The sequence below is a fragment of the Frankia nepalensis genome (genome assembly GCF_016786325.1).
In the GTDB taxonomy this organism is placed as follows: Bacteria; Actinomycetota; Actinomycetes; order Frankiales; family Frankiaceae; genus Pseudofrankia; species Pseudofrankia nepalensis.
On record NZ_JADWYU010000203.1, the window covers coordinates 1 to 57,671 of the forward strand.

A 57,671-nucleotide genomic window follows, 5' to 3' on the forward strand; every position below is an offset into this window, starting at 1 on the left:
ACCCCCTCGCCCCCCCCCCCCCCCCCCCCCCCCCCCCCCGCCGGGGCAGAAACGGCGATCATGTCCGACGTCGACAGAGGGCCGGCCTTGGCGGGGCCGGCACTGGCCGCCCTACCGACCGGGCAGCCACGACGGGCCGCTGACCTCGTCCCATCCGGTCGGGTCGGCGAGGACGGCGGCGACCGCGTCGCCGCGGGGCAGGTTCGCCGCCGACCAGCCGTCGGCGGTGACCGTGATCACGCGGTCGCCGGCGGTCAGCCGGCGGAAGGTTCCGGTCACGACGGGCAGGATGTGCCGGTCGAGGTTCTCGAGCTCGTCGTCGGAGCCGGTGTCGCAGGCGTCGCAGCCACAGTCGGGGACCAGCGCCAGGCAGCTGGCCGGGTCCCCGACGCCCAGGGTGATCCCGGCGTCCGGCACGTCGCCGAGGCGGCTACGGGCGACGACGAGGGGGAGTGCTCCGGCCGCGTGGGGCACGGCGCGGTCGGTCCTGGTGATGCGCGTTCCGGGCACGCGCTCCCAGCGCGCGTCCGCGTTCCGCTCCACCCGCGCGAGTCCGGCGTCGGCGAGGGCCGCGAACCACGCCTCGATCCGGGCGCCGAGAATCCGATATCTGCCCGGGTTGGTGAGCCGCGAATACTCCTCGTCGACCGGGGACCGGTCGGGATGCGGATCCGGCCACGGCGACAGTCCCCGCGACGTCTGGGCGAAGCGGGCGTCCACGGCCGCGAGCAGCGCGTCCTCGGTGAGCACGCGGCCATGATGACGGCCTTCGGGGCCGGCGGCCACGCGTTTTTGTGGCCCTGGGCGGCTCGACCGGAAGGGCGGATGACCGCGGCCGACTGTTCGGACCGGCGCGGCGTGTGGGGGCGCGGCTCGCTGTTTGCCTGGCGTCTGGCCGGCGGTTGGTCGTATGAAGAGGAACAGGGCATCGTGGCCTTGGTGGGCGGTAGCCGCCTCGATCCACGGGTCCAGACAGTGATGTGCCTGTACGGCGGGACCGGCGCCGATCTCGGTGTCGTCGCCCGCGTCGGTAATACCTGGCGGTCCAGGCGTACCGAGGGTTGATCGTGTACCCGGGGGAGTGGCTGGGCGGCCTGGGCGACCTGATGGCGGTGAGCTGACATGACGGCGCGGCCCGAACCCGACCACTTAGCGACGGCCTCGGCCCCGGCTGGCCAGCCACTGGCCGGCCTGCGCGTGGCCGAGTGGTCCCGTTCCATCGCCGGCGGCTACGCCGGCCGGATGCTGCGTGACGCCGGCGCCCACGTCACCCGGGTCGGTGCCCCGGGAGTCTCGCTGCCGAGGCCCGCGCTGGCCGCCTATCTGCATTCCGGCAAGGACGAGCGGCCCGGCACCCTGGCCGAGGTCGCCGCGCTCGCCGCCGACGTCGTCATTCTCGAGCTTCCGGACGCCCCCGACGACGAGTTCCTCGCCGGTTTCGGTGACGCGGCCGTCGTCGTGATCACTCCCTGGGGGCTGCGCGGGCCGTGGGCCGGCGCCGGCCGGCCGTGGAGCGAGCTGACCATCCAGGCCGAGTCCGGCTCGTTGTCGATGCGCGGGCTGCCGGACCGGCCGCCGCTCATGACCGGCAGTTCCGAGGGCCTGTGGATCACCGGCGCGATGGCCGCGGCGGCCGCCGTCGCGGCCGTCCAGGGCGGCCGGGCGCACCGGCTGGTCGACGCCCCGGTGCTGGAGGTCACGGCGTACGCCACCAACCTGTTCCAGGACATCGGCGCCTCCCTCGCGGGTGCCTCGCCGGCGACGCCGCCCGCCCGCCACCGGCTGAACCCGTCGGTGGAACCGGCCGCCGACGGCTGGGTCGGCTTCAACCTGGCCTCCGCCCAGAACCACGAGGACTTCCTCGTCCTGATCGAGCGCCCCGACTGGCTCGCCGACCCCCAGATGACGTCACACGCCGGCCGCTACCAGCGGTACGACGAGTTCACCGCCGCGGTGCGGTCCTGGACCCGGCGGCACACCGTCGCGGAGATCGTCGAGCAGGCCGCCGCCTTCCGGATCCCGTGCGCGCCCGTGCACAACGGCCGCACGATCCTGGCCGACCCGCATCTCGTCGACCGCGGCTTCTACCAGCCGAACGCGCTGGATCCGGGCCTGCTCGAACCGGCGCCCCCGTTCCTGTTCGACGGCGTGCGGCCGCGGCGCGGCCAGGAGCCACCCCCCACCGGCGCCGCGGCCACCAGCGCCGCCGCGGCGGCCGACGGCCCGGACGACGCGCTCCCGTTCGCCGGCCTGCGCGTCCTCGATCTCGGTACCTGGTGGGTCGGGGGATACGTCGGCACCGCGCTGGGCGCGCTCGGCGCGGACGTGCTCAAGGTGGAGAGCACCCGGCGCGTCGACGGCGCCCGGCTGGCGGGCCTCGTCCCGGCGACCCAGGACCACTGGTGGGAGTGCGGCGTCTTCTACCTGGGCGGGAACAGCGACAAGCGCGGCATCACCGTGGACTTCTCCGTGGCCGCCGGCCGGGATCTGCTGGCGCGGCTGATCGCCGACGCCGACGTGCTGATCGAGAACTACTCGCCGCGGGTGCTGGAGTCGGTCGGGCTCGACTGGGACGCCGTCCATGCGATCAACCCGCGGCTGGTGATGCTCCGGATGCCCGCGTTCGGGCTGACGGGGCCGCGCCGGTCGATGGTCGGCTACGCGCAGACCGTCGAGCAGTTCTCCGGCCTGTGCTGGCGAACCGGCTACCCGGACGCCGACCCGCACAACCCCAGCGGCCCCGCCGACCCGATGGCCGCCGCGAACTCCTTGTTCGCGCTCGCCTCGGCGCTGCTGGCGGCCCGCCGGACGGGCGCGGGGACGCTGGTCGAGTCGCCGCTGGCGGAGGCCGCGCTGGTGATGGCCAGCGAGCAGGTCCTCGCCTGGACCGCCGACGGCGTCCTGCTGGAGCGGCTCGGCAACCGGGACGCGGTCGCCGCCCCGCAGGGTGTGTTCCCGACGGCCGAGCCCGACCGCTGGGTCGCTCTCACCGTCGCCGACGACGGGCAGTGGCGAGCGCTCGCCGCGCTGAGTGGCCTCGAGGGCTGGGCCGACGACCCCGGGCTCGCCACCGCCGACGGCCGGCGCGCGCGGGCCGACGAGCTCGAGGCACGGCTCGCCGCGTGGACCGCCGGCCAGGAACGCGGGGCGCTCGTCGACCGGCTGCTCGCGGCGGGCATCCCGGCGGGCGAGGTCCGCGACGGCCGGTTCGTCCACGACCACCCCCATCTGGCGGCGCGCGGCTCCTACCAGCCGTTCGAGCTGCCGTGGGCGGGGACCGTCCCGCTGCCGCGGCTGCCGGTCCGCGCCGCCTCGGGCGGCTGGGCGCACCGGCGCCGCCCGCCGACGCTCGGCGAGCACAACGCCGAGGTGCTCGGCGGCGAGCTGGGACTCGACGAGGCGCTGCTGGCCGAGCTCGCGGCGGGCGGCGTCCTCGGAACCGTCCCGCGCGGCGTCACGTAGCTCGGGGCGGGGCCGCCAGCCGGCGTGACCGCGACCGGGCAACCAACGAAGCGGACCACCGCGGTGGGAACCGCGCCGGGGGCGGGTTACCATCGGGTCATGGCAGGCGCCCCCTTGCTGCTGCACAGTGACCGCGTCACGGACCTCGGTCGACTGGCCAGCGGCGCCTGTCCCCGGTAGCCCAGGTCCCCGGTAGGCGGCTTCCGCGTCGCCCGCCGGCCGGCTTCCGGTAGCCCGCCCCCTCGGTCTGTCTCGCCGACCGGCACGTCCTTCGCCGCCTTTCGACCGGCGGCGGGCACCCCACCGACCGGATCCACGTCCGGGGACATCCGCGTGCCTGGCTGACCGCTCCCATTTCTCAACTTTCTAGGTCGGAAAGAAGAGATATTGGTCGCCGGCCGCGACGCCGACCGTCGTCCCGCGCCTCCCCGCCTGGCAGCTCCCGGTCCCTCCGCTCCCGCGGAGCGGCCCCGGGGCGCCACCCTCACCGCGCGCCGCGCGCTGAACCGCTGGAGCCTGACGTGCCTCTTGTCCATCCCGCGCTGATGGGTCTGCCCCCCTCCTACGCCGCCGCCCTGGGCCCGGCCGGCGCGCGGCCGGCGACGCGTCACCCCGGCGCCGCCGCCTCACCGCGACCGGGGCTCGCCGACCTGCTCACCGGGACGCTCGCGGCCGAGGTGCTGCGCGACGACGGCGCGCCGCTGGATCTGGTGACCCTGGCCGAACTGGCCGGGCGGCTCGCGGCCGCGGACGGGCTGTGGCGGCCCGTCGTGCGCCACGACCCGGACCGGCGCTGGTACACCCGGCTGCTGCTGACCGGGGTCGTCGAGGTCTGGCTGATCGGCTGGGCGCCTGGCCAGCACACCGAGGTGCACGACCACGGCGGGGCGCTGGGCGCGCTCGCGGTCGCGGACGGGGAGGTCGAGGAGGACGTCCACACGGCGCGCGCGGGATCCTGGGAACAGCGCTGGACCCGCCGCCACAGCCGGGGCGAGGTCATCCGGTTCGCCGCCGACCACGTGCACCGGGTCGTCAACCGCGCGCAGGGCCCGGCCACCACCATCCATGCCTACTCGCCTCCGGAGCTCCCGTTGCGTTACGCCTCCTCGGACACCACCCGTGCCGGCCGGCTCTCGACTCCCATCGCCCCCACTGCCGTCACGGCCACATCCGTCTCTCTCGCCCCCGCCCCGGTGACCGGCGGCTGGGCCGCGCCCGCCGACGGCCGGCCCGCCATGACGACGGCCGCCGACCGATGAGCGGCCACGCCGGGGGCGCCGCCACTGTCACAGGGGGTAGCCGGATCGACGCGATGCTTGCCAGGGCCCGCGCCCGGCTGCGCCGGATCGACCCCGCCCAGGCCGCGGCCGAGAGCACGAGCGGGGCGCTCCTGATCGACATCCGCCCGGCGGCGCAGCGCGCCGACGAGGGCGAGATCCCGGGTGCCCTCGTCATCGAGCGCAACGTGCTCGAGTGGCGGCTCGACCCGACCAGCGACGCCCGGCTCCCCGTCGCCACCGGCGACGACCTGCGCGTGATCGTCTTCTGCTCCGAGGGGTACACCTCGAGCCTGGCCGCTGCCGCTCTACAGGAGTTGGGGCTGCGGTACGCCACCGACGTCGTCGGCGGCTACCAGGCCTGGCGGGCGGCCGGCCTGCCCACCACGCCTGGATCCCCGGCGCCCGCGGGCTGACCAGGGGCGCCGGCGGTTGGCGCCCGCTTCCCGATCCGGCGGCCGGCGCCCGACGGACGTGGCGACGCGCGAGGCGCCGCCAGGGGGAGGCCCGTTGGCTCGCCGTGAGGCTGACGCGCGCCGGTTACGAGGCGAGGGCGGGCATGACCTTGTCGGCGACCGTCCGCAGGTATGGCCAGGCGATCTCGGGGGGAAGCCCGCCGACGAGGGGCTGCAGCCCGAGGATCTGTCCGGCGCGGGCCCGCTCGATGGCCTGGTCGACGGTCAGGATGATGTGGTTGCGGTTCTCGGCGCGCAGCTCGTCGACCGTCGTGGCGAACGACAGGCTGGCGGTGGTCCCGTCGTTCTCGTTCCACGCCGCGTAGCTGACGGCGTCGTGCAGGAGGTAGGAGCCGAGCTCGTCCCACGCGCGGTCGAGGTCGTCGGCGACGAACACGGTCGTGGGCGAGTCGGGCGACGGCAGGTAGCACATGCCCGGCTCATGACCGGCGTCGCGCGAGGCCTGCTCGTAGGCCTCCTTGAGGCCGTCGGCGGCGCCCTGGGCCAGGAATCCAAGGCCGTGGCGGCCGGCGCGCCGGGCCGCGGCGATGCTGCCTCCGCCCCACGCGATCATCGGGCCGCCTGGGGTCAGCGGCTTCGGGGTGACCTGGATGCGGCGGCCCTCGTACTCGAACGGCTCGCCGGTCTTGGCCCGCAGCAGCAGGCCGAGCTTCTCCTCGGCGATCTTCCCGCGGCGGCGGAAGTCGACGCCGTACATCTCGTACTCGGCGGGCCGGTAGCCGACGGCGGTCACGTAGGAGACCCGGCCGTTGCTGATGATGTCGAGGACGGCCATCTCCTCGGCCAGCCGGATCGGGTCGTACAGCGGCAGCACCACCGCCGCCACCATGATGGCGACCTTGTTCGTCCGGGCGGCCAGCGCTGAGGAGAACAGCAGCGGGGAGGGGAGATAGCCGTCGTCGGACATGTGGTGCTCGCACACCGTCGTCGCCAGGCAGCCCCGGGCCTCCGCCCACGCGGCCATCTCCAGCGCGGCCGCGTACAGCTCGGTCGCCGGCGCTCCCGTGGACGGTGCCCGCATGTCGAAACGTAACGTGAACACAGGTTTCTCCTCGCGTCGCGGTGGCTGGCCGGCCGGTCCCGGACGGAGGCGCCCGGGGCGTCGCCGGTCTCAGGGACCGGCTCGCGCGATGACCATGGTCGTCCGCCCTGTCTGGCCACCCATGTTCGCACCTTCCGGTCCGCCGACGCCGGGTCCGCCGGTGGATCCGCGGGGGAGCGGGAGCCGGCCATGGCATGGGGCGGGTGCCCCGCGCCGGTGAGGCGGGGCGCCCGGCCGGGGCGTCCTCTCCCGCCCCGCCGGGGCGTCCTCTCCCGCCAGTGGTGGGGCCGCTCGGCCGGCCGCGCGGCATGCCCGTAGGGTCGTGGCGGTGACGGGCACGAACCGGGACGGACGGTAGGAAAGCATGCGCGTGCTGGTGGCGACACTTCCCGAGCTGAGCCACGCCCTGCCGACGGTGCCGCTGTGCTGGGCGCTGCGGGCCGCCGGCGCCGACGTGCTGGTGGCGAGCGGTGGCGACGTCGTGAAGATCACCGGAGCCGGCCTGCCGATGGTGGACCTCCTGCCCGGCCGCGGCATCGCCGGCTTCCTCAACGCCTTCGACCTGGCCGCCCTCGCCGGCCCGGGCGGCGGACAGGCCGCGAGCCCCGCCGCGCCGGCGGGCGAGGCGGCGCCGACGGCGGTGCCCGACGTGTCGGAGCAACTGGCCGACGCCCCCGAGTACGCCGGGTTCCTCCCGCACGTGAGCCAGATGCTGCCCGAGGACGACATCACCGCCCTCTTCGCGATGATGCACCGCTTCGTCGACCTCGCGGAGCAGTGGCGCCCTGACGTGATCGTCTACGGGCCGATGACGGTCGGCGCGCTGGCCGCCGCGGCGAAGCTGGGCGTGCCCGCCATCGAGCACGGCTTCGGATTCCTGCGCACCGACGGCATCGACGAGCTGCTGCGCGTCCTCGGCGGCGAGGTGTTCGACCGGCACGGGGTCGACCTGCCGGCCCGCAGGTACGCGATCGACGTCGCGCCGCCGAGCATGCTCGCCGAGGCGCCGCGCGGCTGGTCGATGCGCTACATCCCGTACAACGGCGGCGCCGTGGTGCCCGACTGGCTGCGCGAGCCGCCGGCCCGCCCCCGGGTGGCGGTGACGCTCGGCAACCTGGTTCCCCAGCTGGCGGGCGGCGGGCACGGCGTGGTCGGCCGGATCGTCGAGCAGGCCGCCACCGTCGACGCGGAGTTCGTGCTGGCGCTCGGCAACGCGGACCCGAGCGCGCTCGGAGCGCTCCCGGCCAACGTCCGGACCATCGGCTACACGCCGCTGACCCAGCTGCTGCCGACCTGCGCGGCGGTCGTCCACCACGGCGGCGCCGGTACCTCGATGGGCGCGCTCGACGCCGGCATCCCGCAGCTGGTCATCCCGCACCTGTTCGACCACCAGCACACCGCCGAGGTGGTGGTGAAGCGCGGCGCGGGCCTCGCGCTGGACCTGGTCGCCGACGCGGACCTGCCGACCGGCGTCCTCGAGGCGCTGGTGGGCGACGAGCACCTGCGCGCCTGCGCCCGCGAGGTCCAGGCCGAGATGCGGGCTATGCCGACTCCCACCGATCTCGCGGCCCAGGTCCTCGACCTGGCGAGCGCCTGACGGGCGGGGCCGGCCGCGCGACAACGCCGGCGGGCCTGGCGATGCCGGCGAGGCCTGGCGGAAGAACGGGTCAGGGGCAGGGTGACCGGTAGGACAGGTCCGGCAGGTAGCGGGCCCATTCCGCCTCGGTGAGCTGGCCGTCCGGGGTGGCGCAGGCGCGCCCGGCGAGCTCGTCGGGGTCGATCACCCATAGCCGCGTGGTCCGGTCGAGGCTCGTGGTGGCGAGTGTCGCGCCATCCGGGCTGAACGCCACGCCGTACACGTGGTCGTCGTGGCCGGCGAGCGTGGCCAGCGCCCGCGGCCGGAGCGGGTCCGCGACGTCCCAGAGCCGGGCGGTCTGGTCGCGGCCGGTCGTGGCGAGCGTCGCGCCGTCCGGGCTGAACGCGACGCCGTAGATCGCGTTGGTGTGGCCGGCGAGCGTGGCGAGCTCTCGCGGCTGGCGTGGGTCGGTGACGTCCCACAGCCGGGCCGCGCGGTCACCGCTGCCGGTGGCCAACGTCCGGCCGTCCGAGCTGAACGCCACGTCCAGGACGTAGTCGGTGTGGCCCGTGAGGGTGGCGAGCGGTGCCGGCGCGCGCGGGTCGGAGATGTCCCACAGCCGGGTCTTCTGGTCGGTCGCGGCGGTGGCCAGCGTCCGGCCGTCCGGGCTGAACGACAGGCCCCAGGCGGCGCCGGCGTGGCCGGTGATGGTGGCCAGCGGCGCTGGCTGGCGCGGGTCGGAGACGTCCCAGAGCCGGGCGGTCTGGTCCAGGCTGCCGGTGCTGGCCAGAATCCGGCCGTCCGGGCTGAACTTGACGCCGAACACGGGCGCCGTGTGGCCGGTGAGAACGCCCAGCGGGGCCGGCGCGCGGGGGTTGGTGACGTCCCACAGCCGGATGGTCTGGTCGCCGCTGCCGGTGGCCAGCGTCCGGCCGTCCGGGCTGAACGCCACGCCGTTGACCTCGCCGGTGTGCGCGGTGAGGGTGGCGACGGTCGTCGGCTGTGGGCTGGTGAGGTCCCACACCCGGGCGGTCCCGTCGTCGCTGGTGGTGACGAGCACCGTGCCGTCCGGGCTGAACGCGACGTAGATGACCTCGGCGGTGTGCCCGGTGAGCGTCGCGCGGGTGACCAGTTGGCGGTCCGCGGCCGCCAGCAGGGCCGCGCGTGCCTCGGCGGTCGGGGACAGCCGGTAGGCGGCCACGGCCAGGCGCAGCGACAGCGCGCGATCCGCCGGCCCGGCCGCGGTGGCCCGCGCGGCGAGCGTCCGGGACGCGGCCGGCAGGTCCTCGGCGGCGGGCTCGCCCTTGCCGGAGCGCGTGAGCAGCACCGTGGTCGTCACCGCGGCGACGACCACGGCCAGCGCGGCGGCCGCCGCCACCAGCGCCCGGCGGCGGGGACGCCGCCGGCGTGGCGGCGCGGCGGGCACCGGTGGGCGCGCCTCGATGCCCGGGGGCGGCACTCCGGGCCGGCTGTCCCGCGGAGCCGGAGGGGGAGGCGGCAACGGGAGCGGGGTCGTCGTCGGGCCCGGCCGCTCGGCCGGCTCCCGGCCGACGCTCGGCCGAGGCGCCGAGCGTCCCGGCGTCCCCGGCGCCGTCGAACCGAGCAGCATGCCGTAGAGCTCACCGGCGCTCGGCCGGTCCGCCGGGTCCTTGCGCATGGCCGTCGCGACGATGTCCCGCAGTGGCAGGGGCAGGCCTGACAGGTCAGGCGCCTTCGTCTCGATGCGGTAGAAGATCACATCGGTGGGGCCGTCCCCGAACGGCAGCCGGCCGGTCCCGGCGTGCACGATGACGCCGCCCCAGGCGAAGACATCGGCCGCCGGCGTGATCTCGGTACCCGCGACCTGCTCGGGCGCCATGAACGCCGGTGTGCCGATGCGCCGGATCTCCCGGGACAGCGCGGTCGCCGCGTCCAGCGCGCGGGCGATCCCGAAGTCGATGACGCGGGCGCCGGTCGCGGAGAGGAGGACGTTCTCCGGCTTGAGATCGCGATGGACCACGCCGGCGCCGTGGATCACCGTCAGCGCCGTCGCCACGCTGATCGCCAGCTGCTCGAGGTCGGGGCCGGGCAGCGGCCCGCGTTCCCTGATCGCCTGGGCGAGCGTCGGGCCGTGGACGTAGTCGGTGACGAGGTAGGCGGGCTCGCCGTCCGGGTCGGCGTCGAGGACCTCGGCCGTGCAGAACCCCCGGACGCGACGGGCGTTGGCGACCTCGCGGCGGAACCGGGCGCGGAACTCGCGGTCGGCGGCCACGTCCGGCCGGATCACCTTGACGGCCACCGGCCGCCCCCGCGGGCTGAGCCCGTAGTAGACGACGCCCATCCCGCCGCGGCCGAGCCGGCGTAGCAGGGTGTAGGAGCCGACCCGGCGCGGGTCGGTGGCCAGCAACGGCGTGCCGGACGGGCCCGAGGGGCCGGATGGTCCGGACGGGCCGGTCGTTCTGCTCGGCGGGTCCGCGGTCACCGCGCCTCACCGCCGCGCCAGGCCGCCCACGCCGGACTCGTGCTCACTGTGTCTCCCCGCGTTCCCCGTTTCCGGACATGGTGGCAGTACGACTCGAGGGACGGTCGCCAGAGTCGTGAACTTGCCGCGGTACGCGACGGACCGGCGCCGGACTGTCGGCGTCACCGGACCTGCCGCGGTCCGCCGGCCGGCAGCCCGTCGAACGCCCGGCGTGCCCCGCCTGACGCGGCCCGTTCCCAGCCGGAAGGCGAGGGGCCGTGTTCCGCGGCTGGTCCCGCCACACCCGGGCCGGCGGCAGGCGCCGTCGGCGATAGAAATCGTGAATCGCGGGTTCGGAATTTCGGCGTTGCCGATGCCTCGCGGCGCGCCCAGTATCGCTGGGGCGGGCGCCGTGCCCAGCTCGCGGCCCGCTTCCGCTGAAGCGACAGAACGGATCTCACATGCGCCTGACTGTCCTGGGCTGCCGTTCGGGAATGCCCGCCGGTGGCCAGTGCAGCTCGAGCTATCTGGTCGAGACGGACTCGACGAGGGTCCTGCTCGACTGCGGCCCCGGCGCGATGACCGCGCTCAGCGCGGTCATGCGGCCGTGGGATCTGGACGGCGTCATCATCAGCCATCTTCACCTCGACCACTGCTATGACCTCCTGCCTCTGGGGAAGGCAATGCTGGCCGGCCGGGTGCATCGGTCGATGGGCAGTCTCATGACCATTCCGACGCTGCCGGAGATGGCGGATTACGTCGACAGGCTGCCCGTGCCGCTGTATGTTCCGCGCGGTGGGCGGGAGACCCTGAACACGCTCGCCACGCTCTTTCCCGTCACGACCATCCCACTGCTCGACAAGGCGTTCGAGGTGGCCTTCGAGGTCCGTGAGTACACTCCGGGTGACCTTTTCACCATCAGCGATCTCGAGATCGGCCTGCATGAGCTGCGGCATGCGGTGCCGAACTGCGGGATACGGGTGGAGAGCAGCGGGGGAAGCCTCGCCTACACCGGTGACACCGGATTCACCGATGCATTGGTCCCGCTCGCCCGAAACGTTGATCTGCTGCTGTCCGAGGCCACGCTGGCGGTCCCCGACGGGACCGCGCACGGTCACCTGTGTGCCACGGAGGCCGGCACGGTCGCGCGGGCGGCCGGCGTCGGGCAACTGGTGTTGACCCACTTCGCGACCGCGGAAGCGCGCTGGCTCGAGGCGCGCAAGGCGGACGCCGAGCGGGTGTTCGACGGGCCGGTGCGCCTTGCCGCGCCGGCCGGGCAGTTCGATGTCCGATACTCCCGAAAGGTCATGGGATGACAGGCCTGATGGGCCGCATACGTGGCTGGCGCCTGATGCCCGCCGTGGTCGTCGCGGTCGGACTTCTCGCCGCCTGTGGCGAGGATTCCACTCCCACCTCCACTTCCCCGACGCCCGGCGCGATTCCGACTCTCGACAGCGCGACCCAGGTGACCATCACCTTTCTCTCCTACAACTACGGCACGCCCGGCCTGGGCGGGCAGGGCACGCAGGCGCTCATCGACGCCTTCGAGAAGGCTCATCCCAACATCACGATCAAGCCGCAGGGTGTTCCCGTCAAGGACGTGCTCACCAAACTGCGCACCGACACGGCGGCCGGCACGCCGCCGGACGTCGCGCAGATCGGCTGGAGCAAGATGGCCGAGGCGGTGGAGGCCCTGCCGGTCGTTCCCGTGCAGCAGATCCCGCCGGAGGCAGAATGGAAGGAACACACCGCCGGAATGTCGCCGAGAATCCTCTCGGCGGTCGCGGACGACGGCCTGGTGAAGTCGATGCCCTACACCATGTCGATTCCGATTCTGTACTACAACGCAGACCTGTTCCGCGCGGCCGGCCTTGACCCGGCCAAGCCACCGGCCACGATCGAGGAGGTCAGGGAGTACGCGCTCGCCATCAAGGCCAAGGGCTCGGAGGGCGTCTACTACGCCATCGCCGACACCAGCAAGTCCGACTTCCTCACCCAGTCCGTCGTGAACAGCAACGGCGGCAGCCTCGTCGGCGGCGACGGGGAGGTGACCGTCGACTCCTCGGCGGCGGTTCAGGCCCTGACCACGATGCAGGACCTCACCACGTCCGGCGCGCAGCCCGCGGTCAACTCGGACAGCGCGGTGGCCGCGTTCAACAGCGGAAAGCTCGGCATGCTCGTCACCAGCACCGCCCTGATGGCCGGCGCGCAGAAGGCCGCGGACGGAAAGTTCGAGCTGCGCACCGCCGGCTTCCCCGCCTTCGGCGACAAACCCGCCAAGCCCACGTACTCGGGCGCCGGGCTGGCCGTTCTCGCTCGCGACGACGCACACAAGCGGGCGGCCTGGGAGTTCATCAAGTTCGTGACGAGTGAGGAAGGCTTCGAGATCATCACGTCGCGGATCGGCTACCTGCCGCTGCGCGACTCGGTGGCCACCAAGCTCGCCGACACGCCGATCATGAAGCTCCTCGAACCGTCGATCAGCCAGCTGGACACGGTCACGCCTTACACCTCCTTCAACGGCACGAAGGCGAACCAGGCCGTTGTGACGCTGCAGGACGAGGCGGTGGAACCGATCGTGCTGCGGGGGGCCGATCCCGGCCCGACGCTCGCCAGCGCGGCGGACAAGATCCGAAGGCTGACCGCCTGACGATGACGACCGCCACGAGCCAACCGCCGCGCGACCAGGGCGCGTCGCCGGAGACCGACGCGCCGGCGTCCCCCGCGGCCGGTGCCCGGGCGGCCGCGGCCGGGGGGGGGGGGGGGGGGGGGGGGCGGCGCGCGCCCCCCCCGCGGGGGGGGGGCGGGGGGGCGCGGGCGCGGGGGGGGGGGCCCCCCCGGGGCCCCCCCCCGCCACCGGCGAGCGGCTGGCGCCCTGGCTCTACCAGGCCCCGGTCCTGGTCTCGCTCGCCGTCTGGGTCTACGGGCCGCTGGTGTTCACCGGCGTGCTCAGCCTCCTGGAGTGGGACCTGACCTCCCCGGACCGCTCCTTCGTCGGGCTGGACAACTACCGCCGGCTGGCCGAGGAGCCCGAGTTCCCGCACGCGCTCACCCGGACGGGGCTCTACGTCCTCGCGATGCTGCCGTTCGCCACCGTGGTGCCGATGGCGCTGGCCGTCATGCTGTGGAAGCGGCCGGGCCGGGCGAGCGACACCTACCGCTCGCTGCTGTTCCTGCCGGTCGTGCTCGCCCCGGTCGCCACCGCGCTGGCCTGGCGCTTCATCCTGGACCCACTGGGCGGCGTGGTGAACCTGACGCTGGGCGGTCTCGGCCTGCCAGAGCAGGACTGGCTCGGCGACCCGGACACGGCGCTCTGGGCGATCTCCCTGATCACGGCGGGCAAGTTCGTCGCGTTGAACATGCTCCTCTACGGCGCGGCCCTGGCCTCCCTGGACGGCCGCGCCCTCGACGCCGCGCGCGTGGACGGCGCGACGGAGTGGGAGATCACCCGTCACCTGGTGGTCCCGCAGCTCACCGGCACGACGGTCCTCATGTCCTTCCTGTGCGTCGTCTTCGCCGGCCAGTGGACCTTCACCAACATCGCCGTACTCACCCAGGGCGGCCCGGACAACAGCACGGACAACGCCTACCTGCGCCTTTACACCTACGCCTTCGTCTTCTTCGACGCTGGGACGGGAGCGGCGGCGGCCGTCGCGATCGTCGTCCTGCTCACCGTCCTGTTCGCGGTGTCCGCTCCCCTCCGGAGGCGCCATGCCCGGCCATGACCGGCGCCCGCGGGCCACGGCCGCCGCGGTCACCCGGCACGCCGTGTTGATCCTGACCGTGTTCGGGATGCTCTTCCCGATGCTCTGGGCGCTCTCGGCGTCCTTCAAACCCGGCAGCGACGTCTACGGCGCGAGCCCGCTGCCGATGCCGGCGACGCTGGAGAACTACCGGTACGCCCTGGGCGAGTTCCCGGTCGCGAGGCTGCTGCTCAACACCTTCGTCACGGCGGCCGGCGTGACGGTGCTGCACCTCGCCGCGGGCCTGCTGGCGGCGTGGTCGTTCGTCCGCTTCGCCCACCGTGGCCAGCGCGTGGTGCTCGGCCTGGTCACGGTGGCCCTCGTCGTCCCTCCCCAGGCATTGATCATCCCGCATTTCCTGATGGTCGCGCGGCTGGGCCAGCGGGACACCTTCGTCGGGCTCATCGTCCCCCAGCTCGCGACCTGCGCCCTGGCCGTCCTGCTCCTGCGCGAGCACATCCGCGCGATACCGCCGACGTTGATCGGCGCGGCCACCCTGGACGGCGCGACGCACGCCGAGACGCTGCGCCGCGTCGTCCTCCCGCTGCTGCGCGGCGCGCTCGGCGCCGTGGCGATCGTCGTCTTCATCACCACCTGGAACGAGTACCTGTGGCCGGTGCTCGTCGCGCCGAGCCCGGAGCACACCACGATCCAGGTGGGTCTGCAGATGTTCGAGACCCAGGAAGGCCCCGAGCACGGCCCCCTGCTGGCGGCGGCGATGCTCGCGACGATGCCGGTCGTCGCCGTCTACTTCCTCGCGTCCCGGCGCATCGCCGACGCCTTTCTCCAGTCCGGACTGAGGTAGCCGATGACCTCCATGACGTCGACGCCGCCGACGCCTCTGACGACCGGTCCCGTGGCCGGTTCCCCTGATGCCGCGCCCGCGCCCGGCGGGGTGACGTTCGACGGTGTCGTGAAGCGGTACGGCGGCCAGACCGTGCTCGACGTGGCCCGCCTGGATGTCCCGCACCGTTCGTTCACGGTCGTCGTCGGCCCGTCGGGCTGCGGCAAGTCCACGGGCCTGCGGGTCGTCGCCGGCCTGGAGACGCCGGACTCGGGCCGGGTGCGCATCGGCGGGACGGACGTCACGGACACTCCACCGGGACGGCGCGGCGTCTCCATGGTCTTCCAGGACTTCGCCCTCTACCCCCATCTCACCGTCGAGCAGAACATCGCGTTCGGGCTGCGGCTCGAGGCGAAACACAACCGGCGCGCCGGTCCCGACAAGGCCGAGATCGCCCAGCGGGTGACCGACGCCTGCGCCATGCTCGGCCTGGCGGAGCTGCGCCGCCGCCGGCCGTCCCAGCTTTCCGGGGGTGAGCGGCAGCGGGTCGGGCTGGCGCGTGCCATCGTCCGCCGGCCCAGGGTGCTGCTGCTCGACGAGCCGTTGTCCGCGCTGGACGCCCAGCTACGTCAGCACGCCCGCGCCGAGCTCGTCCGGCTGCACCGGGAGCTCGGCAACACCGTCATCCTGGTCACCCATGACCAGCTAGAGGCGCTGTCGATGGGGACGAACCTGGTGGTGATGAACGCCGGGCGGGTGGCGCAGACGGGCGTGCCCGCCGATGTCTATCAGCGGCCCGCGGACACCTTCGTCGCCACGTTCGTCGGCAGTCCGACCATGAACCTGCACGACGTGGAGCCGCGCCCGCATCCCGCGGGAGGCGAGCTGGTCGGGCCCGGCATCCGTGCCGTCGTCGCCGGAGCCGGCCTGCCGCGTCGGGTCCGGCTGGGGTGGCGGGCGGGCGACGGCGTACTCGAGACGCCGACGGGCGTGAGCCCGGCGAGCGAGCGGCCGACGGACGAGGCGCCCACCGGGCCGGGCCTCACTCTCGAGGGCCTCATCGACGTCGTCGAGTTCACCGGCGAGTCCACCGTCATCCACTGCGTGGGGCCGGCCGGCGGGTGGCGGGCGTCCGTCGGGTCGGGCGTCGCGGTGCCAGCGGTGGGCGAGCGGGTCCGGCTCCGGGTCGAACCGGACAAGCTGCATCTGTTCGACACGGCGACCGGCCTGCGTCTGGCCGACCCGGCCGGGCCGGTGGCGGAACCGGTCCCGAGCCTGGGTGGCGTCCGGCCCGACGGCGTGTAGCCCAGCCGGCGTGGGAGCGAGGCGTCCGCCCGTTGTGGCCGACCGCTTCCGCGCCGGCGCGCCCACGTCGGTCGGTCGGTCGGTCGCTCGACCTCGGCCGGTGGTGGCGGGTGGGGCGGTGCCCCTGGTTGTCACCAGGCGGCGGGGCGGTCGCCGCGGCGCTGCCCAGGCACCGCGCCCGGGCCGGCGGTGGCGGGTGGGCCGCCGGCAGCCTCGGCGGCGGCGTCGCCAGCCCGCTCGCGCAGGACCGTGTCCACGCTGTCCAGCAGGGCGGCCACCAGCCTGGTCTGAGGTGGGCGCCACACCATGTGGACGGGGACCGTCGGCACCGGATCGACGATGGGCACCACGCTCGTGCCATTCAACGTCCGGGCCCGTTCCAGCGAAAGAATCCCGGCTACCGGGCCGGTGGTGATCCGCAGCCGCACCCCGCCCAGGTCGTCGTTCTCCGCGACGATCCGCAGGTTGGTGCTCGTGCGCTGCGCGATGGCGATGATCGTGTCGTACATCGTCGGTGAGGTGGCGCGGCGGCACAACATGCATGCCTGGCTCGCCAGCTCGTGGAACGCGACGCTCTGCCGCCCCGCCCATTCATGGTGGTGGCCGACCACCGCGACGAGCTGGACCCGCAGCACCTCGCGGGAGCCCAGCGCGCCGGTCGGTGGCGGGCCGAAGGTGAACCCCACGTCGAGCTCACCGTTGAGAAGGCCCTGTACCTGGGGTCCGCTCGTCAGTTCCCACAGGTGCGTCCCGACGCCAGGGTGGGTGCCGCTCAGCTTGACCAGGGCGGGCTGAAGCACACGTTCGGCGGCCGACAGGTTGAACCCAATGTTGATCCACCCGCTTCGGCCGGCGGCGACCTCCCGTGCCGCGGTCATCGCCCGGTCGGCCTGCTCGATCAGCTTTCGCGCCTCGGTCTGGAATACCTGGCCGGCGGGAGTCAGCCGAACCTCGTGGGACGTCCGCGCGACGAGCTCGACCCCGACCTCCCGCTCGAGCCGCCGCAACTGCTGGCTGAGCGATGGCTGCGCAAGGTGCAGCCGGGCCGCGGCCCGGCCGAAGTGCAGCTCATCGGCAATGGCAAGGAAGGAGCGGAGGATGCGGATATCCATTGGTCCTCCTTTGCCGATGCGCTGGCAGCATCGCACGGGCGCGAGATAACGGGCGGTGAAGAATTCATGTTGTGGCGCGGAACCGCCCCGGCTTCGACCCGCGGATCGTGACTGACGTCACGGGCGATCCCGCCCGCGTGAACGACGGTTCACCACCTGGGCGATCCGGTGGTCCGTCCGCCACGCGGGATTCCGGCGCCCGGTGGCCGACGCCGGCGGGGTGACGAGGCGCCCGGCGGGTCCGCGCCAGGTCGGGACGCCGGCCGCCGATCGGCTCTGGACACCGCCGGCCACCGGGGCGATCATCATGCCGCCCGCCTGAACGCTCCCGGCCGCGGTCTCGCCCGGCCAACCGCCGGTCGCCCGCCGCGGGCTGGCGGTGCCGGGCGCGCGGGCAGGGGCCGGTGGCGGCCGGACCGCGACCGCCCGCTTCGCGCGGTGACCAGATGCCCCGCGGCTGTACTGGGCCCACCCAAAAGATCTTGAGTGTTTTCTTGACTCGTTCAGGAAAACGGGGAACAGTGTGGGGCGTGCCCACGGCCTTGGACTTCGAGCGGATGCTGCGTGAGGTCGCGTTGCGGGTGACGCGTCCTCGGGTGGCGGTGCTGGGCGCGGTGTACGCGCATCCGCACGCCGACACGGACTCGATCATCGGCGCCGTGCGCGGCGAGCTGCCCGAGGTCTCGCACCAGGCCGTGTACGACTCGCTGCGCGTGCTGACGGCGGCGGGTCTCGTGCGGCGGATCCAGCCGTCCGGCTCGGTGGCCCGCTACGAGTCGCGGGTCGGCGACAACCACCATCACGTCGTGTGCCGGTCCTGCGGCGTCATCAGCGACGTCGACTGCGCCGTCGGCGAGGCGCCCTGCCTGACGGCCTCCGACGACCGCGGCTTCCTGATCGACGAGGCCGAGGTCATCTACTGGGGCCTGTGCTCCGGCTGCTCCACCGCACCCAGTTCCTGATCAGTCCTGATCCGGAGGGAGTCTCATGTCCGAGAACCACGAGACGACAGTCGCGCCCACTACCGACACAGGGAGCGCCGACACGGAGAGCGCCGGTGGCTGCCCGGTCGTGCACACGCGCGCCGCGCACCCCACTCAGGGCGGTGGGAACCGCGGTTGGTGGCCGAACCAGCTCAACCTGAAGATCCTCGCCAAGAACCCCGCCGTGGCCAACCCGCTCGGGGCGGACTTCGACTACACCACGGCGTTCGGGAGCCTCGACCTGCCCGCCGTGAAACGGGACATCGCCGAGGTGCTGACGACCTCGAAGGACTGGTGGCCGGCCGACTTCGGCCACTACGGCCCGTTCATGATCCGGATGGCGTGGCACAGCGCGGGCACCTACCGCATCAGCGACGGCCGGGGTGGCGGTGGCGGTGGCCAGCAGCGGTTCGCGCCGCTGAACAGCTGGCCGGACAACGGCAACCTCGACAAGGCCCGCCGCCTGCTGTGGCCGGTGAAGAAGAAGTACGGCCAGAAGATCTCGTGGGCCGATCTGATGATCCTCGCCGGCAACGTCGCCCTGGAGTCGATGGGCTTCACGACCTTCGGCTTCGCCGGCGGCCGTCCCGACGTCTGGGAGCCGGAGGAGGACGTCTACTGGGGCCCGGAGCAGATCTGGCTCGGTGACGAGCGCTACACCGGCGACCGGGAGCTGGAGAGCCCGCTCGGCGCGGTCCAGATGGGCCTGATCTACGTCAACCCGGAGGGTCCGAACGGCACCCCCGACCCGCTCGCCGCCGCCCGCGACATCCGGGAGACGTTCCGCCGGATGGCGATGGACGACGAGGAGACCGTGGCCCTGGTCGCCGGCGGCCACACCTTCGGCAAGACCCACGGCGCGGGCCCGGCCGACCACGTCGGCGCCGAGCCGGAGGGTGCCCCGATCGAGCTGCAGGGCCTGGGCTGGAAGAGCACCTTCGGCACGGGCAAGGGCGGCGACGCGATCACCAGCGGCCTCGAGGGCATCTGGACCAACACGCCGACGCAGTGGGACAACAGCTTCTTCGAGATCCTGTTCGGCTACGAGTGGGAGCTGTTCCAGAGCCCCGCCGGCGCGAACCAGTGGCGGCCGGCGGGCGGCGCCGGCGCGGGCACCGTCCCCGACGCCCACGACCCGGCGAAGACGCACGCGCCGACGATGCTCACGACCGACCTCGCGCTGCGCTTCGACCCGATCTACGAGCCCATCTCGCGGCGCTTCAAGGACGACCCGGCCGCGTTCGCCGACGCGTTCGCCCGGGCCTGGTACAAGCTGACGCACCGTGACATGGGCCCGATCGAGCGCTACCTCGGCCCCGAGGTCCCCAGCGAGGTGCTGATCTGGCAGGACCCGATCCCGCCGGTGACCGGCGAGCTGGTCGACGCCACGGACGTCGCGGCCCTCAAGGCCAAGGTCGTGGAGTCGGGCCTGACCGTCTCGCGGCTGGTCTCGACCGCGTGGGCGGCGGCCTCGTCGTTCCGCGGCAGCGACAAGCGCGGCGGCGCGAACGGTGGCCGCATCCGGCTGGAGCCGCAGCGCGGCTGGGAGGTCAACGACCCCGACCAGCTGGCGACCGTGCTGAGCATCCTGGAGTCGATCCAGGCGGAGTTCAACGCGGCCGGCGGCCGGCAGGTCTCGTTCGCCGACCTGCTCGTGCTCGCCGGCGGCGTCGGCGTCGAGCAGGCCGCCAGGGCCGCCGGCTTCGACGTCGTGGTCCCCTTCACGCCGGGCCGCGGCGACGCCACGCAGGAGCAGACCGACGTGGAGTCGTTCGCGGCGATGGAGCCGCCAGCGGACGGGTTCCGCAACTACCTCGGGAAGGGCCAGCGCCTGCCGGCCGAGTTCCTGCTGCTCGACCGGGCGAACCTGCTGACCCTCAGCGCCCCCGAGCTGACGGTCCTCATCGGTGGCCTGCGGGTGCTGGGCGCGAACTACAAGCAGTCGCCGCTCGGCGTCTTCACCACGACGCCCGGGGCGCTGACCACCGACTTCTTCGTCAACCTGCTCGACCTGGGCACGACGTGGACGCCGACGTCCGAGGACGCGAACACGTTCGAGGGCCGCGACGACGCCACGGGCGAGCTCAGGTGGACCGGTACGCGGGTCGACCTTGTCTTCGGCTCGAACTCCGAGCTGCGGGCGCTCGCCGAGGTCTACGCGAGTGACGACGCGAAGGAGAAGTTCGTGGCCGACTTCGTCGCGGCGTGGGTCAAGGTCATGAACCTCGACCGGTACGACCTCGCCTGATTCCGACGCGGCGTCCAGGCCGGCCGGGCGGCCGGCCTGGACGCCGCCCCCATGCACGGCGACAGGATTCACGAACCCAGCGGCGGGCCGTCCCCTCGGCCCGCCGCTGGTCGTGTTTCTGAGGCGAGACTCGCGCGCATTACCGTCGGGAATCCGACCTCCAGGTGTCGGCAAGCCGACATCTGGACGCCAGCCGGGAAGACCGACTATGGCGGTAGCGGGGTGGGTGCGGGTGGTGAAGTACGGTGAGGCCCGAGGTGCGGCGCGGGGGTGCCCACCTGCCGGTTCCTGCGCCATCGGCGTGTCGGTAACAAACGGCGCACGTGGCGGCTGACGTCGTTCCTGTCCGGATCGGCGTGTCACGTCCGGCCGGTTCTCTCCGTCTTACTTGCGAGTGTTCGTCCGCTGATGTGATCAGCCTGGCAGGGGGGCTTCGTGCGCCGTATCGCAGAGTTCGTACTTAACCATCGCAAGCTTGTCTTGATCGGCTGGCTTCTCGTCGTGGTCGCGGGCATCGCCCTGACCGGCCGGACCAATGATCGCCTGGTCATTGACTTTTCGTTGCCGGGACAACCAGGCACCGAGACGGCAAATCAGATCGACGAGGAGTTCAAGGCGGGTGGCAAGACCGCGCCCTATGTCGTGAGCGTCACAATGCCGGCCGGCCAGGTCGTCACCGGCCAGGAGGCCGCTGTCGGGCGGGCATTCGCCGCCGTGCAGCAGGAGGTGCCGCAGACCCGGGTGATCGACGAGGCGAACACCGGTGACAAGGCCTTCCGGACCGGCGACGACCGCACGGCCTACGCACTCGTCTTCTACCGCTTCATGCACGACCCGACGGCGCCCTTCCCCACCGACGCCATCACCGAGGCCCTGACGGCGGCGGCCCCCACGGGCGCGACGGTCGGCGTCACCGGAGAGGACGCCCTGGCCATCGGCGACGCCGAGGGCGGCGGGGCCAGCGTGCTCATCGAGGTGCTCTTCGGCGCCCTCGGCGCGCTCGTGGTGCTCGCCTTCGTCTTCGCGTCGTTCCTGGCGTTCCTGCCGCTGGTCGTCGCGGCGGTCTCGATCCTGACCACGTTCATCCTGCTGCTGCCGCTGACCTACCTCACCGACGTCTCGTTCATCGTCGAGTTCCTGATCGCGCTCATCGGCCTCGGGGTGGCGATCGACTACTCGCTCATCCTGGTCACCCGGTGGCGCGAGGAGCGCGACCACGGCCGCGACAACCACGAGGCGGTCGTGGTGGCCATGCAGACGGCGGGCCACGCGGTGATGTTCAGCGGCATCACGGTGGCCATCGGGCTGCTTGCCCTCGTCGTGCTTCCCGTGCCGTTCATGCGCAGCATCGGCCTGGGCGGCGCGCTGATTCCGCTGGCCAGCGTGCTGACGACGCTGACGCTGACGCCGGCCATCCTCGGTGGCATCGGCCCGAAGGTCGACTGGCCGAAGATCCGGCACGAGAACCGCGCCGGCAAGGCGTGGACCCGATGGGCCAGGGGCGTGGTGCGGCACCGGATCCTCTCGACGGGGGTGGCGCTGCTCGCCCTCGGCCTGCTGGTCGCCGCGTTCTTCGGCATCAAGATCGGCCTGGCCTCGTCCTCGTCGCTGGCCAAGAACGGGCCGGCCTACACGGCGTTCGAGACGCTGAAGGCCGGCGGTGTGCCGACCGGCGTCCTGACCCCGATGGAGGTGCTGGTCGACACGCCGCGGGCCGAGTCGGTCGCCGCGGCGCTGCGCGACGTCCCGGGCGTCGACCGGGCGGTGGTGGCGACCGGCGACGGGCAGTCGGTGAACGGGCACAGCATCGTGGTGGTGATTCCCGACTCGGAGACCGTCAACTCGTCGTCCATCCAACCGGTGCGCGACGTCAAGGAGGTCGTGGCCGACCTGCCGGGGGTCGTCGGCGTCGCCGGCATCGGCGCGGACCAGATCGACTTCCTGAAGGCGGTCTACGGCAACTTCCCGCTGATGCTCACGATCATCGCGCTGCTGACCTTCATCCTCCTGGTGCGCGCCTTCCGGTCGATCCTGCTGCCGATCAAGGCAATCCTTCTCAACCTGGTCACGCTCGGCGCGACGCTCGGCTTCATGGTGCTGTTCTGGCAGAACGGGTTCGGGTCCGACACGATCTTCGGGGTGGACGAGACCGGAGCGGTGACCTTCTGGCTCCCGCTGATGGTGTTCGCGTTCCTCTTCGGCCTGTCGATGGACTACGAGGTGTTCATCCTGGCCCGGGTCCGTGAGGAGTACGACCGGACGGGGAACACCGATGACGCCGTCGTCGAGGGAATCGGGCGCACCGGCCGGCTCGTGACCAGCGCCGCGCTGATCCTGTTCCTGGCGTTCCTCGCGCTCGCCACCGGGCCAGGCACCGACCTGAAGACGTTCGCGACCGCGCTCGGCTTCGGCATCCTGCTCGACGCGACCATTGTGCGGTCCGTGCTGGTGCCGGCGCTCGTCTCCCTGTTCGGCCAGTGGAACTGGTGGCTGCCCGACTGGGTGGCCCGCGTGCTGCGGATACCGCCGTCGCGCCCGATCGAACCGGCCGTCGTCGGCGACGCGGTCGCGGTACCCGAGCCACGGGGTTCATCCAGCCCATCCAGCGTGTCCGAATGATCCGAGCAACGGCGCCGTAGACCCGCGCCACCGCGGTAACCCGCGCCACCGCGGTAACCCGCGGCGAGCAAGACACCGGCCCGGCGGAACCCCATGGTTCCGCCGGGCTGACTCGTTCCCGGGTCTTCGAGATCCGTCGCCGCCCGCTCACGCCACCCAAGGCGGCGCGGATACCGGCGTCGTCGGTTGACCTCAACCACGGTTGAACAGCCAGGCTCGATCGCGGTTACCGACGACGAAGGGACACCCGATGAGAGCCGCGGCGTTCACCGAGCCTGGCGGACCGGACGTACTCAGGCTGATGGACCTGGACACCCCGCACGCCGGCGCCGGCCAGGTCCGGGTCCGGATCAGGGCGGCCGGGGTCCAGCCGGTCGACTGCGCGGTGCGGGCCGGCCGGACCCCGCCCTGGATGGCGCAGGACCCACCGACGATTCCCGGGAACGAGTTCGCCGGAGTCATCGACGAGGTGGGCCAGGGGGTGGCGGCCGGACTGATGGTGGGCGGCGAGGTGCTCGGCTTCGGGCGCCTCGGCGCCTACGCCGAGTATCTCGTGGTCCCGGCCGACCAGGTGACGGCCAAGCCGGCGGCGATGCCCTGGGAGGTCGCCGGCGGATTCAGCGGCGGCGCCCAGACCGCCCACATAGCCCTGCGGGAGCTCGCCGTGGGCAAGGGCGACACCCTGCTGATCCACGGCGCGGCGGGCGCGGTCGGCACCGTCGCCACGCAGCTGGCCGCGCGGTGGGGGGCGACCGTCATCGGCACCGCGAGCGCGGCCAACCACGACTACCTGCGCTCGCTCGGCGCGCTCCCGGTGGCCTATGGCGACGGCCTGCTCGCCCGGGTGCGCGCGCTCGCGCCGGACGGGGTGGACGCGGTCCTCGACGGCGCCGGCGGCGACGCGCTCACCGCCTCGCTCGCCCTCGTGGCCGACCGGTCCCGCGTCCTCACGCTGGTCGAACACGCCAAGGCACCCGGACTCGGCATCCGGACCACCCCGAACCTGCGCTCGTCGGCCCGGCTCGCCGAGCTCGCCCGCCTGTACGCGGACGGCCAGCTACATGTCCAGATCCGGCGGGTGTTCCCCCTGGGCCGCGCGGCCGACGCGCACCGCGACGTCGAGACGGGCCACGGGCGCGGCAAGGTCGTCCTTCTCGTCGACTAACGGCGTGTGGCGGGCCATCCTCGGCATGGCCCGCCACACGCCGTCGACACGGCGTCGGTGGTCAGGAAGCGCGGGACATGGCCCGGGTGCCGACGACGAGGCCGAGGGCGGCGACGGCGCCGGCGGCGAGCAGGCCCCACAGCGTGTCCGCGGCGAGGACCTCGCCGGCGAACAGGCGGCGCTCCGCGTCGACGACGTAGCTCAGCGGGTTGGCCGCCGAGAGCGCCTTCAGCCACCCGGGGGCGTCGTCGAGCGGGAGCAGGACCCCGGCGAGCAGGAGGAGCGGGAACAGCAGCGTCTGCTGGACAGCCCAGAACAGCCACGTCTGCTGGGCGGAGGCCAGCGCGAGCGCGTACGACAGGGCGCCGAGCCCGACGCACAGCAGGGACAGGATCAGCAGGCCGACGAGCACGCCGCCGACGTGCAGGTCGAAGCTGAACGGCACGCAGATCACCACGATGATCAGCGCCTGGACGAACGTCGGCGCGATCTCCTTCAGCGCCCGGCCGAGCAGCAGCGCCGGCCGGCGCAGTGGCGTCACCAGCATGCGCTCGTGCGAGCCGGTCTGGATCTCGAAGAGCAGGTTCGACCCGGTCATCGACGTGCCGAACAGGCACGACATCACCACGATGCCGGGCACGAACCACTGCAGCGCCGAGCCGCCGTCGTCGGCCTTCGGCAGCAGCGGGGCGAACAGCGCCAGGAAGAACAGCGGTTGGATCATGCTGAAGATGACCGAGAACGGGTCACGCAGCATCGGGCGCAGCTCACGGACGAAGACGGTGACCGTGTCTGTCAGCAGGGTGGTGCGGCCCGTGGGCGCGTCGGCGTCGGCCTCGCGGGCGACGTCGGTCGGCCCACCGGTCTCGGTGATCGTCGCGGTGGTCATGCCGGGGTCTCCTTCGCGTTGGCGTCCGCCGCGTCGGCGTCCGCGGACTCGGCGCCGCCGGCGTCGCGCAGGCTGCGACCGGTGAGAGAGAGGAAGACGTCGTCGAGGGTGGGGCTCGCGGCGGTCGCGGCGGCCGGGGCGAGGCCCGCCTCCTCGAGGTCGCGCAGCAACCGGGGGAGCAGCCGCGGCGCGTCGGCCGCCCGCAGCACCACCTGGGCACCTGGCGGGCGCCGCGCTCCCGACGGGTCCGGTACCGGCTCGATCCGGGCCGGGCGGTCGGGGACGTGCTGGCGCAGCCGGTCGGCGGCGCGCTGGGCGTCGGCGGCGTCGTCGAAGGCGAGCACCAGTTCGCTGTCGGCGTGCCTGGCCTTGAGGCCGGCCGGAGTGTCGTCGGCGATCAGCTGCCCGTGGTCGATGATGATCACCCGCTCGGCGAGCGCGTCGGCCTCGTCGAGGTAGTGGGTGGTGAGCACGACCGTGGTGCCGTGCCGGGCGCGCAGCGCGCGGACATGCTCCTGGAGGTTGACCCGGTTCTGCGGGTCCAGCCCGGTGGACGGCTCGTCCAGGAACAGCAGGCGCGGCGAGTGCACCAGCCCGAGCGCGATGTCGAGGCGCCGGCGCTGCCCGCCGGACATCGTCGACACCTTGCGGTCGGCGACGCCGGTCAGGTCGAGCGAGGCGATCAGCTCGTCGGCGCGGGCGGCCGTCGCTGCCCGGCTCATCCCGTAGCAGCGTCCCTGGCTGAGCAGTTCGTCGCGACCGCGCTGGCTCTGGCCGGCGCCGTTGCCCTGGCCGATGTAGCCGATCCTGGCGCGTACCGCGCTTCGCTGCCGGGTGATGTCGAAGCCGGCGACCTGCGCCGTTCCGGCGGTCGGCGGCAGCAGGGTGGTCAGCATGCGCAGCGTCGTGGACTTGCCGGCGCCGTTCGGCCCGAGCAGAGCGACCAGCTCGCCCTCGTCGACCCGCAGGTCCAGGCCGCGGACGGCGTCGACCGTCTGCTTGCGGCTCGTGAACTGCTTCGTGAGCCCCTGCGTGCGGATCACCGGCGCGGTGGCCGGGGCGGTGCTGGTAGTCGAAATCATGAGAGAACGGTAGACCGAATTACGGCCGGATCCTGGCCGTAATTTGAGCCTCTGCCGATGGGTTGAGCTGCCGGTGGGCAGTCGCCCACGACGAGTTTCCTTGGCCCGTCCCGGGCAGCCGAAGCACGGATGTCTCCTCACCGTGCTTCGGCTGCCCGGAACGGCGGGTCGCGACGAGTTTCGCGTCGTCGTCGACTTCTTCGGTGCCGGTGGGGCGTCGGGGCGTGCTGTCAGCGGCGGCCGAAGGCCTGCGTCCAGTAGTAGCGGTAGGAGCCACCCTCGGCGTAACCGACGCCGATGTGGGTGTAGGAGCAGTTGAGGATGTTGGCGCGGTGGCCCGCGCTGTCCATCCACATCTGGAGGACCTGGGCCGGGGTCTGCGCGCCCGCGGCGATGTTCTCCCCGACGAAACCGCTCGGGAAGCCGGCCGCCTTCGCCCGGTCACCGGGCGAGCGGCCGTCGCGGCTCGTGTGGCTGAAGTAGTTGTTCGCGGCCATGTCGGCCGTGTGCGCCTGCGCCGCCGTGGTGAGGCTCGCGTCGACGGCGAGCGGCCCGCAGCCGGCCTTGCCGCGTTCGACGTTGGTGAGCCGGACGACCTCGTCGGTCTTCCCGAGCGGCGCGGGCGGCGTCGTGGCCGGGGGCGGCGGGACAGGCGGCCGCGTCGTGGGGGCGGCCGGCGGTGTGGTGCGCGGCGGCGTCGACGCCGGACGCGTCGTGGTCGGGGGCGGCGGCACCGACGTCGGCGAGAAGGAATGCGTCGGCGATGGCGGCGCCGTCGTCGTCCGGATGGAGGTGGGCGAGGCCGTCGGGGTGTGGGTAGGCCGTGGGGCGCCGCCGTCACCGGAGGACGGGAACTGGAACGGCTGACAGGCCGTGAGCACCGCCGTCACACCGACCGCCGCCAGCGGGCCGCGGATGTTTCTGGGAACACGGGTCATGAGGTCTCCCCTCGGGTACCCCTCCCCAGAACACTGCCAAAGGTAGCAAACCGGTGCACGCGGCCGTCGACCCACCCCCGTGGGTATGTGGCGTTCCGCCGGTACCAGCGGTTTTGGTCGCCGTGGCTGGCGCGATCGGCCAGGCTCTGCCGGGCGTTCGTGCCGCGGCCAGTCCCGCGGCGCACGGCATGGTCACGGCGGGACGGTCGCCGGCGGCGGCGCGCGAGCCGGCGCGGTCCGCGACGGCGGTCCGGAAGCGCTACTCGGGGCCGAGCAGGAGCTCCACGCGGGACAGGGTCTCGCGCAGGTTGTCCTCGACGACGAGGTCGAGCGCGTCGGGCAGGCTGAGCCAGCGCAGGGGCGCGGTGGGCTTCTCCGGGCGGGCCGTCTCCGGCGCCGCGGTCGCCAGCACGAAGCGGAGGTCCGCGTGCTCGTGCGCCTGCTCGCGCGGGGTTTCGGGCACGGGGACCACGACCACATGCCGTAGGTCCGCCGCCGGCCAGGGACGGAGATCCGCGAGGCCCGTCTCCTCGCGGCCCTCGCGGAGCGCGACATCGATCGGGGTGGTCTCACCGGGGTCGGCGTGGCCGCCGACCTGCATCCAGCTCCCCAGTTTCTCGTGCCAGCGCAGCAGGACCCGCCGGCTCTCGGGATGTACTACGAGCGCGGACGCCGTGAGGTGCAGCGCGCCATCACGCGACCACGGGTCCTCGCCGCGCTCGACCAGCGCCCGCATCCTGGCCAGGTCGCCGGCCTCGGTGTCGTCGGCGGGCTGGTAGCCCGCCAGCAAGGCGGCCACACCGGCCGGAACGGTCCCCATACCGCCAAAGCCTAGAAGCTTGGCGTTCCTGAAAACCGATTGGCTGGCCCGGCGTTCTCCGTGATCCGCGGCCCACTGATCTCCAGGGCCTGAGACGACGGGCCGCGGCGCCCTGACGCCCGCCGGCGCCGCCGCCGCGCGACGGACGGGAAGGACTCCGCCGCCGCGGGAACGAGCGCCGACCTTGGTGGGCACGGTTCGGGCCTCCTGGAGCTGGGCCGGAGGCGAGCGGCCGCCGGCGGGGGGGGCGGGGGGCCGCGCCGCGCGCGGGGGGGGGGGCGCGGCGGGCGGGCGCCCCGGCCCCCCCCCCGGCCGCTCAGCGCGAGGGGTGGTCCCAGCGGCGTCCGAGCACGAACGCGAAGCGCTCGGGGACGGCGAGCGGGTCGCCGTCGCCCTCGGCTGGGAGCTCCTGGTAGTCGACCGCGACCGTCAGGCCGGCGACGCGCAGATGCCACGCGATGTCGCGTGGGTCCGGCTGCTCCTCGGGCCGTCGGGTCGCGCCGGCCGGGAGGGCGGGGACAGCGGCCGACGGTGTCACGAGGAGTAGCCGACCGCCGGGGCCGACGAGCCTTGCCAGGCCGGAGATCACCCGTGGCCAGTCGGCGGGCGGGAGCTGGTCGACGATGCCACCGGCCAGGAGAGCGTCGAGGTAGCCCGGCGCGACCACGGGCCAGGCGGTGTCCACGCTGTCGGCGAGTTCCTTGGCCGACGCGCCGACCCTGACCAGCCGGTCGTCCGGCGGCGACTGCCCGAGCGCGTCCCCGGACTGGTCGACATAGAGCAGCCGATCACCTGGGCCGAGCCGCTGAAGCAGGTGGTGAACGTGCGGGCCGCTTTCGTGGCCCACGCAGGCGACGCGGTCGCCGGGGGTGAGCTGGAGCTTTTCGGCGACGCGGTCCGCCATCCAGCCGAGGACAGCGCCATGGGGCGGAGAACCCTGGTTCTCGACCATGGCGAGTTGCCTATCGCGCGCAATTGGTTCAACGACGATCAAAGAAATCACCTCTGGCGGGCGCGCGACATGGACAGTGGACGGAGTGGTGGCGGCCGGCGCCCACCGGTTAGTGAAGACCCCGCGGCGGACGCCGGACTCGCTGTGACCCCTGCGCGGAGTCGAACATAACTAGCCACGGAACGTGTGACCAGGTCACGGAAGTGGCCACTAGGCGCCAACTTTGCGTGACGTGGCCACACCTGGCCAAAGCCGTTAAGACCCGGTCAGCAAGTGCGGTTGCCTGGTGTAGCGTGCCGCCCACGCCGCCCCAGCGCACCGCGCGAACCCACCGACCTCGGCGGCAAGCGCGGTTTCCCCTCCGTTCCGCCTGCCCATCACCCCTGCCCGCTGCCCTGCCCCCGCGCCCTGGCCACCGTCCCGCGCCCGCCCCCTGCCCGCCCCTGTCCCCAGCGCATCACGCGTGCCCACCGACCTCGCGGGCAAGCGTGATCTCCCTGCGTCCCACCCTGCCCGTCGACGATCGACCCCGCCGTCGCCGCGCCGCCCCCTCCCAGCAAGACGGCCCCGAGGTCTGACATGACAGCCCCCGATTTGCTCACCAACCTGTACCTGGACAACCAACGGCAACTGCGCCATCTGGCCGCCCGCTATCTCAGCGGCGCCGCCCAGACCCCAGAGGACATCACCCAGGAGGCCTACCTGCGGGTTTGGCATGCCTGGGATCGCATCGACCCTCAGGCGGCGCTGGCCTACCTGCGACGCACCGTCGTGAACCTGGCCATCGAGACGACCCGTCGCCAGGCCAGAGCCGAGCGGCGCGAAGGTGCCCTGTGCGCGACGGCCCACGCCCCCAGCGCCGAGGACGTCGCGCTCGCGCGCCTGCTCGACGCCGACGTCCACGCCGCGCTGCGGGCACTGCCAGCCCGCCAGCGGGAAGCGATCCTGCTCCGCCACATCCACGACCTGCCACTCCTCGACACCGCCGGTGAGATGGGTTGCGCCGAGGGCACGGTCAAGGCGTACATCAGCCGGGGACTGGATACGCTCCGCGCCCACCTGGACGCGGACAAACAGGTTCCGGCCGCCCCCGCGCACCCGCTGACCAAGCCACGGCGGGCGACCCCGCCGAAGCCTCGGCGGGCGGTTTCGGCGAAGCCCCGACGGGCGGCCGCGGCGAAGGCCCGGCGGGCTGCCCAGGCGCCGGAACCCGTCGGAGCCGCCCTGCGCGGCGCGGCATGACCTCGCGGCCCCGGTCGCCCTGGCCGTCCCGGCTGCCCCCGCGCGGCCGGGACGGAGCCAGGGGCGATCCCAGGACCGGTGAGCGCCGGCGCCGGGCCGGCGCTGGAACACGCGGCGCCGTCCGGCCTCCGTCGTCCCGGCGGTCGTCCCGGCGCCAGCTGGGCTTGCCCGCCCGGTGGCGGCGGGGAAGCGGAACGCCGCGCGGCGTCGCCGCTTAGAACCTGGTTTCAGAGTGGTCGGGTGACGGCGAGGCGGCCGTCGCCCGACCAGGCCGGTTCCCCCGGTGCACCGGGGGAACACGTCGACGCCGCCGGCGGGTCCCCGGACACGCGCTGGCGGCCCCTGGCCGTTCGCCCGTGGCCGACCCTGGCGGGAGGCGCCGTTTAGATCTAGATTCCAGTGCCGTGGCCGGCACGGTCCGCCCGGCTCCCACCCGTCCCGCCGCCGTCGACCGCGACCGCGGGGCGCGCTCGGCTGTTCCCGCTGCCTGCCGGGGGCGGCCGAGGCGTGGCGCGCGAAAGGGACGGTCTCCAGCAGTCGCGGACCGACCTCCACCGTCGAGAGCCCCAGGGCACAGGAGAGGAACGAGAATGCTGCTGCGGAACAAGACGACCCTGATTACCGGCGTAGGCAGTGGCCTGGGACGGGAGATGGCTTCTTCCATGCTCGCCGCCGGCGCCAACGTGGTCATCGCCGCCAGGTCCGCCGACGGGTTACGCCAGGCCGCGAAAGAACTCGACCCGTCCGGTGAGCGTGTTCTCGCCCATCCCGCCGACATCTGCGACGAGGAAAGCTGCGAGGCTCTCGTCACCGCGGCCGTGGACCGCTTCGGCGCGGTTGACTCCGTGGTTCAGGTCGCCGCATTCGAGGACGCGTTCGGCGGGCTGTTCGACGCGGACCTGGACAAGTGGAGCCGGGCCTTCGACACGAATGTCCTCGGTAGTCTCCGGCTGCTGCGGGCCGTCGTCCCGGCCATGAAGGAGCGGGGCGGCGGCTCGGTTGTCCTCGTCGGCAGTCAGTCGGCGTTCAAGGTCGCGATGCCCCAGGGGGGCTACGCGGCCTCGAAGGGCGCCCTCCTGTCGGCGATGTACTACCTCGCCGACGAACTCGGCCCCGACGGAATCCGCGTCAACACTGTCGTTCCCAGCTGGATGTGGGGCCCCAACGTTCAGCTCTATGTCGACTTCCGCGCGCAGACCGAAGGAAAGTCGACCGACGAGATCCTGGAGGAGATCGTCGGAAAGTTCCCGCTGCGCCGCATGACCGAGGACAGCGAGGTCGCCGACGCCGCGGTGTTCTTCTGCTCGGACCTGTCCAGGGCCGTCACCGGCCAGTATCTCCTGGTCAACAGCGGCGAGCTGATGCGCTGACGCCCGCGCGCCGGCCCACGCGGCGGCCGCGCCACGGGAGGCACGCGCACCTGTCCGCGTCGCGGTCCGTGGTCGTCTGCTCCGGTGGGCCGAAGGCTCGACCAGCTGGATCCTCGACCACCCAGGAGTGCGCCATGAAATACCCAGTCATCGTGTGGGGAACCGGATTCGTCGGCAAGCGGGTGATCCGGGAGCTCGTCGACCACCCGGTCTTCGAACTCGTCGGGGTCATCGTCTCCGACCCGGCCAAGGAGGGCCGCGACGCGGGCGAGATCGCCGGCATCGGACCCATCGGCGTCACGGCCACCCGTGACGCGGCGGCCGTGCTCGGCCGCGGGGCGGCCGCCGTCGCCTACTTCGGCCCGACCGCCGCCTATGCCGCGCAGAACATCGCCAACATGTCGCTGGCGCTGCGCGCCGGCGTCAACGTCGTCTCCACGGCCATGACGCCGCTGGTCTATCCCCCCGCCTGCTCGGAGGACCTCACCCGCGAACTCGCGGCGGCGTGCGCCGAAGGCGCGACCAGCTGCTTCACCACCGGCATCGATCCCGGCTTCGCCAACGACCTCTTCCCGATGACGCTGATGGGCCTCACCGGACGCGTCGACTCGGTCCGGATCCAGGAGATCCTCGACTACTCCACCTACACCGGCGACTACAGCCCGATGGGTCTCGGCGAGCCGGTCGAGACCCAGGCTCTCCTGGAGATCCCGGAGCTGCTGATCTTCGGCTGGGGACACACGATCCCGATGATCGCCGACGCGATCGGCGTCAAGCTGGAGAAGATCGACACCATCTGGGAGAAGTGGGCGACACCCGAGCCGATCGTCTTTCCGCACGGGCGGGTCGAGACGGGCCACACCGCCGCGGTCCGGTTCGAGATCCGGGGCTGGGCCGACGGCGAGCCACGCATCGTCGTCGAGCACTGCAACCGGATCACCCACGCCGCGGCACCCGACTGGCCCCGCCCGAAGATGGTCGACAACGACGCCTACCGGGTCACGATCAAGGGCAGTCCGAACATCGAGCAGGAGACGGCCTTCCGCGCGTTCGACTCGGGCGACCCCAACGAGGCCGGCTGCCTGGCCAACGGCATGCGGGCCGTCAACGCCATCCCGGCCGTCGTCGACGCCGCCCCCGGCCTCCTGTCGGCGCTCGACCTCCCCCTGGTCCCGGGCTTCGGCGCCATGCGCGCCGCCGCCGGTCGGTAGGCCGCGGCTGGCTCCTGGCGCCAGGGATCGCTCCTCGGGCCGTGTCGCGGTTCTCGTCGGTCACGGCGGTATCCGCGACGCGGCCCCGCGAGGTGGCGGGTGGGCGCATAGTGGTTGGCATGCCGGTCGTTCGCGCGCAGGTCACGGCGGAGGTGCCGCCAGAGGTGGCGTTCGTCGTGTCGCAGACGACTGGGGCGCTCCGGCTGAGCTGGGATCCGTTCATCCGCCGGCAGCACTTTCTGGACGGCGCCGAACGGCCGGCGAAGGGGGTGCGGACGCTGACGCGGTCCCGTCATGGACTGCGCATGGTCAGCGAGTACGTGTCCTACGCGCCGCCCAGCCACGTCGGGATGAAGATGGTCTCCGGCCCGTGGTTCTTCGAGATGTTCGCCGGTGGCTGGCGGTTCGCGCCGGCGCCGGGTGGCCGGGGGACCGTCGCGACCTGGACCTACAGCTTCCGATGCCGGCCGCGGCTGCTGCGCCCGGTCATGAACACCGTCGGGACGTGGCTGCTGGGCCGCGACATTCGCCGGCGGCTCGCGGCGTTCGCGGCCGCGTGCGACGACGAGCGGATTTGCGCGGTGGCCGTCGGCCAGGGGGCGGCCTGAGCCGCGCCGGCTGACCGCGCCGCGCGCACGACCGTCCCCCGGATGGGTGGGCCAAGGGATACTCCGGCATTGTGGTGCAGCTTTCTCGTCACCTGCTGCGGGCCAAGGACCTTGCTGATGGCCGGTACTTCGAGCCGCTGACCGTGGCGGAGCTGGCGCGGGCCGCGGGGTTGTCGCCCGCCCATTTCAGCCGTGAGTTCCGGCGCGCGTTCGGCGAGTCTCCGCACCGGTACCTGCTCACCCGCCGGCTGGAGCGGGCGGCCGCCCTGCTGCGCAACACCGACCGGCCGGTGACCGAGATCTGTTTCTCCGTCGGGCTGACGAGCCTGGGCTCGTTCACGACGAGCTTCCGGCGGGTGTACGGCGTCACGCCGCTGGCCTACCGCGCCAGCTTCCCGCCGGCCCGGCGGCACATCCGGGTGCCGGACTGCGTCGCCCGGGCCTACGGCCGGCCCAAGAACCGCACGTTTCGAGAAGTCGAGGCCTGATCCGGGCGCGTAGCGTCGCGCGCAGCCGACCCGGGAGCCCCGATGATCAGGATCGTCAACGCGCAGTTCTGGGTGCACGACCAGGACGAGGCGCTCGCCTTCTACACGCGGATGCTCGGCTGGGAGGTGCGAGCGGACGTCACGATGCCCGAATGGGCGTTCCGGTGGCTCGTCGTCGGCCCCGTCGGACAGGAGGGTGTCGGGCTCGTTCTGATGCCGGTCCCGAAGCCGCCCATGTTCGACGGGAGCACCAGCGAGGCGTTGGCCGAGCTGGTCGCGAAGGGCGCGGGCGGCACGCTGTTCCTGGAGACCGACGACTGCCAGGCCGCCTACGACGAGCTGTCCGCCCGGGGCGTCGCCTTCAACGACCCGCCGACCCGTCAGCCCTACGGCATCGACACGTCCTTCCGCGACCCGTCCGGCAACAACGTCCGCCTCACCCAGGTCCTCGAGTTCTCGCCGGACCGCCACTGAGGCAGCCCCGTCGGCCGGCACACGGGCGGCCCTCCCCAGCCCACCGGCCCGGCATCCCACCGCCCGGCATCCCACCGGCGCGGCCGTCGGCCGCGCGCGGCGCTGGTCGCCCGGCTGTCCCGTGCCAGGCCGCCGCTCGCCGTCACCTGTCGCTTCCCGCGCGGGATCTCGGAACGTGGGATCTCGGAAACCGAGGAACTGAGGAATCCAGTCATGACGACGGACGACGTCGGCCTTCAGCCGCTCGTGGCCAGGAGCTACCTGGCGCTCGCGGACGTCCTCGACCCGCTCTCCGACGACCGGTGGGACACGCCGTCGCTGTGCGCGGGCTGGCGCGTCCGGGAGGTCGTCGCGCACCTGACCATGGCGGCGCGTTACTCCGAGAGGGCCTTTCTCGCCGAGCTGCGCGCCTGTGACTTCGACTTCTCCCGGCTGTCCGACCTGATCGCCGGCCGCGACGCCAGGCTGCCTACCGCGGAGCTGGTCGCGAACCTGCGCCGCGAGGTCATGCATCGGTGGACGCCGCCGGACGGCGGCCACCGCGGCGCCCTGAGCCACGTGGTCATCCACGGCCTCGACATCACCGTGCCGCTGGGTGTGCCTCGCCTGGCCGCTGACGAGGCCATGGTTGTCGTCCTCGACAGCCTCGGCGCCGAAGGCGGCGCCAGGCATTTCGGCGTCGACCTCGCTGGGCGTCGCCTCGAGGCGACGGATCTCGACTGGTCGTTCGGTGCCGGGCAACCACTGCGCGGCCCAGCCGAGGACCTCGTGCTTCTGCTCGCCGGCCGCTCGCCCATGGCGGATTCCTGATCCGCGGGTTCGGATTCGCGCTCTGCGAGCGCGCCCGTACCCGGCCTCCCGACGCGGCACCAGCGGATCCGCCATCCTCGCTCTGTCGCCACGGGCCAGCGGGCGAGCCAGCCGAACACTCGAGCCAGGACCAGATCACCGACCGCAGCGCCATGAACAGTGATCATGGGCCCTCGTGGCTGACGGTGGAGTCGCGGGTCGGCACTCCGAAAACGACTTCCGGCGCGGAACTGGCCGCCCTCCGCTCGCCGACGCGCTCCCGTGCACGGCGGGATCATCCGCCCGGCTCGACGCTTCCTTCCGTCGCCTTGCACCGCACAGGCGTTGACTGCCACCAGGCCAGGCGCTACGTTCGGAACAACTATTAGGTTCTAATTTAGGGTGACGAGAAGGAGGCTCGCTCGGCGGCACGAGAGCATGGCGCCGCGGCACGGTTGATCACGGTTGATCACGAGTTGTCCGCGGGAACGGCGAGGAGACCGGCTGCCGGTCGAGCCGTTGCCGCGAATATTCGGCGATCATGCTCGCGGGTCTGGCGCGTACGGGCCGGGCGAACGCCGCGGGGAGCGGGGCCAGGCGGAAGCTCAACGGCACACCGATCAGCTGCCGGCTCGGCGTGGCGCGCTGGAAGGCGCCCCGCCTGGCTGGCCGAGGTCCAGAAAACAACCAGCTGGTTTGTTTGGGTCTCGCCGGAATGCCGCCTCCCGGTTTCGACCAGAATTTCGGGGTCAGTCGGTCGTCTATCCCGCCGACTGATCCGGACAGCGTCAGGGCGGGCGGGAGCCCTTTCCTGGCTCGGCCTCCTCCGGCTGGCGGACCGCGTCGGCGAGTCGCGTATCTCTGGAAGCGGCCCAGGAGCCGACTGAACGCGGGCATTTCGGGATCACACATCTTCGGAGAACAGGCGGGGATCGCATGTGGCACCTCGGGGTCTTCTTACCCAGGCCGACGGGCGGGCGACCGAGGCAGCGGCCGGCGGCCGGTCTGGTAGCGGTCTTGGCCGCGGCCCTGCTGGTCGCGGCCGGCTGCGGCGGCGACGGCCAGAACAGCGGCGACAACCGTCCGTCGGCCGAAGCCAGCAGCGCGGCCGATCCGCTCGGTCCCAAGGCGCCAGCGCAGGGGGAGCCGGTACGGATCGGAATCATCTCGGAGGGCAAGAACTCCTTCACGGACACCACGATCGAGCTGACCGTGGCGAAGGCGACCGCCGCCTGGCTGAACGAGCGCGGCTCCGGGATCGGCGGCCGACCGATCGAGCTGGTGACCTGCGAGCCCCAGGGCGATCCAGGCCTGGGCACGGACTGCGGCAACCGAATGATCGAAGAAGATGTCGCCGCCGTCGTCATCGGTCACACAGCGGTCGTCGAGAGCGTATGGCTGCCCCTGTCGGAGGCCAACATCCCGGTGATGTCCTACACCTCGAGCGGTGAGGCGGTGCTGCGCGACAGCGAGTCGACCTTCGGCCTCACCGATCCGATCTTCCCCGTGACGGACCTGCCCATCCAGCTCGCGAAGGACAAGGGCGTCGACAGGGTGACAGCGGTCGTGATCGACGTGCCGGCCGCGCTGAACGTCTTCGCGGACGACACGCCGTACCGCGAAGCCGGCATCGAGTTCGAGCTCGTCCGGGTTCCCCCGGCCACGGCCGATATGACGGCGCAGTTGCGGCAGGTCGCCGCGGATCCTGGAGTCGTCTTCGTCGTCGGCACCGACTCGTTCTGCATCGCCGCGTTCAACGGCCTGCGGGCCGTCGGGTTCGACGGCCAGATCGCCGCGATCTCCCTGTGCGCCAGCGACGCGACCCGCAAGGCGGTGCCGGGCGACACGCTCGACGGCATCGTGATCGCGGCTCAGGTGCCCGTCGGGACGGACAACCCGTCGACCCGGCTGTACGAGGCGGTCATGCGCGCCTACGGCGCGGACGTCGACACCGCCTCGGACGACGGGATGAGCATGTTCGCGTCACTCGCCGCTCTGCAGGCGGCGGTCAAGGGCGTCGGGGGGAACATCACCCCCTCGGCCATCATCTCCACGATCAAGGCGATGCCGGAGATCGAACTGCCGGGTGGGGGAGGGATCACCTTCCGCTGCAACGGGAAGGCTGACCCGGAGCACCCGGCGCTCTGCGTCCGAGGTGGGCTGGTCGCGACGCTGGATGCCAAGGGCAACCCCGCCGAGTACCAGGTGCTCGGCTCGTCCCCGATCGAGGACTGAGATCCAGGATGCCAGCAGGTACGGGTGGTCGGGCGCTCCCGGGTCGGACCAGCATCGCCAGGCGGGCGCGACGACAACGGCACGGGTGCTTGTGCTGACGGCGGTGTCTCCGAGCACCAACACTCGAACCAGACATCAGGTTCGTCATCGCGCGGCCGCCGCCGGCCGCGCGCCAACGAGGAGGAAATCCGTTGTCCTACGAGAGCAGCGCGGAGCCGATCAAGGTTGGCTACCTCATGGACTTCCGGCTCCCGGAGGGCTATCCGCCCGAAAGACGAGACGACCTGACGCAGCCGTTCGAGCTGGTCTTCGAGGAGGCCTCCAGGCAGGGGATCCTCGACCGAGGGGTGGAAATCGTCTACCGGGAGGTGGAGGGATTACCGAAGGGTTCGGTCAAGGCGGTGATCGACGCCTACGGCGAACTGGTGGACGAGGGCTGTCTCGCCGTCTTCGGCCCGGCCATCACGGACAACTGCGTGCCCACCCGGGAGGCGATCGAACAGCGGTTCCGCGTACCCGCGATCAGTGTGACGGGCACGGACGACTGGCTCGGGGAGTGGACGTTCTCCTTCCCGCAGGGATCTCTGACCGACGAGCCGATCTTCTGGAGTGACCTGCTGGCCAAGGGCGGCCACACGGACGTTGGCTGTCTTGTCGAGCAGTCGCTCGTCGGTGAGACCTACATCCGGAACTTCCGTAGGGCGTGCGCGGCCCGGGGCATCCGGATCGTGGCCGAGGAGTGGATCGCCCAGACCGCTCAGGACGTCGGCGTGGCGGTCCGCAGGCTGCGCGAGGCCAAGGCGGCGGCGATCGTGCACTGCGGTTTCGGCTTCGGGCTCGTGCACGTCAACCCCGCGCTCGAGGCGCTCGGCTGGGATCCGCCCCGCTTCATGGGGACCGCCTTCCAGAACGCCTGGATCAACGACGTGATGTGGCGGGCGGTTCTGGGCTGGACCGGCGTCGACCAGTACGACGAGGGCAACCCTGTCGGCCAGCGGTTCCTCGACCACTACGAGGAGAGGTACGCACGGCGCCCGGAGTACTGCGTGCCGGTGGTCAACCGGGACGTCGCGACAGTGCTGGTGCACGCGTTCGCCGACGCCCACCCGCTGAGCCCTCGCGGTGTCCGGGACGCGCTCGAGCGCGTGAAGATGCTGCCGGCCGCGTCCGGCGCGCCAGGGACCCGGCTTTCGTTCGGGAAGTGGACTCGCCGGGGCTGGATGGGCGCCGGCTATCTGGTCGCGCGCCAGCTGGATCCGGACGGAGTGAACTCGCGCCTCGTCGACCGTTTCGGCCAGGAGTGAGATGACGACCGAACCGTCGCGCCCGTCGTCCACCGGGCACGGCTGATGTTCACCCTCCGGTTCGACATGCGCGCCCCCGACGGGGGCGCGCCCGCCACCGAGCTCTACGCGGCCGCCGTCGAGATGTGCGCCTGGGCCGAAACCCGGGGCGCGGTCGCGGCGGTCCTCTCGGAACACCACGGCGCTCTTGACGGCCACCTGCCGGTACCGGTCGTCCTGGCGTCGGCGCTCGCGGCGCGGACCGAGCGGCTGGCGATCCTGCTGGCGGCGGTCGTCCTGCCGCTGTACGACCCGGTCCGGCTGGCCGAGGAGATCGCCGTCCTCGACGTCATCAGCGCCGGACGGGTCTCCTACGTCCTCGGTGTCGGCCACCGGGCGGAGGAATATGAACACTTCGGGGTCGACTTCCGGCGGCGGGGTCGACTGGCCGACGAGAAGCTCGCCCTCCTGCTGGAGTTGCTGAAGGGCGGGGCGGTCGCCCATGAGGGCCGGCACGTTCAGGTGACACCGGCGCCCATGACGCCAGGCGGCCCACGAATCATGATCGCCGGCGCGAGCCCGGCGGCCGTTCGGCGGGCAGCGCGGCACGGGCTCGGGTTCCTCGCCCAGGCAGCGCCGCCCGGGCTGAAGGAGCTGTACGAGGCAGAGTGCCGTGCCCACGGGCACGAACCGGGTCCCGCACAGTTTCCAGACCGCGCCGCCCCGACCGCCGTGTTCGTCGCCGACGACGTGGACACGGCCTGGGAGGAACTGGGGCCCTACCTGCTGCACGACGCGGTGACCGCCGCGGCCTACCGGCCGGGCGGCGCGACGGTCGCCAGCATCTCGCGCGCCAGGAGCGTCGCCGAGCTACGGGCGGAGAACGGCGCCTACCGGATCTTCACTGTGGACGAGGCGGTCGACCACCTCCGCACCGGGCGAAGCCTGGGGCTGCTTCCGCTGTGCGGCGGACTGCCGCCCCGGCTCGCCTGGCCCTATCTCCGGCGAGCGGCCGAGGCCGTCGCCCTGGCCGCCGAGCGTGTGGTCCCGGCCTGACCGCCGCCGGCCGGCGGACGACCACGGCGCGGAGCCCACGAGGTTCGGCGAGATGCGCCCGCCGCCACTACCCGCATGAAAGGAACAGACGCGTGAGTGCCGGACCCGACGTTCGTTACCAGGACATCGACTTCTTCTCGGACCGCTCGATCGTCGACGACCCATACCCGTACTTCGCCTTCCTGCGTGCCGTGCAGGGCCCGGTGTGGTTCGAGCCGCACCACGGGGTGGCGGTCGTCACCGGACATGCCGAAGCCATGGACGTGTACCGCGACCCCGATCTCTTCTCCTCCTGCAACGCGCCGACCGGGCCGTTCCCGGGCCTGCCGACCGTCCCCGATCAGGACGACGCCGGACCGCTCATCGAGCAGTGCCGGGAACAACTGCCCATGCACGAGTTCATGGTGACCATGGATCCTCCGCGGCACAGCGAGTACCGGAGCCTGTTCACCGGCCTTTTCACGCCGGGGCGCCTCCAGAAGAACGAGGAGTTCATGTGGCGCCTCGCGGACGTCCAGCTGGACAACTTCGTCGCCAAGGGGCGATGCGAGTTCGTCGGCGAGTATGCCGGACCGTTCGCGGGACTCGTGATCGCGGACCTTCTCGGGGTGCCGCCGGAGGACATGCACCGCTTTCGCGAAGGATTCGAGAGACAGTCGATGTCCTTGATCGGCGAAAATCCGGACCTGCTTGCCGAGAACCCGCTGGAGTTCATCGAGGGGGCGTTCGTGTCCTACATCGAGGACCGCCGGCGCCGACCCCGTGGCGACATCCTGACGCACCTCGCCGAGAGACGTTTCTCGAACGGATCACTGCCTGACGTCGCGATTCTGGCGCGCGAGGCGTCGTTCGTCTTCGCCGCAGGCCAGGAGACGACTGTGCGGTTGATGGCGTTCGCCCTGCGCCACCTGGCCGAACATCCCGGTGTGCAGGATCGAATCCGCGCGCAGCGCGACCTCATCCCCGCGTTTGTGGAGGAGATGCTCCGGCTGGAAAGCCCCATCAAGAGCCACTTCCGCCTGGCGCGGCGTCGGACAAGCCTCGGGGGCGTCGAGATCCCGGCCGGGACGACGATCATGCTGCTTCCGGGCGCCTCGAACCGGGACCCGCGGCACTTCGCGGAGCCGGACCAGTTCGATCTCGGCCGCGCGAACGTGCGAGAGCACCTGGCCTTCGGACGAGGCGTACACGGCTGCCTGGGGCAGCCCCTCGCCCGGTCGGAGACCCGGGTCACGCTGGAACGCGTGCTGGACCGCATGGCGGACATCAGGCTCTCGGACGACGCCCACGGGCCGGCGGACGACCGTCGGTTCGACTACCTGCCCACCTTCGTCTTCCGGGCGCTGAACGCCATTCACCTGAATTTTGAGCCCGTATGAGCCATCTGACGGCCGGCCACCCAGAAAGCCGGCCTAGGGCGCGAATCGAGGAACAGCATGAGCAAGCCACTACGGGTCGTGGTCTGGTCGACTGGCTGGATCGGATCGATCGCTGTTGAAGCGGTTCACCGGCGACCGGACATGGAACTCGTGGGTGTCTGGGTGCACTCCGCGGAGAAGGTCGGCCATGACGTCGGCGAAATCGTCGGCATCGGTACGGTCGGCGTCGTCGCCACCAGTGACGCCGACGCCCTGATCGCGCTACGACCCGACTGCGTCGTGTACGCGGCGAGCGGGCCCGAGCGCGACACCGCGGCGGTACCGGACTACGTCCGCCTGCTCGAGGCCGGCATCAACGTGGTCACGACCACCTCCACGAGGCTCGTGTACCCACCGACCTTCACCGCCCAGTGGCGGGACGCGCTGGAGACGGCGGCGAAGGCCGGCGGGACGTCGTTGTACGCCTCCGGCATCTTCCCCGGATTCGGTTCCGACCAGCTGGCGCTCGTGCTGTCGACGCAGTCGAGCACCATCCAGAAGATCGAGGCGACCGAGGTGTCCCTCAACGACCACTACCCGGTCGCCGACGTGATGATGGACGGGATGGGCTTCGGCCGCCCGCTCGACTTCGCTCCATGGCTGAGCCGCCCAGGCACCATCGAGGCGTCGTGGGCCGGGCCGATCCACCTCGTCGCCGAGGGGCTCGGGGCCGTGGTGGAGGAGGTGCGTGGCTCGCTGGAACGAGCTCTCGCCGACCGGGACATCGAGGTGGCCTTCGGCATGATCCCCGCCGGGACCGTCGGCGCCGTCTGCACGCGGGCGGTGGGCGTCGTCGACGGCCGGGAGGCGATCGTCATCAAACACATCATCCGGATGGCCCGCGACGTCGCACCCGACTGGCTGGGATCGGAGTGCGACGCGACCTACCGGGTGGACATCGACGGTGATCCGGACATCCACTGCACCATGACCATGGGGGAGATGCAGGGGCATGCCGCCGGCCGAGGCGCGATGGTGGCCACGGCGATGCGGGTTCTCAACGCGGTCCCGTACGTCGTCGACGCGCCCGCCGGCCTGCTCTCCTCGCTCGACCTTCCCCTGACGTTGCCACGCTTCGCGCTGCGGACCGCGCACCGGTAGTGGGCAGGAGCACGGGACTGGAAATGCCGCGATCCGGGGTGGCCACCGGAGCGCGGCGTGGCCCTGGGTTCGCCTCGGTCATTCACCTGTATCACGCGACACGGCGAGTGGTGGCCGCGGCGCGGTCCGTCGAGGGCCCGCTGGTCCGCCTCACCGCGACGCCGGGTATCGGGACGCGCCGGATCCCGTGTCGGCGGTCCGGTTCCTGACGCCGCGGAGCACCGTGTCCCGGGCCAGTTCCAGCGCACCTTTCGGACCCAGTCCTCGAACTATGTTCTCCGGTGTCCACAGCAGCGAGAACACCGCCCGTGCCCGCGCGTCCGCGGGCCATTCCGCCAGCTGGAACTGGCCGGCTTCGTCGCCTTCGGCCAGCAGCCGGGTGACCTGGCCGAGCATCGCGGGGAAGGACAACGAGAGGTTGGCGGAGTCCGGCGGCGCCTGCTGGAGGAGAAATGACTGGATCCGATGCTCCTCGCGGAACCGGTCGATCACGTTCACGGCGAACCACATGAGGCTGTCGATCTTGTCGAGCGGAGTCGCCGACGTGTGAACGACACGATTCCAGCCGTCGGTCAGGAAGGACACGTACGACTCCATGATCGACGCCAGTAGCGCGTCCTTCGACTCGAACTCGCGGTAGACGGCGGCGAGGGCGAGCCGGGCGGCGGCCGCGACGTCGCGCATCGTGGCGGTCTCGAAGCCGCGCTTGGCGAACTCGGCGCGCGCGCTCTCGCGGATGACCGCGGCACGGTTGAGCGGCGCCGCCTCCGGCGCCTCCCAGTCCGCGATCAACTCGTCCATCGCGCGGTGGGCCTCGCTTGGCGCGGAGCCGTCATACTCACGCGGGCGAGCGGCCAGGCCATCGAGGATGACGCGGCATTTCAGCTCGGGATAGCCTCGGGCGGCGCGAGTCCGGTGATAGACGCCGATGCCCACGTGCAGCATGCCCTGCCAGAAACGATCGGCCACCGCGTCGAGGTCGAGATCCGCTCGCAGGACGCCTTGTTCCCGGGCCGTCCCCAGAATCGACAGCAACGCCGTGTGAACGGCTGGCGACGTGGTCCGGGAGTCCGGCCGCAGCCCGGAGGCATCGTCGGCCGGGGCCTTGAAATGGGTCAGCAGCAGTGCCGCCCGGTGCCGGACCGCGCTGGCGGCGATCTCGTTGCCGAAGGCGATGAGCGCCTCGTCGGGCCGTGTTTCGCCGTCCGCTGTGTCGAGCGCCTTGGCGGCGATCTCGCCGAGGTTCGCGTGGAATCGCTCCACCAGTTCCGCGATAATCGCTTCCCTGGACTCGAAGTGATGATAGAGGCTGCCGGCCTGGATGCCGCACTCGTCGGCGATCGCCTTGAGAGAGGTTTTCACGCCCAGCCTCGCGAACATCGACGCCGCGGTGTCGAGGATCTCGCTCCTGCGCGATTCCGGGCTCACCGGGCGCTCCTTGTCCGGCCCAAATACCCCACCGTCCAACGGTACCCGATGTGGCCTCTGTTCCTCGGTGGCGCGGACGACCACGGATCAGCTCACGCCTCATGGCGCCAAGCGGTGACCACACGCCGATCGTGGCGTCGATTAACGGCTTGGCCGGCGGGGCCAATTTCGAGCCGGCGGCGTCGAGTTGCTCGATGGTCGGGCCGCCGAGGATATGCGCGCGCTGGACGGCGGGACCGGCTCGGTCAGGCCGGCCAGTAGTACGGCATCGCCGGGTCCACGTCGCCGAACAGCGGGCCGTAGAAGGCCGGGTCCTTGCGGACCAGCGCGGCCTGGTGGCCGCGGTGGACGCGTTCGTCGCCGAGCCAGCCAGGCAGCAGCCCGAGCCGCGCCAGCGCCTGCTGGGACCGCGGCGGCGCCAGTCCCGCCCGGGCGAGATCGGTGCTGATCGTGGCCGCGCACGTGTCGGCGCGGCCGACGGAGGTCCACGCCGCGCAGATCGCCAGCCCGTACGCGGCGACCGCCCGTGGGCAGCCCGCCCACATCCGCACCGCGGGATGCCGCTGCCAGCCATAGCCCTCATAGGTCAGCGCGCGCAGGATCTGCAGCGCCTCGACCCGCTGCTTGCCGAGGCGGCGGTCGTCGAGAACCGCGGCACTCGCCGCGAAGTCCGCATACGGCAGAAAGGTCTGCATCGCCGCCGCCAGGTCCTGGAACGCGCCGCCTCTCACGGCCGGGCTACCCGGCTCCGTCCTCGGCAACCGGCGGCCGGTCCTCGGCAATCGGCAGCCGACGCGGTCGCGACGCAGGCGAACGGCCCCCCGCGCGGGGACCCCCCGCACGGGGCGCGAGCCGGGGGTTTGGCGACTTTCTGTATAGTTCCGCCCACCCGCGGGTGATAGGAGGACGCCGTGCGTCGCTGGTTCGCGATTACCACCTGTGTCCTGGTCACGGCGAACGGGGTGCGGCTTCGGCTTCGGCTGCGGGACCTGGCAAGGGCGGCGCGAAGCGCGGACCCGGTGGCCGGGACGCACGCGTTCCTCGTCGCGGACGGCGTCGGGCTGCCGGACGAGGCCCGCCGTGCCGCGAGCGCCCACGCCCTGCGCGAAGGGCTCGAGGTGCTCGACCTCGTGCCGGAGGATCTTTCGGCGGAACGGCTGCTCGACCTGGCCCGGCTGGTGGACACGTCCCGGTACCGGGGCAACCGGTTCGCGGCCGGCCGGGGCGCGAACCAGGCGCTGCTCGTCGACCGGCGCGTCCTCGCGCGCGCGGGCATCGAGGAGCGGGAGGACTACTCGCCGCTCGAGCTGGCGGAGCTGACCAGGCGGCTCAAGCAGTACGCGCCGTCCACGTCGGACCTGGTCGTCGTCGCGGGCCTGACGGCCTCCAGGCCGGGCGCCGCGCAGCGCGTCCGGGGCCAGGTGGCCGCCTACCGCCATCCCTTCCAGGGGCTGGCGTTCCTGCCGGCGGCCCGCGCGGCGGCGGTGGCGGCGTCCTGCGTGGCGAGCCCGGGGTGGGGCCTCGCGGCGGCCGCGCTGTCCGCGGCGCAGCCGGCCGCGGTCGCCGCCGGGCGGGTCTCCCCGGGGGCCAGGGACACGCTCGCCGGGCCGGCTCGCCGGCTCGTCGGCTGGCCCGGGTTCGCCGTGGACCTGGCCCGCGCCCGCCGGGCCGGCGTGGGGCCCGACCCCGAGGCGTCGCCGCGCCGGCGCCGCTACCAGGAAGAGATCGCGGCCGGCGTCGAGGGGCTGCTGGAGACGCGGCGCGACACCTGCCCCTGGTGCGGCTCGGCCGCGCTGGCGTTACGCGCCGAGTCCGGCGACACCACCCTGCGCAAGCCGGGTCTGTTCCGGTACGAACAGTGCGCCGACTGTGCGCTGATCTTCCAGAACCCCCGGCTGACCCCGGCCGGGCTCGACTTCTACTACCGCGACTTCTATGACGGGCTGAACGCGGAACGTGCCGAGGGGATGTTCGGCGCGTCCGACCTCGGCTACCGGGCCCGGGCCGCGTTGCTGCCGCCGGAGGCGAAACCCGCCAACTGGCTGGACGTCGGCGCCGGGCACGGCCACTTCTGCCTCGTCGCGGCCGGGATGCTGCCCGGTGTCGGGTTCGACGCCGTCGACATGGGCGACGGGATCGACGCGGCGGAACGCCGCGGCTGGGTGCGCCACGCGTACCGGAAGATGTTCCCCGAGATCGTCGACGAGATCGCGGGCCGCTACGACGTGATCAGCATGTTCCACTATCTGGAGCACACGCCCGATCCCAAGCTGGAGCTGGACACGGCGGCGGCGGCCCTGCCCGCCGGCGGCCACCTGATCATCGAGGTCCCGCACGGGCAGGGCCCGTCCTTCAAGCTCTTCCGCGGCCTCTGGGTCGGCCTGTGCCCGCCCCAGCATCTGCACTTCATCCCGCCCGACGAGCTCGTCAAGGCGCTGGCCGACCGCGGCCTGACCACGGTCACGACGCAGTTCAGCCAGGCCCACCTCTTCGGCGACGCCGTCGCGGTGGTCTACTACCTGGCCCAGAAGCTGCAGCCGAACCCCACCCTGCCCTGGCTTCCCGACGAGGCGACTCCCGCGCGGTGGGCCCGCCGCGTCGCCGCCCTGGCCGTCACCGCGCCCCTCTACCCCGTCGCCTTCGCGGTGGACGCGCTGATGCTGCCGTACCTGCTCACCGGCCGGCGGGCGAACATCTACCGGGTCGTCGCCCGCAAGGAGCCGGACAGCGCGCCCACCGCCGCGGGCGGAGCCTCCGCCGCGACCCTCGCCGGCCGGTAACGGCCGGCGGCGGTCACACCGCCGGGGCCGGCTCGGACCCCGCCTCGGCGTCGGCGTCCTTGGGCCTGTTGGGCAGCCGCAGCGCCAGCAGCGTGAGGACGACCGCGATGAGCGCGGCCGCGGCGAACGCCCACCGCATCCCGCCGACGAGCGCGTCGGCCTCCGCGGAGCCCGCGTCGGTGAGCCGCGTGGACCGAGCCTCCAGGATGACGACCAGCAGGGCGGTGCCGATGGCGCCGGCGACCTGCATGATCGTGCCGAGCAGCGAGCTGCCGTGCGAGTAGAGGTGGGCTGGCAGGTCACCCAGGCCGACGGAGAACACCGGGGTGAGCACGGCGGCGAGCGCGGCCATCAGCACTATGTGCGCCGCCAGCAGGAGCGAGTACGGCGTGTCGCGGCCGATCCAGGCGAGCACGCCCAGCGAGGCCACGGTGGCCGCCGAGCCCGGGATGACGAGTGGCCGCGCGCCGAACTGGTCGTAGAGGCGCCCCACCGCCGGGCCGAGCACGCCCATGGCCAGGCCGCCGGGCATCACCAGCAGCCCGGTCTGCAGCTCGCTGAGGTCCCGCACGTCCTGCAGATAGAGCGGCAGCAGGAACATGGCGCCGAAGAACGCCATGTGGGCGGCCGCCATCAGCAGGAGCGAGACCCGGAACGAGCGGTGGACGAGCGCGCGCAGGTCGAGCAGCGGGCTGCTCAGGCGCGCCAGCCGCATCTGCAGCGCCGCGAACGCCGCCACGAGCCCCGCGCCGCCCGCGATGATCAGCCCCACCATGATCCCGTCGCGGGCGCCGATCTCGCTGAGCCCGAACAGGAGACCGCTGAAGCCGAGCGCCGCCAGCACGACGCTGGGCCAGTTCAGGGAGTCGTTCGTCGTCTCGCCGACGTTCTCCAGCTGGCGCAGGCCGGCGACGGCGACGAGAAGTGCGACCGGCAGCATGAATACGAAGATCAGCCGCCAGGACCCGAGCTGGAGGATGACCCCGGACACCGCCGGGCCGAGCGCCGGCGCGCAGGACATCGCCATGGTGACGTTCCCCATCACCCGGCCGCGGTCGGACTCGGGGACGACCGTCATCAGCGTCGTCATCAGCAGCGGCATCATCACGGCGGTGCCGGCGGCCTGCACGACCCGGCCGGTGAGCAGGATGGGGAAGGCGGGTGCGACGGCGCCGATGACCGTCCCGGTACAGAAGGTCGCCATGGCGACCCCATAGGCCGTCCGGGTGGTGACCCGTTGTAGGAACCAGCCGGTTATTGGGATCACTGCGGCCATCGTGAGCATGAAGACGGTCGAGAGCCACTGCGCGGTCCGCGGCGAGATGGCGAACTCGTCCATGAGCCGCGGCACCGCGTTGATCATGATCGTCTCGTTGAGGATGACGACGAACGTGGCGGCGACCAGCAACTTGATGACGAGCGGGGTCCGACCCCGCGCCGCGCCGGCGGTGACCGGGCGGGTCGCGGCGCCGGCCTTGGCCGGGGCAGGGGCGTCGGGGAGTTCGATCCCGTCGTCCCGCGGGGCGGCGTCGTCCACGCGAGGCGACACGGTCATTTCGGCTCCTTTGGTCGCGGGTGCGGCTGGGCCGTCAGCCACGCGCTCGCGCGCGCCGCGGGGCGACCCCAACCGGTCCGACCGGGACGGGCGGTGGAACTCATCGGTGGGCGAACGGTCCTACGGGAGCCGTGACGGGCAGCACAGGTGAACCCAGGCTCGCGGCCGGGCATTCCGCCGGCTGGTGCGGCCGCCGCGTCCGCGCGGACACGGCCGGGTGCCGCCTGATCCCGTGCGGCGGCTCCCTCGGCTCGATGCGCGGCGCGGACCGACGTCGTGACCTGGCAGGGCCCGGCCACCGACGGTGCCGCCGGCCGCGGGCGGACTACCGAGATCCCGGACGTCGCGTGCCTCCACCGGCTCGATCCAGCCGGATACATGCCGCGCGGCGGTCACTGTCCGGACACTAGCCCGCGTTGGGGTACCCCTGGCAAACGATTTACGGCGCGCCGGCCTCGTGTTCGAGGCAAAGGACGCCGATGCCGTCCTGCCCGGTGACCAGGGTCACGTGATGGGACGAGACAGATGATCGCCGTGGCCGTGGCCGTGGCCGTGGCCGTGGCCGTGGCCGTGGCCGTGGCCGTGGCCGTGGCCGTGGCGCGGGCGCGGCGGGCCGACTCGTGGATCACATCCGCCCCTGGCTCTCGCAATCTTGGCGGAAGGGATGAAAGCGCGCCGATGATCGGCGCCCGCCGGCGGCCCGTGAGGCCGACGCGATCGCATGACGCCGGAAACATCCAGATATAAAGTGCCGCCGTCGTCTCCGGCGCGGGATGGTGCCCGCGTTCGCTCGGTGGCTGTTCGCCGCCGGGCGGGATGGCCGCGTGCCGGGTGCCGCAAGGGACGCCGGGTCAGACCGAGTGGAGGCTTCGTGACCGACCAGGACTTAGTGCGCCGGCTCCTCGACATCGAGGAGATCAAGGGGCTCAAGGCGCGTTACTTCCGGACCCTGGACCAGAAGAAGTGGGACGAGTTCGGTGAGGTGTACGCGGCCGCGGCGGTCCTGGAACTGCCCGAGGTCGAGATGGTCGTCGATGGCCGGGACGCGATCGTGAAGATGGTCAGCGAGGCGCTGTCGGGCGCGCGGACCGTCCATCACGGGCACATGCCGGAGATCGAGCTGACCGGTCCGGACACCGCCCGTGGGACGTGGGCGATGTTCGACTACGTGGAATGGCCGTCGTCGGACTCGGGAAGCCGGGTCGGCCTGCAGGGCTATGGCCACTACGTCGAGGAGTATGCCCGCGAGGACGGGCGCTGGCGGATCGCCCGTTCCCGTCTGGACCGGCTGCGCGTCGACTCGCTCGGCGACCTGCCCGTCGCCCCCTAACCGGTCCCGCCGGGCCGCGTACGGGCCCGGACGCGGTCCGGACCCGTACCGTAGCGGCCCGTTCCGGATCATCTCCCCGCTGACGGCCCGTTCCCCTGCCGACCGCGGGGCCTCGCCGTGCCGAGACCGCTTTCGGTGTCGAGGAGGCCCGGCGTACCTGGGAATGGGAAAGAAGGAAGTAGGCACCTGTAGTCGTTGCCGCGGAAAGACTCGGTGCCTGGAGGGCGGACGGCTCTCCGAGGCGGCCGAGATCAGCTGTAGGGAGTTCGGGGCCAGCTTCGACGCCCGCTGGAAAGCGGCGGTGTGTTCGTCGGCGACAAGATCACGATCTCGTTGGTGATCGAGGCTGTTCTCCGGCTTCCGCGGGGGTAGGGGCCGAGGCTCATTCCCTACGGCCTGCGCGGCCTCATGCTGGGAGTTGGCCTTCGTAGCGGGCAGGCGCGGTCACCGATCGGGCAGCCAGGAGGCGCCGGTACGGTCGCCTCTCGAAGGGGCTCGAACTGGCTGCGCTCGCGGTGTGGTTGCCGCATGTGACCAGTGTGCGGCCACCAGCGCCGCTCCGGAGCGCCGAGCCGGCCGGACTCCCTGACAGACAGACCCACGGACGTCCTTTTGGCGCTGGCCTCGGTGCCCTCGCGCGCGTCCGGGCAGTACTTCTCGCCTCGCGAACAGGGTGACACGAGCGAGTCTCCGCGGGAGAGAGCTGTGCGGCACGCCGCGGCCCCGGAGGTCGTGGACCGCCATGGTGCGCGGCCTCAGCCTTTCGCACCAAGCTGAGAGCCCCGCGTGCGCCGGGCCGGACGGAAGCCGCGCGAGCACGACACGCCCTCGAGCGGCCGCTCTTGACTCTCCATGACATCGGAGGTACCTTCTGCCGTGTCAAGTTTAAACGCCGTGTAGTAATTTTATGGCGAACTATAAATAGACGCCATGCATGATCGGTAGTTGGCGTGGCGGGACCGGCGTTGCGCCGATCCTGACGCGCCCAATCCTCGAAATCACGACCCTCGTCCCTTTGCCGCACCTCGCGCACAGCACGATCGATCCCGATCGAAGGAGTCCGCCCCGTGGGCACCGTCGTCCCGACTCTCGACCGTCCCGGCCCCGACGCCGACCCCGCCACCGAGTTCGCCGCATGAGCCGCCAGGACCATGGCTGGACCACCGCCTGGGCGACCGCTCCGCAGCGGCCGGGCGCCGGCTTCGCCCCCAACTGGTCGGCGGAGGGCTTCGCCGGCCACACGATCCGGCAGACCGTCCGGCTGAGCGTCGGCGCCGACACGCTGAGAGTCCGGCTGTCCAACCGCTACGGCACCGGGCCCCTGCGGGTCGCGGGCCTCACCATCGCGGCCGCGGCCGGCGGCGTGATCAAGCCCGACACCCTCCAGGAACTGACCGCGGGCGGGAAGCCGGCCTTCACCGTCCCGGCGGGCGCCGACCTGGCCACCGACGCGGCGCAGTTTCCTGTCGACGCGCTGGAGTCGGTGACCGTCTCGCTGTACCTGGCCGAGCCCTCCGGCCCCGCGACCTACCATGCCCAGGCGCTCGCCACGACCTACCGGGCCGCGGGCGACCACCGGGCGGACGCCGACGACACGGCCTTCACCGAGGCCTCGCAGTCCTTCTACTATCTCGGCGGGATCGAGGTCGCCGCGGCGCCCGGTGGCGAGGCCGACGGCATCGTGGTGCTCGGAGACTCCCTCATCGACGGCACCGGCAGTTCCCCCGACACCGACCAGCGTTTTCCCGACCTGCTGGCCCACCGATTCGCGACGGTGGGACGGCCGCGGCCCGTGCTGAACCTGGGCATCGGCGGCAACCGGGTGACGGTGGACTCGGCCTGGCTCGGCGACCGGGCGACCGCCCGGTTCCAGCATGACGTGCTGGCCCAGCCCGGAGTCGGCACGGTGGTGATCCTCGCCGGGATCAACGACCTCGCGATCAGCGAGATCGCGCAGACATCGCCGTTCCCGGTCCTGGCGCCCTACATCGAGGTGTCGGCGGCGCAGGTCATCGCCGGGCACCGGGAGATGATTCAGCGGGCGCGCGGCGCGGGCCTGCGCGTGGTCGGGGCGACGCTGCTGCCGATGCGGGGCTCGGCCTTCTCCACTCCGCGCAGCGAGGCCAAGCGCGACGCGGTCAACACCTGGATCCGCGAGTCGGGAGAGTACGACGCGGTCGTCGACCTGGCCCTGGCGCTGGGCGACGCGCTCGACCCGGCCCACGACTCCGGCGACGGGCTGCACCTCAACGACACCGGCTACCGGGCGATGGCGGACGCCGTCGAGCTCGCCGCCCTGTAATGCCTGGTGCCGCCCCCGGGGCGCCTCCCGCCCTGTTCGTCCGTCGGCGCCGCGTGTCACCCGCAACCGGGCCTCCCGGTCCGCCGGGCCGAGACCGTGAACTCGACCCGCGACCGCGGCGACGGAGATCAGGCCACGGCGGTGAGCGCCTGATACTGCTCGTCCGTCAGCGTGAGCTCGGCGCTGCGCGTGTTCTCCTCGACGTGCGCCACCGTGCTCGTGCCGGGAATCGGGAGCACGACCGGCGAGTGGCGCAGCAGCCAGGCCAGGGAGAGCTGCGCGGCGGTGGCGTCGGCGTCCGCGGCGACCTGCCGCGCGGGGCTGTCGGGCCGCGCGAGGGCGCCGCTGGCGATCGGGAACCACGGGATGAAGGCGATGCCCTCCCGCTCGCAGTACCGCAACACGTCCTCGTAATGACGGTCGGACAGGTTGTAGAGGTTCTGCACCGACACGATCGGCGCGATCTGCCTGGCCCGCTCGATCTGCTCCACCCCGACCTCGGACAGGCCGATGTGGCGGATCTTGCCCTCCTGCTGCAGAAGCACGAGCTCGCCGATCTGGTCCGCCAGCGGGACCGCGGGATCGACGCGGTGCAGCTGCATCAGGCCCACGCTGTCCACGCCGAGGTGACGCAGGCTGCTCTCTGCCTGCTCCCGCAGGAACTCGGGACGCCCCACCGGCTGCCACTGGTCGGGCCCCGGCCGCGCGAGACCGACCTTGGAAGCGAGGACGAGGTCCTCCGGGTAAGGGTGCAGCGCCCGGCGGATGATCTCGTCGCTGACGAACGGTCCGTAGGCGGCGGCGGTATCGATGAAGTCGACGCCGAGCTCGCGGGCGCGGCGCACCACGCGGACCGCCTCGGCGGGATCGGCCGGGTCGCCCCAGACCCCGGGGCCGGTCAGCCGCATGGTCCCCAGGCCGAGGCGGTGAACGGGCAGGTCGCCGCCGAGGCGGAACAGGCCGGAGGCCTCGGCGGGGCGTGCGGGTGTCTGGGTGCTCACAGGAGACGCCTTCCGGTGCGGAGCGGGACGGGCGAGATGCCACCGACGCCGAACTCTACACGGCGTGTAGTTACTGCACAACGATCTATACTTTCTTGTCGTACAGCCCGAACACGATGCATGGAAGACGTGCTGGCGTTAGAATGGTGAACATGGAAGGGCACCGGGCCGCGCGCCGAGTCGCGAGGTCTAGCCGCGCAGCCCGCGGATCACTCGCGGGAAGCCTCCTGGCGGCGACCAGGGCGGATATCGGCGACGCCGCGTTGCGCTGGAGCGCCGCACGCCACGGCGCGCCGGTTCTCTGGAACGTGAAGATGGCGGGGATACCGGCCGTGCGCCAGCCGGTATCCCCGCCGTACCGCCGTCAGTTCCCCAGCCGTTGTCCCTCGCCCCGGGCGGCCAGCGGCGCGGAGGCGGTCTGCGCGACGAGGTCCGGGGAGGAGGTGGCCGTCGCGGGACGGCGACGGCGCGGGACGGCGAACCTGCGCATCATCGGCGTCTCGACCCACCTGAACGTCGCCCACGACAGCAGGACCACCACGGTCAGCGCGAGCGCGATGAACCCCAGGTTGCCGGCCGTGGACAGCGGTTGGCGCTCGGCGAAGAGATCGGCGAGCCACATGAGCACCAGGTAGTGCCAGAGATAGAAGGCGTACGAGATCTGGCCCAGCCACACCATCGGTTTGTTACGGAAGGGCGAGAAGCTGCCTCGCAGGTCGGCCTGCGTCGCCGCCGCGACCAGCAGGCCGAATGGCAGCGCGGTGCACGCGGCCAGGCCGTATTCGTAGGGCACCTGGGTGGAAAGGACGTAACCGCCGACCGCGACCGCTAGGGCCGGCACGAGGGGCAGCCGGGGAAGCTGGCCCTCCTTGACCATCCGGGCGAGGAAAATGCCGAGCAGGAAGTCGAGGGTACGCACCGGCGGAAATCCGTTGATGAACCACAGCTCGGTGATCCCGATCGGCAGCGCCGCACTGCCCGCCTCGTCGGGTAGCACCGCGTGGGCGAGTGAGGGCACCGCGGCGATCGCGGCGGTGACCGCGACCACCCAGATCCACAGCCGGCTCGGCCGCACCCGGTTCACCAGTCCGATGAGCAGCGGGAAGCAGGCGTAGAAGAACACCTCGCAGCACAGCGACCAGGACACCGGGTTGACGCCCCACCAGCTTTCGAACCGCCAGTCCCAGACGTGCACGAGGAACAGGTTCGCGACCGCGATGCCGGTGCCCGGGAAGATTCCGAGGTAAATAACCAGCAGGACGCCGGCGGCCAGGACCAGGACGTGGTTCGGATACAGCTTGAACAGCCGCCGCCGCCAGAAGCCGGCGGCCGTGTCGGCGGGCCGGGCGGCCCAGGTCAGCACGAAGCCGCTCAGCACGAAGAAGAAGGTGACGCCGGCCCAGCCGCCCTGGCCGAACAGCGAGTGGTAGGTGCGGGCGATGGAGGAGTCCGCGAACGGCGCCAGCGCGTCGATGTGGAAGGCGGCGACGAGGAGCGCGGCGACGATCCTCATCCCCGTGAGCGATGGTACCGGTATTCCTCGCGCACTACTCGAGTTTTCACTCAAATTTGTTTCCTCCCGAATCGCGGTGGCCTTTTCGGAAAAGGCGTTCGCCTGGTGGCGGGACGGCGAGCGCGGTCGTCGGCCGACGGCGCGGAACGCGTCGGCGCGTCGGCGGCCCCCGCGGCCGGGGCCGCCCCGGGCCGCCGCCGCGCGGCCCACACCGGCGACGGCCACGCCCGGGACCCACCCCGCGCCCGGGGCTCCCGCCGGGTCCGGGGCTCCCACTGGACCGGCGAAGCCGATCGGGGAGGTCCGCAAGCCGCCCGGGGAGGCCCGGGCGGGCGGGCCGGGTGGCGAGATGCGGCTGCGCCGGACCAGCGCCGGCTGGGTGGTGGAGGGCCCCGGCACGGACGTCCGGCCGGTGGGCGACCTGATCTCGGCCATGGTGCTGGCGGACCTGCTCGCGGAGGACCTGAACCCGCCGGGCCGGCCGCGCCGCGCCGACCGCGAACTCAGCGAGGTCGAGAAGCTGCGGCTGTCCGTGGTCCAGCTGGAGCACGCGCTGGCGTCCAGGGTGATCGTGGAGCAGGCGATCGGCGTGCTCGCCGAGCGCCACCACATCAAGCCCCGCGACGCCTTCGAGCGGCTGCGGCGCACCGCGCGCGGCATGGGCCGCCGGGTGCACGACCTGGCCCGCCAGGTCGTCGACTCGGTCAGCGACCCGCGGATCGCGTTGCCCGGTGAGCTCGGCGGCCGGCCGGGGCCCGCCGCGGGCCCCGCGAGCGGCGCCGGGCCGAGTGGCGTCGCGCCCCGGCCCACCCCGCCGCGGCCGACCCCGAGCAGGCACTGAGCCCGGGTCCGGGACCGACCGCGACCGTCGCCGGTTCCAGGCCCGGGCCCCGCCGGTCCGCTCCCACGCCGGCCGGCCGCCGGGGCCAGCCGCGTCAGGCCGTGGTCACCGGGCCGAGGGCGGCGACCGCCTCGGCGATCTTCTCGGCGTCCCCGACGAGCACGGTCATCAACCTGGTCGGCGCGAGCAGGGTGGCGGAGACGGCGAGGACCTCCTCCGCCGTCACCTTGGTCAGCGCCGACGGGTGGTCACGCAGGTACTCGATCCCGATACCGGCCCCCGCGAGCGCCGACAGGGTGGACGCGAGGCCGGCGGCCGTCGCGCTGCCGAGCGCCATCGTCCCGACGGAGTACTGCCGGGCGGCCTCGAGCTCGTCGGCCGCCGGCGCGAGCACCGCCATCCGGCCCAGCTCGTAGAGCACCTCCAACAGCGCCGGCCCGGTGACGTCGGTCGAGACGTCGGCCGCGACGGTGAACCGGGAGCCCGCCAGGTAGTGGTCGACGGAGCTGCGCGGCGAGTAGGTGTAGCCCTTGTCCTCGCGGATGTTGTCGACCAGCCTGGAGCTGAAGTACCCGCCGAAGATGGTGTTCGCGAGTCGCTGCGCCGGGTAGCCGGGCTGGCCGCGGTCCAGCGCGCCGCCGCCCATCCGGATGTTGGTCTGCACCGCGCCCGGCCGGTTCACGATCAGGATCGGCCCGGTCGTCAGGGCCGGCACGGCGGGCACCGACTCCGGTTCGCCGCCGGACCAGCCGCCGAGCGCCGCCTCGACGGCGTCCAGCGCGGCGGCCGGGTCGACGTCGCCGACCAGGGTCAGGATCGCGCCGCGAGGCGAGATCCTGACCGTGTGCAGGTCGCGCACGGCCTCGACGCCCACCTCGGCGAGCACCGTCGGCTCGGCGACCGCGCTCCCGTAGGGGTGACCGGGGAACATCCTGCCGAGCAGCGCTTCCCGGGCGATCACGGCCGGCTGGCTGAGCGCCATCGTGGCGTCCTCGACCACCCGGTCCCGCTCGCCCGCGAACTCGTCGTCCGGGTAGGCCGCCTCGATGAGCACCTCGGCGAGGATGCCCAGCAGCGGGTCGAGGTTGGTGGCCAGCGCCGAGCCGACGACGGCGAGCCGGTCGGCGTCCACGCCGGTGGACAGGGCCCCGCCGAGCGCCTGCACCGCCGTGGCGATCTCCACCCGGTCGCGCTTCGCGGTCCCGGTGAACAGCGTCTCGGCGAGCAGCTCCGCGCGGGCGGCGTAGTCCGCCCCGCGGCCCGTGAACGGGATCCGCAGCCGCAGCTCGACCAGCGGCACGCTGGTACGGGCGACCACCAGCACGCGCAGCCCGTTCGGCAGCGTCCGCTCCACCACGGTGGGCAGCTCCGCCGGCACGGTCGGCCGGACGGCCGGGATGGGACTCGTCCGCTCGGTCATCGTCGTCATCGCCCCCGTCGTCCCATCGCTCGAAGTGTGCTGGCGCCCGCCGGGCACGCGCGGCCGCGCCGGGCCTCGTCCCCGGCTTCCTCGCCGGCGTTCCCGGTGCCCGCTGGCCTCATGACGCCGCCCCGGCTCGCAGCTCCAGCACCGAGCGGCCCTGCGCGCGCAGCGCGGCGGCGGCCCCGGCGACGGCGTCGCCGGTCACCTCGGCCAGCAGCCCGGGCAGCTCGTTCAGCATCTCCGGTTGGCCCCGGTGCAGCTCGAAGGCGCCGAACGCCAGCGCGCGGCCGAGCGCGTCGTCCGCCTCCCGCAGGAGCCCCGACGCCACGCGGGCACGGATCCGTTCCAGCTCGCCGTCGGCCAGCCCGTCGGTGGCGATCTTGTCCAGCTCCTCGTCGACAGCGGCGATGATCCCGTCGGCCGGCGACTCCGCCGGGTGGCGGGCCTCGACCGTCAGCAGCAACGGGTCGCGCTGGTCGAACGGGTCGCCGAAGGTGCCGACGTAGCTGCTCACCCCGATCACCGACCGGTCGGTCTGCACCAGCCGCCGCTCGAGCCGGCTGGCGTCGCCGCTGGTCAGCACGTCGGTCAGCAGGTAGTGGGCGAGGAAGGTGGTCAGGTCGGCGTCCGGGTCCGGAACCCGGTAGCCGATCGCGAGCGCCGGCCGGGGGGCGAGCTTGTCGACCAGCTCGCCACGCCGCTCCTCGGCCCGGACGGGCTCGGCGAAGCTACGCCGCTCCGGCACCGCGCGGGCCGCGATGTCGCCGAAGTACCGCTCGACGAGCGCCAGCGTGTCCGCGACGACGAAGTCGCCGGCGATCGTCAGGACGGCGTTGCCCGGCGCGTAGAACTTCTCGAAAAAGTCGGCGGCGTCGTCCAGGCTGGCCGCCTCCAGCTCGCTGAAATCGCCATAGCCGTTGTGAGCGTTCGGGAAGGTGTCGAACGCGACCGGCGGCAGGGTGATCCAAGGAAAGCCCCCATAGGGGCGGTTCATCACATTTACCCGGATTTCTTCCTGGACGACGGCTATCTGGTTGTCCAGGTTCTCCCGGGTGATCTTCGGCGCGCGCATCCGGTCGGCCTCGAGGAAGAGCGCCAGCTCCAGGGCTCCGGCCGGCAGCAACTCGTAGTAGTCCGTGTGATCCGGATGCGTGGAGCCGTTGAATACGCCACCGGCGGCCTGCACGTACTTCGGATGCTCGGCCTTCCCGACGTGCTCACTGCCCTGGAACATCATGTGCTCGAACAGGTGCGCAAACCCGGTGCGGCCCTCCGGCTCGGACCGGAAACCGACGTCGTAGTGCACGGCG

The 57,671-nt window shown here is 72.5% G+C and carries 46 protein-coding genes (1 of these 46 running past the window's edge); 30 read left to right on the plus strand and 16 right to left on the minus strand.

All coding sequences use genetic code 11. The features are described from left to right. Positions 1-111 precede the first annotated feature (111 nt). Positions 112-750 (minus strand): DUF6226 family protein, encoded by a 639-nt coding sequence (locus I6A81_RS31870; RefSeq protein WP_203006063.1) that lies wholly within the window; start codon positions 748-750, stop codon positions 112-114. Between the two features lie 6 nt (positions 751-756). Between I6A81_RS31870 and I6A81_RS31875 the strand changes: the two genes are divergently transcribed. From I6A81_RS31875 to I6A81_RS31890, 4 genes are all read left to right on the plus strand, one after another. Further along, positions 757-1,065 (plus strand): hypothetical protein, encoded by a 309-nt coding sequence (locus tag I6A81_RS31875; protein WP_203006064.1) that lies wholly within the window; start codon positions 757-759, stop codon positions 1,063-1,065. Between the two features lie 57 nt (positions 1,066-1,122). Further along, a complete protein-coding gene (locus I6A81_RS31880; protein WP_203006065.1) occupies positions 1,123-3,462 on the plus strand; it encodes a CaiB/BaiF CoA-transferase family protein in 2,340 nt (779 codons plus the stop codon). 521 nt (positions 3,463-3,983) lie between these two features. Beyond that, entirely contained in the window at positions 3,984-4,721 is a 738-nt protein-coding gene (locus I6A81_RS31885) for a cysteine dioxygenase (RefSeq protein WP_307875053.1), read from the plus strand. Positions 4,722-4,774: 53 nt separating this feature from the next. Then, positions 4,775-5,155: a rhodanese-like domain-containing protein gene (locus I6A81_RS31890; protein ID WP_203006066.1), complete on the plus strand. Its 381-nt coding sequence runs from the start codon at positions 4,775-4,777 to the stop codon at positions 5,153-5,155. A 124-nt stretch (positions 5,156-5,279) separates the two neighbouring features. Here the strand turns inward: I6A81_RS31890 and I6A81_RS31895 are convergent, their stop codons facing one another. Beyond that, entirely contained in the window at positions 5,280-6,257 is a 978-nt protein-coding gene (locus tag I6A81_RS31895) for an LLM class flavin-dependent oxidoreductase (protein WP_203006067.1), read from the minus strand. Between the two features lie 364 nt (positions 6,258-6,621). On the opposite strand from I6A81_RS31895, the gene I6A81_RS31900 reads away from it, so the two are divergent. Next, complete coding sequence (locus tag I6A81_RS31900; RefSeq protein WP_203006068.1) at positions 6,622-7,854, plus strand: nucleotide disphospho-sugar-binding domain-containing protein; 1,233 nt, start codon at positions 6,622-6,624, stop codon at positions 7,852-7,854. 70 nt (positions 7,855-7,924) lie between these two features. Here I6A81_RS31900 and I6A81_RS31905 read toward each other — a convergent pair whose 3' ends face one another. Next, positions 7,925-10,294: a WD40 repeat domain-containing serine/threonine protein kinase gene (locus tag I6A81_RS31905; protein WP_203006069.1), complete on the minus strand. Its 2,370-nt coding sequence runs from the start codon at positions 10,292-10,294 to the stop codon at positions 7,925-7,927. Between the two features lie 440 nt (positions 10,295-10,734). Here I6A81_RS31905 and I6A81_RS31910 point away from each other — a divergent pair, with 440 nt between their 5' ends. From I6A81_RS31910 to I6A81_RS31930, 5 genes are all read left to right on the plus strand, one after another. After that, entirely contained in the window at positions 10,735-11,589 is an 855-nt protein-coding gene (locus I6A81_RS31910) for an MBL fold metallo-hydrolase (protein ID WP_203006070.1), read from the plus strand. 8 nt (positions 11,590-11,597) lie between these two features. Next, positions 11,598-12,923 (plus strand): ABC transporter substrate-binding protein, encoded by a 1,326-nt coding sequence (locus I6A81_RS31915; protein WP_238430428.1) that lies wholly within the window; start codon positions 11,598-11,600, stop codon positions 12,921-12,923. 283 nt (positions 12,924-13,206) lie between these two features. Further along, positions 13,207-13,998: a carbohydrate ABC transporter permease gene (locus I6A81_RS31920; protein WP_307875054.1), complete on the plus strand. Its 792-nt coding sequence runs from the start codon at positions 13,207-13,209 to the stop codon at positions 13,996-13,998. Beyond that, positions 13,985-14,821 (plus strand): carbohydrate ABC transporter permease, encoded by an 837-nt coding sequence (locus I6A81_RS31925; protein ID WP_203007200.1) that lies wholly within the window; start codon positions 13,985-13,987, stop codon positions 14,819-14,821. The genes I6A81_RS31920 and I6A81_RS31925 overlap by 14 nt, the downstream gene beginning before the upstream one ends. A gap of 51 nt (positions 14,822-14,872) precedes the next feature. After that, entirely contained in the window at positions 14,873-16,105 is a 1,233-nt protein-coding gene (locus tag I6A81_RS31930) for an ABC transporter ATP-binding protein (RefSeq protein ID WP_307875055.1), read from the plus strand. A 131-nt stretch (positions 16,106-16,236) separates the two neighbouring features. Here the strand turns inward: I6A81_RS31930 and I6A81_RS31935 are convergent, their stop codons facing one another. Next, positions 16,237-17,217 carry a LysR family transcriptional regulator gene (locus I6A81_RS31935; protein WP_203007199.1) on the minus strand — a complete coding sequence of 327 codons (981 nt, stop codon included), beginning with the start codon at positions 17,215-17,217 and terminating at the stop codon, positions 16,237-16,239. 530 nt (positions 17,218-17,747) lie between these two features. On the opposite strand from I6A81_RS31935, the gene I6A81_RS31940 reads away from it, so the two are divergent. From I6A81_RS31940 to I6A81_RS31955, 4 genes are all read left to right on the plus strand, one after another. Next, on the plus strand, positions 17,748-18,179 hold the full coding sequence (locus I6A81_RS31940; protein WP_307875056.1) for a Fur family transcriptional regulator: 432 nt from the start codon (positions 17,748-17,750) through the stop codon (positions 18,177-18,179). Positions 18,180-18,204: 25 nt separating this feature from the next. After that, positions 18,205-20,448, plus strand: a complete 2,244-nt coding sequence (gene katG, locus I6A81_RS31945) for a catalase/peroxidase HPI (protein WP_238430874.1) — start codon at positions 18,205-18,207, stop codon at positions 20,446-20,448. 435 nt (positions 20,449-20,883) lie between these two features. Beyond that, positions 20,884-23,067 (plus strand): MMPL family transporter, encoded by a 2,184-nt coding sequence (locus tag I6A81_RS31950; protein WP_203007198.1) that lies wholly within the window; start codon positions 20,884-20,886, stop codon positions 23,065-23,067. Between the two features lie 250 nt (positions 23,068-23,317). Then, positions 23,318-24,232 carry an NADP-dependent oxidoreductase gene (locus I6A81_RS31955; RefSeq protein ID WP_203004251.1) on the plus strand — a complete coding sequence of 305 codons (915 nt, stop codon included), beginning with the start codon at positions 23,318-23,320 and terminating at the stop codon, positions 24,230-24,232. A 61-nt stretch (positions 24,233-24,293) separates the two neighbouring features. On the opposite strand, the gene I6A81_RS31960 is transcribed toward I6A81_RS31955, so the two are convergent. From I6A81_RS31960 to I6A81_RS31980, 5 genes are all read right to left on the minus strand, one after another. Further along, a complete protein-coding gene (locus I6A81_RS31960) occupies positions 24,294-25,121 on the minus strand; it encodes an ABC transporter permease (protein WP_203004252.1) in 828 nt (275 codons plus the stop codon). Continuing rightward, a complete protein-coding gene (locus I6A81_RS31965) occupies positions 25,118-26,203 on the minus strand; it encodes an ABC transporter ATP-binding protein (protein ID WP_203004253.1) in 1,086 nt (361 codons plus the stop codon). The genes I6A81_RS31960 and I6A81_RS31965 overlap by 4 nt, the downstream gene beginning before the upstream one ends. Before the next feature lie 230 nt (positions 26,204-26,433). Beyond that, the gene (locus I6A81_RS31970; RefSeq protein WP_203004254.1) at positions 26,434-27,141 is read right to left on the minus strand and encodes a CAP domain-containing protein; all 708 of its coding nucleotides are present in this window, start codon (positions 27,139-27,141) and stop codon (positions 26,434-26,436) included. Between the two features lie 259 nt (positions 27,142-27,400). Continuing rightward, the gene (locus I6A81_RS31975) at positions 27,401-27,961 is read right to left on the minus strand and encodes an NUDIX hydrolase (protein WP_203004255.1); all 561 of its coding nucleotides are present in this window, start codon (positions 27,959-27,961) and stop codon (positions 27,401-27,403) included. A gap of 316 nt (positions 27,962-28,277) precedes the next feature. After that, a complete protein-coding gene (locus I6A81_RS31980) occupies positions 28,278-28,865 on the minus strand; it encodes a class I SAM-dependent methyltransferase (RefSeq protein WP_203004256.1) in 588 nt (195 codons plus the stop codon). Between the two features lie 627 nt (positions 28,866-29,492). Between I6A81_RS31980 and I6A81_RS31985 the strand changes: the two genes are divergently transcribed. From I6A81_RS31985 to I6A81_RS32040, 12 genes are all read left to right on the plus strand, one after another. Then, a complete protein-coding gene (locus I6A81_RS31985) occupies positions 29,493-30,155 on the plus strand; it encodes an RNA polymerase sigma factor (RefSeq protein ID WP_203004257.1) in 663 nt (220 codons plus the stop codon). Positions 30,156-30,745: 590 nt separating this feature from the next. After that, complete coding sequence (locus I6A81_RS31990) at positions 30,746-31,525, plus strand: SDR family oxidoreductase (RefSeq protein ID WP_203004258.1); 780 nt, start codon at positions 30,746-30,748, stop codon at positions 31,523-31,525. 134 nt (positions 31,526-31,659) lie between these two features. Continuing rightward, complete coding sequence (locus I6A81_RS31995; protein WP_203004259.1) at positions 31,660-32,736, plus strand: NAD(P)H-dependent amine dehydrogenase family protein; 1,077 nt, start codon at positions 31,660-31,662, stop codon at positions 32,734-32,736. 119 nt (positions 32,737-32,855) lie between these two features. Beyond that, positions 32,856-33,344, plus strand: coding sequence for an SRPBCC family protein (locus I6A81_RS32000; protein ID WP_203004260.1), 489 nt, complete (start codon positions 32,856-32,858; stop codon positions 33,342-33,344). A gap of 71 nt (positions 33,345-33,415) precedes the next feature. Then, the gene (locus I6A81_RS32005; protein WP_307875057.1) at positions 33,416-33,832 is read left to right on the plus strand and encodes a helix-turn-helix transcriptional regulator; all 417 of its coding nucleotides are present in this window, start codon (positions 33,416-33,418) and stop codon (positions 33,830-33,832) included. 42 nt (positions 33,833-33,874) lie between these two features. Next, the gene (locus tag I6A81_RS32010) at positions 33,875-34,306 is read left to right on the plus strand and encodes a VOC family protein (RefSeq protein WP_203004261.1); all 432 of its coding nucleotides are present in this window, start codon (positions 33,875-33,877) and stop codon (positions 34,304-34,306) included. A gap of 213 nt (positions 34,307-34,519) precedes the next feature. Then, entirely contained in the window at positions 34,520-35,116 is a 597-nt protein-coding gene (locus I6A81_RS32015; RefSeq protein ID WP_238429506.1) for a maleylpyruvate isomerase family mycothiol-dependent enzyme, read from the plus strand. A gap of 996 nt (positions 35,117-36,112) precedes the next feature. Next, on the plus strand, positions 36,113-37,330 hold the full coding sequence (locus tag I6A81_RS32020) for an ABC transporter substrate-binding protein (protein WP_238429507.1): 1,218 nt from the start codon (positions 36,113-36,115) through the stop codon (positions 37,328-37,330). Positions 37,331-37,521: 191 nt separating this feature from the next. After that, positions 37,522-38,634 (plus strand): ABC transporter substrate-binding protein, encoded by a 1,113-nt coding sequence (locus tag I6A81_RS32025; protein WP_203004263.1) that lies wholly within the window; start codon positions 37,522-37,524, stop codon positions 38,632-38,634. 45 nt (positions 38,635-38,679) lie between these two features. Then, the gene (locus I6A81_RS32030) at positions 38,680-39,669 is read left to right on the plus strand and encodes an LLM class flavin-dependent oxidoreductase (protein WP_203004264.1); all 990 of its coding nucleotides are present in this window, start codon (positions 38,680-38,682) and stop codon (positions 39,667-39,669) included. Between the two features lie 92 nt (positions 39,670-39,761). Continuing rightward, positions 39,762-41,048: a cytochrome P450 gene (locus tag I6A81_RS32035; RefSeq protein WP_203004265.1), complete on the plus strand. Its 1,287-nt coding sequence runs from the start codon at positions 39,762-39,764 to the stop codon at positions 41,046-41,048. A 57-nt stretch (positions 41,049-41,105) separates the two neighbouring features. Beyond that, the gene (locus I6A81_RS32040) at positions 41,106-42,188 is read left to right on the plus strand and encodes an NAD(P)H-dependent amine dehydrogenase family protein (protein WP_203004266.1); all 1,083 of its coding nucleotides are present in this window, start codon (positions 41,106-41,108) and stop codon (positions 42,186-42,188) included. Between the two features lie 150 nt (positions 42,189-42,338). Here the strand turns inward: I6A81_RS32040 and I6A81_RS32045 are convergent, their stop codons facing one another. Both I6A81_RS32045 and I6A81_RS32050 read right to left on the minus strand, forming a co-directional pair. Next, a complete protein-coding gene (locus I6A81_RS32045) occupies positions 42,339-43,616 on the minus strand; it encodes a TetR/AcrR family transcriptional regulator (protein WP_203004267.1) in 1,278 nt (425 codons plus the stop codon). 245 nt (positions 43,617-43,861) lie between these two features. Then, a complete protein-coding gene (locus I6A81_RS32050; RefSeq protein WP_203004276.1) occupies positions 43,862-44,311 on the minus strand; it encodes an MSMEG_6728 family protein in 450 nt (149 codons plus the stop codon). Positions 44,312-44,527: 216 nt separating this feature from the next. Here I6A81_RS32050 and I6A81_RS32055 point away from each other — a divergent pair, with 216 nt between their 5' ends. Further along, entirely contained in the window at positions 44,528-46,396 is a 1,869-nt protein-coding gene (locus I6A81_RS32055) for a class I SAM-dependent methyltransferase (protein ID WP_203004268.1), read from the plus strand. A 13-nt stretch (positions 46,397-46,409) separates the two neighbouring features. On the opposite strand, the gene I6A81_RS32060 is transcribed toward I6A81_RS32055, so the two are convergent. Next, entirely contained in the window at positions 46,410-47,951 is a 1,542-nt protein-coding gene (locus I6A81_RS32060; protein ID WP_203004269.1) for an MDR family MFS transporter, read from the minus strand. A gap of 871 nt (positions 47,952-48,822) precedes the next feature. Here I6A81_RS32060 and I6A81_RS45185 point away from each other — a divergent pair. Then, a complete protein-coding gene (locus I6A81_RS45185) occupies positions 48,823-49,281 on the plus strand; it encodes a nuclear transport factor 2 family protein (RefSeq protein ID WP_307875059.1) in 459 nt (152 codons plus the stop codon). A gap of 1,135 nt (positions 49,282-50,416) precedes the next feature. Next, entirely contained in the window at positions 50,417-51,583 is a 1,167-nt protein-coding gene (locus tag I6A81_RS32070) for an SGNH/GDSL hydrolase family protein (RefSeq protein WP_203004271.1), read from the plus strand. Positions 51,584-51,711: 128 nt separating this feature from the next. On the opposite strand, the gene I6A81_RS32075 is transcribed toward I6A81_RS32070, so the two are convergent. Together I6A81_RS32075 and I6A81_RS32080 are read right to left on the minus strand one after the other, a co-directional pair. Beyond that, positions 51,712-52,584: an aldo/keto reductase gene (locus I6A81_RS32075; protein ID WP_203004272.1), complete on the minus strand. Its 873-nt coding sequence runs from the start codon at positions 52,582-52,584 to the stop codon at positions 51,712-51,714. Positions 52,585-52,948: 364 nt separating this feature from the next. Continuing rightward, positions 52,949-54,097 carry an acyltransferase family protein gene (locus I6A81_RS32080; RefSeq protein WP_203004273.1) on the minus strand — a complete coding sequence of 383 codons (1,149 nt, stop codon included), beginning with the start codon at positions 54,095-54,097 and terminating at the stop codon, positions 52,949-52,951. 349 nt (positions 54,098-54,446) lie between these two features. Between I6A81_RS32080 and I6A81_RS32085 the strand changes: the two genes are divergently transcribed. Beyond that, positions 54,447-54,938 (plus strand): ANTAR domain-containing protein, encoded by a 492-nt coding sequence (locus I6A81_RS32085; RefSeq protein ID WP_203006220.1) that lies wholly within the window; start codon positions 54,447-54,449, stop codon positions 54,936-54,938. 94 nt (positions 54,939-55,032) lie between these two features. Here the strand turns inward: I6A81_RS32085 and I6A81_RS32090 are convergent, their stop codons facing one another. Further along, positions 55,033-56,367 (minus strand): M16 family metallopeptidase, encoded by a 1,335-nt coding sequence (locus I6A81_RS32090; RefSeq protein ID WP_203006221.1) that lies wholly within the window; start codon positions 56,365-56,367, stop codon positions 55,033-55,035. Positions 56,368-56,476: 109 nt separating this feature from the next. Continuing rightward, on the minus strand, positions 56,477-57,671 hold the 3' portion of the coding sequence (locus I6A81_RS32095) for a M16 family metallopeptidase (RefSeq protein ID WP_203006227.1). Its footprint extends 107 nt past the window's final position; the window shows 1,195 of its 1,302 coding nt (coding positions 108-1,302); the start codon falls outside the window, past its right edge — the gene reads right to left on this strand; the stop codon is at positions 56,477-56,479.

What these genes read in the sequence shown, in the direction of transcription:
- I6A81_RS31875 (WP_203006064.1), top strand. Translation starts at nt 757, where the DNA reads ATGATGACGGCCTTCGGGGCCGGCGGCCACGCGTTTTTGTGGCCCTGG.
- I6A81_RS31880 (WP_203006065.1), top strand. Translation starts at nt 1,123, where the DNA reads ATGACGGCGCGGCCCGAACCCGACCACTTAGCGACGGCCTCGGCCCCG.
- I6A81_RS31890 (WP_203006066.1), top strand. Translation starts at nt 4,775, where the DNA reads ATGCTTGCCAGGGCCCGCGCCCGGCTGCGCCGGATCGACCCCGCCCAG.
- I6A81_RS31900 (WP_203006068.1), top strand. Translation starts at nt 6,622, where the DNA reads ATGCGCGTGCTGGTGGCGACACTTCCCGAGCTGAGCCACGCCCTGCCG.
- I6A81_RS31910 (WP_203006070.1), top strand. Translation starts at nt 10,735, where the DNA reads ATGCGCCTGACTGTCCTGGGCTGCCGTTCGGGAATGCCCGCCGGTGGC.
- I6A81_RS31915 (WP_238430428.1), top strand. Translation starts at nt 11,598, where the DNA reads ATGGGCCGCATACGTGGCTGGCGCCTGATGCCCGCCGTGGTCGTCGCG.
- I6A81_RS31925 (WP_203007200.1), top strand. Translation starts at nt 13,985, where the DNA reads ATGCCCGGCCATGACCGGCGCCCGCGGGCCACGGCCGCCGCGGTCACC.
- I6A81_RS31935 (WP_203007199.1), bottom strand. Translation starts at nt 17,217, where the DNA reads ATGGATATCCGCATCCTCCGCTCCTTCCTTGCCATTGCCGATGAGCTG.
- katG (WP_238430874.1), top strand. Translation starts at nt 18,205, where the DNA reads ATGTCCGAGAACCACGAGACGACAGTCGCGCCCACTACCGACACAGGG.
- I6A81_RS31955 (WP_203004251.1), top strand. Translation starts at nt 23,318, where the DNA reads ATGAGAGCCGCGGCGTTCACCGAGCCTGGCGGACCGGACGTACTCAGG.
- I6A81_RS31960 (WP_203004252.1), bottom strand. Translation starts at nt 25,121, where the DNA reads ATGACCACCGCGACGATCACCGAGACCGGTGGGCCGACCGACGTCGCC.
- I6A81_RS31965 (WP_203004253.1), bottom strand. Translation starts at nt 26,203, where the DNA reads ATGATTTCGACTACCAGCACCGCCCCGGCCACCGCGCCGGTGATCCGC.
- I6A81_RS31970 (WP_203004254.1), bottom strand. Translation starts at nt 27,141, where the DNA reads ATGACCCGTGTTCCCAGAAACATCCGCGGCCCGCTGGCGGCGGTCGGT.
- I6A81_RS31975 (WP_203004255.1), bottom strand. Translation starts at nt 27,961, where the DNA reads ATGGGGACCGTTCCGGCCGGTGTGGCCGCCTTGCTGGCGGGCTACCAG.
- I6A81_RS31980 (WP_203004256.1), bottom strand. Translation starts at nt 28,865, where the DNA reads ATGGCGGACCGCGTCGCCGAAAAGCTCCAGCTCACCCCCGGCGACCGC.
- I6A81_RS31985 (WP_203004257.1), top strand. Translation starts at nt 29,493, where the DNA reads ATGACAGCCCCCGATTTGCTCACCAACCTGTACCTGGACAACCAACGG.
- I6A81_RS31990 (WP_203004258.1), top strand. Translation starts at nt 30,746, where the DNA reads ATGCTGCTGCGGAACAAGACGACCCTGATTACCGGCGTAGGCAGTGGC.
- I6A81_RS31995 (WP_203004259.1), top strand. Translation starts at nt 31,660, where the DNA reads ATGAAATACCCAGTCATCGTGTGGGGAACCGGATTCGTCGGCAAGCGG.
- I6A81_RS32000 (WP_203004260.1), top strand. Translation starts at nt 32,856, where the DNA reads ATGCCGGTCGTTCGCGCGCAGGTCACGGCGGAGGTGCCGCCAGAGGTG.
- I6A81_RS32010 (WP_203004261.1), top strand. Translation starts at nt 33,875, where the DNA reads ATGATCAGGATCGTCAACGCGCAGTTCTGGGTGCACGACCAGGACGAG.
- I6A81_RS32015 (WP_238429506.1), top strand. Translation starts at nt 34,520, where the DNA reads ATGACGACGGACGACGTCGGCCTTCAGCCGCTCGTGGCCAGGAGCTAC.
- I6A81_RS32030 (WP_203004264.1), top strand. Translation starts at nt 38,680, where the DNA reads ATGTTCACCCTCCGGTTCGACATGCGCGCCCCCGACGGGGGCGCGCCC.
- I6A81_RS32040 (WP_203004266.1), top strand. Translation starts at nt 41,106, where the DNA reads ATGAGCAAGCCACTACGGGTCGTGGTCTGGTCGACTGGCTGGATCGGA.
- I6A81_RS32050 (WP_203004276.1), bottom strand. Translation starts at nt 44,311, where the DNA reads ATGCAGACCTTTCTGCCGTATGCGGACTTCGCGGCGAGTGCCGCGGTT.
- I6A81_RS32060 (WP_203004269.1), bottom strand. Translation starts at nt 47,951, where the DNA reads ATGACCGTGTCGCCTCGCGTGGACGACGCCGCCCCGCGGGACGACGGG.
- I6A81_RS32070 (WP_203004271.1), top strand. Translation starts at nt 50,417, where the DNA reads ATGAGCCGCCAGGACCATGGCTGGACCACCGCCTGGGCGACCGCTCCG.
- I6A81_RS32080 (WP_203004273.1), bottom strand. Translation starts at nt 54,097, where the DNA reads ATGAGGATCGTCGCCGCGCTCCTCGTCGCCGCCTTCCACATCGACGCG.
- I6A81_RS32085 (WP_203006220.1), top strand. Translation starts at nt 54,447, where the DNA reads ATGCGGCTGCGCCGGACCAGCGCCGGCTGGGTGGTGGAGGGCCCCGGC.
- I6A81_RS32090 (WP_203006221.1), bottom strand. Translation starts at nt 56,367, where the DNA reads ATGACGACGATGACCGAGCGGACGAGTCCCATCCCGGCCGTCCGGCCG.